Source organism: Streptomyces sp. NPDC049915 (assembly GCF_040656475.1).
Classification (GTDB): Bacteria; Actinomycetota; Actinomycetes; order Streptomycetales; family Streptomycetaceae; genus Streptomyces.
Window position 1 is genome coordinate 403247 of the sequence record NZ_JBFAMH010000001.1, and the last position, 56561, is coordinate 459807.

Annotated in this window: 52 protein-coding genes and 2 pseudogenes (1 of these 54 cut by a window edge); 32 read left to right on the forward strand and 22 right to left on the reverse strand. The window is 73.4% G+C overall.

Features of this window, described 5'->3' with window-relative positions:
- Positions 1 to 101 precede the first annotated feature (101 nt).
- A complete protein-coding gene (locus AB0J12_RS01690) occupies positions 102 to 1844 on the reverse strand; it encodes a pyruvate dehydrogenase (RefSeq protein ID WP_363262112.1) in 1743 nt (580 codons plus the stop codon).
- 98 nt (positions 1845 to 1942) lie between these two features.
- The gene (locus AB0J12_RS01695) at positions 1943 to 3499 is read right to left on the reverse strand and encodes a protein phosphatase 2C domain-containing protein (protein ID WP_363262113.1); all 1557 of its coding nucleotides are present in this window, start codon (positions 3497 to 3499) and stop codon (positions 1943 to 1945) included.
- A gap of 438 nt (positions 3500 to 3937) precedes the next feature.
- On the opposite strand from AB0J12_RS01695, the gene AB0J12_RS01700 reads away from it, so the two are divergent.
- The 3 genes from AB0J12_RS01700 (at position 3938) to AB0J12_RS01710 (ending at position 6053) form a co-directional block, all read left to right on the forward strand.
- On the forward strand, positions 3938 to 4921 hold the full coding sequence (locus AB0J12_RS01700; protein ID WP_363262114.1) for a helix-turn-helix domain-containing protein: 984 nt from the start codon (positions 3938 to 3940) through the stop codon (positions 4919 to 4921).
- 64 nt (positions 4922 to 4985) lie between these two features.
- On the forward strand, positions 4986 to 5468 hold the full coding sequence (locus AB0J12_RS01705; protein WP_363262115.1) for a DUF456 domain-containing protein: 483 nt from the start codon (positions 4986 to 4988) through the stop codon (positions 5466 to 5468).
- Between the two features lie 210 nt (positions 5469 to 5678).
- On the forward strand, positions 5679 to 6053 hold the full coding sequence (locus tag AB0J12_RS01710; RefSeq protein WP_363262116.1) for a PPOX class F420-dependent oxidoreductase: 375 nt from the start codon (positions 5679 to 5681) through the stop codon (positions 6051 to 6053).
- Here the strand turns inward: AB0J12_RS01710 and AB0J12_RS01715 are convergent.
- The 3 genes from AB0J12_RS01715 to rsgA all read right to left on the reverse strand — a co-directional run bounded on the left by AB0J12_RS01715 (position 6050) and on the right by rsgA (position 9114).
- A complete protein-coding gene (locus AB0J12_RS01715) occupies positions 6050 to 6538 on the reverse strand; it encodes a methylated-DNA--[protein]-cysteine S-methyltransferase (protein ID WP_363262117.1) in 489 nt (162 codons plus the stop codon). The genes AB0J12_RS01710 and AB0J12_RS01715 overlap by 4 nt on opposite strands.
- Complete coding sequence (locus AB0J12_RS01720) at positions 6535 to 7926, reverse strand: AlkA N-terminal domain-containing protein (protein WP_363262279.1); 1392 nt, start codon at positions 7924 to 7926, stop codon at positions 6535 to 6537. The genes AB0J12_RS01715 and AB0J12_RS01720 overlap by 4 nt, the downstream gene beginning before the upstream one ends.
- Positions 7927 to 8001: 75 nt before the next feature.
- A complete protein-coding gene (gene rsgA, locus AB0J12_RS01725; RefSeq protein WP_363262118.1) occupies positions 8002 to 9114 on the reverse strand; it encodes a ribosome small subunit-dependent GTPase A in 1113 nt (370 codons plus the stop codon).
- A 308-nt stretch (positions 9115 to 9422) separates the two neighbouring features.
- Between rsgA and AB0J12_RS01730 the strand changes: the two genes are divergently transcribed.
- Entirely contained in the window at positions 9423 to 10958 is a 1536-nt protein-coding gene (locus tag AB0J12_RS01730) for a N,N-dimethylformamidase beta subunit family domain-containing protein (protein WP_363262119.1), read from the forward strand.
- Positions 10959 to 10986: 28 nt separating this feature from the next.
- On the opposite strand, the gene AB0J12_RS01735 is transcribed toward AB0J12_RS01730, so the two are convergent.
- Positions 10987 to 12309: a radical SAM protein gene (locus AB0J12_RS01735; RefSeq protein WP_363262120.1), complete on the reverse strand. Its 1323-nt coding sequence runs from the start codon at positions 12307 to 12309 to the stop codon at positions 10987 to 10989.
- Between the two features lie 57 nt (positions 12310 to 12366).
- Positions 12367 to 12963 carry a pyridoxamine 5'-phosphate oxidase family protein gene (locus AB0J12_RS01740; protein ID WP_363262280.1) on the reverse strand — a complete coding sequence of 199 codons (597 nt, stop codon included), beginning with the start codon at positions 12961 to 12963 and terminating at the stop codon, positions 12367 to 12369.
- Between the two features lie 184 nt (positions 12964 to 13147).
- Here AB0J12_RS01740 and AB0J12_RS01745 point away from each other — a divergent pair, with 184 nt between their 5' ends.
- The 5 genes from AB0J12_RS01745 (at position 13148) to AB0J12_RS01765 (ending at position 20164) form a co-directional block, all read left to right on the forward strand.
- Positions 13148 to 14392, forward strand: coding sequence for an FAD-binding protein (locus AB0J12_RS01745; protein WP_363262121.1), 1245 nt, complete (start codon positions 13148 to 13150; stop codon positions 14390 to 14392).
- Between the two features lie 147 nt (positions 14393 to 14539).
- A complete protein-coding gene (locus AB0J12_RS01750) occupies positions 14540 to 15784 on the forward strand; it encodes an ROK family transcriptional regulator (protein WP_363262123.1) in 1245 nt (414 codons plus the stop codon).
- 66 nt (positions 15785 to 15850) lie between these two features.
- Complete coding sequence (locus AB0J12_RS01755) at positions 15851 to 18706, forward strand: glycoside hydrolase family 2 TIM barrel-domain containing protein (protein ID WP_363262281.1); 2856 nt, start codon at positions 15851 to 15853, stop codon at positions 18704 to 18706.
- A 92-nt stretch (positions 18707 to 18798) separates the two neighbouring features.
- On the forward strand, positions 18799 to 19383 hold the full coding sequence (locus tag AB0J12_RS01760) for a TetR-like C-terminal domain-containing protein (RefSeq protein ID WP_363262124.1): 585 nt from the start codon (positions 18799 to 18801) through the stop codon (positions 19381 to 19383).
- A complete protein-coding gene (locus tag AB0J12_RS01765; protein WP_363262125.1) occupies positions 19376 to 20164 on the forward strand; it encodes an alpha/beta fold hydrolase in 789 nt (262 codons plus the stop codon). The genes AB0J12_RS01760 and AB0J12_RS01765 overlap by 8 nt, the downstream gene beginning before the upstream one ends.
- 11 nt (positions 20165 to 20175) lie before the next feature.
- Here the strand turns inward: AB0J12_RS01765 and AB0J12_RS01770 are convergent, their stop codons facing one another.
- The 3 genes from AB0J12_RS01770 to AB0J12_RS01780 form a co-directional block, all read right to left on the reverse strand.
- Positions 20176 to 20934 carry an isocitrate lyase/phosphoenolpyruvate mutase family protein gene (locus AB0J12_RS01770; RefSeq protein ID WP_363262126.1) on the reverse strand — a complete coding sequence of 253 codons (759 nt, stop codon included), beginning with the start codon at positions 20932 to 20934 and terminating at the stop codon, positions 20176 to 20178.
- Between the two features lie 6 nt (positions 20935 to 20940).
- Positions 20941 to 21390 (reverse strand): hypothetical protein, encoded by a 450-nt coding sequence (locus tag AB0J12_RS01775; RefSeq protein WP_363262127.1) that lies wholly within the window; start codon positions 21388 to 21390, stop codon positions 20941 to 20943.
- Between the two features lie 74 nt (positions 21391 to 21464).
- Positions 21465 to 21839, reverse strand: a complete 375-nt coding sequence (locus AB0J12_RS01780) for a VOC family protein (RefSeq protein ID WP_363262128.1) — start codon at positions 21837 to 21839, stop codon at positions 21465 to 21467.
- Between the two features lie 97 nt (positions 21840 to 21936).
- Here AB0J12_RS01780 and AB0J12_RS01785 point away from each other — a divergent pair, with 97 nt between their 5' ends.
- From AB0J12_RS01785 to mmuM, 3 genes and pseudogenes are all read left to right on the forward strand, one after another.
- A complete protein-coding gene (locus AB0J12_RS01785) occupies positions 21937 to 22827 on the forward strand; it encodes an MBL fold metallo-hydrolase (protein ID WP_363262129.1) in 891 nt (296 codons plus the stop codon).
- 78 nt (positions 22828 to 22905) lie between these two features.
- Positions 22906 to 23597: pseudogene (locus tag AB0J12_RS01790) on the forward strand (polysaccharide lyase family protein); the annotation flags it as partial.
- 49 nt (positions 23598 to 23646) lie between these two features.
- A complete protein-coding gene (gene mmuM / locus AB0J12_RS01795) occupies positions 23647 to 24570 on the forward strand; it encodes a homocysteine S-methyltransferase (RefSeq protein WP_363262131.1) in 924 nt (307 codons plus the stop codon).
- Between the two features lie 47 nt (positions 24571 to 24617).
- On the opposite strand, the gene AB0J12_RS01800 is transcribed toward mmuM, so the two are convergent.
- Complete coding sequence (locus tag AB0J12_RS01800) at positions 24618 to 26243, reverse strand: carboxylesterase family protein (RefSeq protein WP_363262133.1); 1626 nt, start codon at positions 26241 to 26243, stop codon at positions 24618 to 24620.
- A 315-nt stretch (positions 26244 to 26558) separates the two neighbouring features.
- On the opposite strand from AB0J12_RS01800, the gene AB0J12_RS01805 reads away from it, so the two are divergent.
- Complete coding sequence (locus AB0J12_RS01805) at positions 26559 to 27605, forward strand: substrate-binding domain-containing protein (RefSeq protein WP_363262134.1); 1047 nt, start codon at positions 26559 to 26561, stop codon at positions 27603 to 27605.
- A 194-nt stretch (positions 27606 to 27799) separates the two neighbouring features.
- On the opposite strand, the gene AB0J12_RS01810 is transcribed toward AB0J12_RS01805, so the two are convergent.
- The 3 genes from AB0J12_RS01810 to AB0J12_RS01820 form a co-directional block, all read right to left on the reverse strand.
- On the reverse strand, positions 27800 to 28057 hold the full coding sequence (locus AB0J12_RS01810) for a hypothetical protein (protein WP_363262136.1): 258 nt from the start codon (positions 28055 to 28057) through the stop codon (positions 27800 to 27802).
- Entirely contained in the window at positions 28054 to 28971 is a 918-nt protein-coding gene (locus tag AB0J12_RS01815) for an isocitrate lyase/PEP mutase family protein (protein ID WP_363262137.1), read from the reverse strand. The genes AB0J12_RS01810 and AB0J12_RS01815 overlap by 4 nt, the downstream gene beginning before the upstream one ends.
- Positions 28972 to 29161: 190 nt before the next feature.
- Positions 29162 to 31687 carry an ATP-dependent Clp protease ATP-binding subunit gene (locus tag AB0J12_RS01820; protein ID WP_363262282.1) on the reverse strand — a complete coding sequence of 842 codons (2526 nt, stop codon included), beginning with the start codon at positions 31685 to 31687 and terminating at the stop codon, positions 29162 to 29164.
- 422 nt (positions 31688 to 32109) lie between these two features.
- Between AB0J12_RS01820 and AB0J12_RS01825 the strand changes: the two genes are divergently transcribed.
- Complete coding sequence (locus AB0J12_RS01825) at positions 32110 to 32508, forward strand: VOC family protein (protein ID WP_363262138.1); 399 nt, start codon at positions 32110 to 32112, stop codon at positions 32506 to 32508.
- Here AB0J12_RS01825 and AB0J12_RS01830 read toward each other — a convergent pair.
- The 3 genes from AB0J12_RS01830 to AB0J12_RS01840 form a co-directional block, all read right to left on the reverse strand.
- A complete protein-coding gene (locus AB0J12_RS01830; RefSeq protein WP_363262139.1) occupies positions 32494 to 33189 on the reverse strand; it encodes a helix-turn-helix transcriptional regulator in 696 nt (231 codons plus the stop codon). The genes AB0J12_RS01825 and AB0J12_RS01830 overlap by 15 nt on opposite strands.
- Before the next feature lie 106 nt (positions 33190 to 33295).
- The gene (locus AB0J12_RS01835; protein ID WP_363262140.1) at positions 33296 to 34231 is read right to left on the reverse strand and encodes an AraC family transcriptional regulator; all 936 of its coding nucleotides are present in this window, start codon (positions 34229 to 34231) and stop codon (positions 33296 to 33298) included.
- A 325-nt stretch (positions 34232 to 34556) separates the two neighbouring features.
- On the reverse strand, positions 34557 to 35723 hold the full coding sequence (locus tag AB0J12_RS01840; protein WP_363262141.1) for a YihY/virulence factor BrkB family protein: 1167 nt from the start codon (positions 35721 to 35723) through the stop codon (positions 34557 to 34559).
- A gap of 135 nt (positions 35724 to 35858) precedes the next feature.
- Here AB0J12_RS01840 and AB0J12_RS01845 point away from each other — a divergent pair, with 135 nt between their 5' ends.
- From AB0J12_RS01845 to AB0J12_RS01915, 15 genes are all read left to right on the forward strand, one after another.
- Positions 35859 to 37493: an acyl-CoA dehydrogenase family protein gene (locus AB0J12_RS01845; RefSeq protein ID WP_363262142.1), complete on the forward strand. Its 1635-nt coding sequence runs from the start codon at positions 35859 to 35861 to the stop codon at positions 37491 to 37493.
- A 285-nt stretch (positions 37494 to 37778) separates the two neighbouring features.
- Complete coding sequence (locus tag AB0J12_RS01850; RefSeq protein ID WP_363262143.1) at positions 37779 to 39056, forward strand: GAF domain-containing protein; 1278 nt, start codon at positions 37779 to 37781, stop codon at positions 39054 to 39056.
- A gap of 148 nt (positions 39057 to 39204) precedes the next feature.
- Positions 39205 to 40440, forward strand: coding sequence for a hypothetical protein (locus AB0J12_RS01855; RefSeq protein ID WP_363262144.1), 1236 nt, complete (start codon positions 39205 to 39207; stop codon positions 40438 to 40440).
- A gap of 129 nt (positions 40441 to 40569) precedes the next feature.
- On the forward strand, positions 40570 to 41142 hold the full coding sequence (locus AB0J12_RS01860; RefSeq protein ID WP_363262145.1) for a GNAT family N-acetyltransferase: 573 nt from the start codon (positions 40570 to 40572) through the stop codon (positions 41140 to 41142).
- A 127-nt stretch (positions 41143 to 41269) separates the two neighbouring features.
- Positions 41270 to 41353 carry a putative leader peptide gene (locus tag AB0J12_RS01865; RefSeq protein ID WP_363262283.1) on the forward strand — a complete coding sequence of 28 codons (84 nt, stop codon included), beginning with the start codon at positions 41270 to 41272 and terminating at the stop codon, positions 41351 to 41353.
- Positions 41354 to 41476: 123 nt separating this feature from the next.
- The gene (locus AB0J12_RS01870; RefSeq protein ID WP_363262146.1) at positions 41477 to 43177 is read left to right on the forward strand and encodes a nitrite/sulfite reductase; all 1701 of its coding nucleotides are present in this window, start codon (positions 41477 to 41479) and stop codon (positions 43175 to 43177) included.
- Positions 43174 to 43353: a hypothetical protein gene (locus AB0J12_RS01875; RefSeq protein WP_363262147.1), complete on the forward strand. Its 180-nt coding sequence runs from the start codon at positions 43174 to 43176 to the stop codon at positions 43351 to 43353. The genes AB0J12_RS01870 and AB0J12_RS01875 overlap by 4 nt, the downstream gene beginning before the upstream one ends.
- Positions 43350 to 44060, forward strand: coding sequence for a phosphoadenylyl-sulfate reductase (locus tag AB0J12_RS01880; protein WP_363262148.1), 711 nt, complete (start codon positions 43350 to 43352; stop codon positions 44058 to 44060). Before AB0J12_RS01875 ends, AB0J12_RS01880 begins: the two co-directional genes overlap by 4 nt.
- On the forward strand, positions 44057 to 44620 hold the full coding sequence (gene cysC / locus AB0J12_RS01885) for an adenylyl-sulfate kinase (RefSeq protein ID WP_363262149.1): 564 nt from the start codon (positions 44057 to 44059) through the stop codon (positions 44618 to 44620). The genes AB0J12_RS01880 and cysC overlap by 4 nt, the downstream gene beginning before the upstream one ends.
- 91 nt (positions 44621 to 44711) lie before the next feature.
- Positions 44712 to 45650 (forward strand): sulfate adenylyltransferase subunit CysD, encoded by a 939-nt coding sequence (cysD, locus tag AB0J12_RS01890; protein WP_363262150.1) that lies wholly within the window; start codon positions 44712 to 44714, stop codon positions 45648 to 45650.
- 2 nt (positions 45651 to 45652) lie between these two features.
- The gene (locus tag AB0J12_RS01895; protein ID WP_363262151.1) at positions 45653 to 46987 is read left to right on the forward strand and encodes a GTP-binding protein; all 1335 of its coding nucleotides are present in this window, start codon (positions 45653 to 45655) and stop codon (positions 46985 to 46987) included.
- A gap of 218 nt (positions 46988 to 47205) precedes the next feature.
- A complete protein-coding gene (locus AB0J12_RS01900) occupies positions 47206 to 48318 on the forward strand; it encodes an aliphatic sulfonate ABC transporter substrate-binding protein (protein WP_363262152.1) in 1113 nt (370 codons plus the stop codon).
- Positions 48319 to 48355: 37 nt separating this feature from the next.
- On the forward strand, positions 48356 to 49141 hold the full coding sequence (locus tag AB0J12_RS01905) for an ABC transporter ATP-binding protein (protein ID WP_363262153.1): 786 nt from the start codon (positions 48356 to 48358) through the stop codon (positions 49139 to 49141).
- Positions 49128 to 50060, forward strand: coding sequence for an ABC transporter permease (locus AB0J12_RS01910; RefSeq protein WP_363262154.1), 933 nt, complete (start codon positions 49128 to 49130; stop codon positions 50058 to 50060). Before AB0J12_RS01905 ends, AB0J12_RS01910 begins: the two co-directional genes overlap by 14 nt.
- Positions 50061 to 50065: 5 nt before the next feature.
- Positions 50066 to 50812, forward strand: coding sequence for a sirohydrochlorin chelatase (locus AB0J12_RS01915; protein ID WP_363262155.1), 747 nt, complete (start codon positions 50066 to 50068; stop codon positions 50810 to 50812).
- Positions 50813 to 50905: 93 nt separating this feature from the next.
- On the opposite strand, the gene AB0J12_RS01920 is transcribed toward AB0J12_RS01915, so the two are convergent.
- A complete protein-coding gene (locus AB0J12_RS01920) occupies positions 50906 to 51589 on the reverse strand; it encodes an NAD(P)H-binding protein (RefSeq protein ID WP_363262284.1) in 684 nt (227 codons plus the stop codon).
- A pseudogene (locus AB0J12_RS01925) lies at positions 51572 to 52423 on the reverse strand (EamA family transporter); the annotation flags it as partial. The pseudogene AB0J12_RS01925 and the gene AB0J12_RS01920, both read right to left, overlap by 18 nt.
- A 79-nt stretch (positions 52424 to 52502) precedes the next feature.
- On the opposite strand from AB0J12_RS01925, the gene AB0J12_RS01930 reads away from it, so the two are divergent.
- Entirely contained in the window at positions 52503 to 53384 is an 882-nt protein-coding gene (locus AB0J12_RS01930; protein WP_363262285.1) for a LysR family transcriptional regulator, read from the forward strand.
- Here the strand turns inward: AB0J12_RS01930 and AB0J12_RS01935 are convergent.
- Entirely contained in the window at positions 53377 to 54024 is a 648-nt protein-coding gene (locus tag AB0J12_RS01935; protein WP_363262156.1) for a DsbA family protein, read from the reverse strand. The genes AB0J12_RS01930 and AB0J12_RS01935 overlap by 8 nt on opposite strands.
- A gap of 145 nt (positions 54025 to 54169) precedes the next feature.
- Positions 54170 to 54766: a TIGR03086 family metal-binding protein gene (locus AB0J12_RS01940; RefSeq protein ID WP_363262157.1), complete on the reverse strand. Its 597-nt coding sequence runs from the start codon at positions 54764 to 54766 to the stop codon at positions 54170 to 54172.
- 79 nt (positions 54767 to 54845) lie between these two features.
- Between AB0J12_RS01940 and AB0J12_RS01945 the strand changes: the two genes are divergently transcribed.
- Positions 54846 to 55706 (forward strand): aldo/keto reductase, encoded by an 861-nt coding sequence (locus AB0J12_RS01945; protein WP_363262158.1) that lies wholly within the window; start codon positions 54846 to 54848, stop codon positions 55704 to 55706.
- Here AB0J12_RS01945 and AB0J12_RS01950 read toward each other — a convergent pair.
- On the reverse strand, positions 55678 to 56223 hold the full coding sequence (locus AB0J12_RS01950; protein ID WP_363262159.1) for a DUF1697 domain-containing protein: 546 nt from the start codon (positions 56221 to 56223) through the stop codon (positions 55678 to 55680). The two genes, AB0J12_RS01945 and AB0J12_RS01950, sit on opposite strands and share 29 nt — an antisense overlap.
- A 261-nt stretch (positions 56224 to 56484) precedes the next feature.
- Between AB0J12_RS01950 and AB0J12_RS01955 the strand changes: the two genes are divergently transcribed.
- Positions 56485 to 56561, forward strand: the start of a protein-coding gene (locus AB0J12_RS01955; protein ID WP_363262160.1) for an MMPL family transporter. The gene runs 2173 nt beyond the window's last position; only the first 77 of its 2250 coding nucleotides appear in the window; the start codon lies at positions 56485 to 56487; its stop codon lies beyond the right edge, outside the window.

Below are 56561 nucleotides of genomic sequence, written 5' to 3' on the forward strand. Positions count from 1 at the left end.
CGAGTGGCCACAGGGGACGCACGGCACCCGGTTCCGGTCCCCGGAACTTGGCCGGATCACGACGTTACGGAAGACGGCCGGGGCGCCCGACGAGACGCCCGCTAGGGACGCGGGACGTTGCGCAGGTTGGAGCGGGCCATCTGGACCATGCGGCCGACCCCGCCGTCCAGCACCATCTTCGAGGCGGACAAGGCGAAGCCGGTGACCATCTCGGCGCTGATCTTCGGCGGGATGGACAGCGCGTTGGGATCGGTGACGACGTCGACGAGCGCCGGACCCTTGTGCCGGAAAGCGTCCTTGAGCGCACCGGCGAGCTGCTTGGGCTTCTCCACCCGGACGCCGTGGGCGCCGCAGGCACGGGCGACCGCGGCGAAGTCGGGGTTCTTGTTGGCGGTGCCGTAGGAGGGCAGCCCGGCGACCAGCATCTCCAGCTCCACCATGGACAGCGCCGAGTTGTTGAAGAGTACGACCTTCACCGGCAGGTCGTACTGGACCAGGGTGAGGAAGTCGCCCATCAGCATGGAGAACCCGCCGTCGCCCGACATCGACACCACCTGGCGGCCCCGGTCGGTGAACTGCGCGCCGATGGCCATCGGCAGGGCGTTGGCCATCGAGCCGTGCGAGAAGGAACCGATGATGCGGCGGCGGCCGTTGGGCGAGAGGTACCGGGCGGCCCAGACGTTGCACATCCCGGTGTCGACGGTGAACACGGCGTCGTCGTCGGCGAGTTCGTCGAGGACGGCGGCGACGTACTCGGGGTGGAGCGGGACGTGTTTGTCGACCTTGCGCGTGTAGGCCTTCACCACGCCTTCGAGCGCGTCGGCGTGCTTCTTGAGCATCTTGTCGAGGAAGCGCCGGTCGTCCTTGGTCCGCACGCGCGGGATCAGGCAGCGCAGCGTCTCGCGGACGTCCCCCCACACGGCGAGGTCCAGCTTGGAGCGCCGGCCGAGGTGTTCGGGCCGCACGTCGATCTGCGCGATCTTCACGTCGTTCGGCAGGAACGCGTTGTAGGGGAAGTCGGTGCCGAGCAGGATCAGCAGGTCGCACTCGTGGGTGGCCTCGTAGGCGGCGCCGTAGCCGAGCAGCCCGCTCATCCCGACATCGAAAGGATTGTCGTACTGGATGAACTCCTTGCCCCGCAGGGCGTGTCCCACCGGGGACTTGATCTTCCCGGCGAACTCCATGACCTCGGCGTGCGCCCCGGCGGTGCCGCTGCCGCAGAACAGCGTGACGCGTTCGGCGCCGTCGATCAGGTCGACGAGCCGGTCGATCTCGGCGTCGCCGGGCCGGACCGTGGGCCGTGCGGTGACCAGGGCGGACTCCGCGGCCCGCTCGGGCGCCGGTTCGGCGGCGATGTCGCCGGGCAGGGCGACGACGCTGACGCCGCTGCGGCCGACGGCGTTCTGGATGGCGGTCTGCAGCAGCCGCGGCATCTGCTGGGGGTTGGAGATCAGCTCGCTGTAGTGGCTGCACTCGCGGAACAGCTGGTCGGGGTGGGTCTCCTGGAAGTAGCCGAGGCCGATCTCGCTGGAGGGGATGTGGGAGGCGAGGGCGAGCACCGGGGCCATGGAGCGGTGGGCGTCGTAGAGACCGTTGATGAGGTGGAGGTTGCCGGGCCCGCAGGAGCCGGCGCAGGCGGCGAGCCGGCCGGTGATCTGGGCCTCCGCCCCGGCGGCGAAGGCGGCGGTCTCCTCGTGACGGACGTGGATCCAGTCGACGGCGGCGTTACGGCGGACGGCGTCCACGACCGGATTGAGGCTGTCGCCGACGACGCCGTAGAGGCGTTTGACGCCCGCGCGGACGAGGATGTCGACGAACTGTTCGGCGACGTTCTGCTTGGCCATGGCTGCTCGTCTGCCCCTTCGCTGTCCGGCGGATGTCCTCGGCCGGGTCGTGGGTCGGTGATGACGCCCCGGTTTCCATGGAGGCACAGCGGGCGCGGTTACGCCTCCCAAACGGCCGCGGCCGTACGGTCGTCCGCGTACCCCTTGACGCGCACCTGGGCGTCGGCGAGGAAGGCGGCGAGGCCCGGCGGTTCGGGGGCGGACCACCGGCCGCCGAGGTGGGCGGCGAGTTCCGGCTCGCCGACGAAGGGTTCGGCCAGGCCCGCCGTGCACATCAGCAGCACATCACCCGGACGGGCGAGCGAGGCGCGGAAGCGGAACGGTGCGGGGGGCGGTTCGGGCGCCGGCTCGTAGGGGCTCGGGGGCGTCGGGATGCCCAGGTCCATGGTGAGCCGGTCGCCCTGCGGCGTCTCGGCCGGCGGCGACCCGAACCCGACGACGGGCTCACCGCTGGGCACCTCGGTCACCTGCGGCTCGAGGTCCTGCCACGCGCCGCCGCGCAGCCGGAACAGTCCGCCGTCGCCGACGCCGAAGAAGACGCGGGTACGGCAGGCCGGGTCGGCGGGCAGCAGCAGACAGCGCAGCGTGGCGGAGTACTCCTCGGGCGCTAGGCCCTGTTCGGCGGCGGTGGCGCGCAGCCTGCCGAGGCTGCGGTCGGTGAGCCGGTGCAGCCCCGACTTCAGGTCGCCGCGCCGGGCGGCCCGCAGATCCTCGACGAGCCGGGCGTGACTGCGGCCCACCGCCCGGCCGATCCACCGGCACACCTCGGCCGCCGCCCGGTGCGCGGCCGGCGTGGCGCGGGCGCCGGACGCCATGGCCACGAGCACGAGGGCGTGCTCCCCGCTGCCGAACCGGGCGGTGAGGAGCGCGTCCCGGCGCGGCTCCCCGCGAAAGCGCGCGGAGTCCCCGCGCACCGACACGGCCCGCACGGTGCACACCCCGTACCGGGACCCGTCCAGCACCGTGTCCGGCACGAGAGCGTCCAGGTCGTCGGGGTCGGCGGCGGGCAGAGCGGTGGGCTCGGCGTCGTAGGTGGGCGGGCCGGAGCCGACGTGGGAGCGGGGCGCGGGAAGCAGGACGGGCCGGACGGAGGCGGGCCGCTCATCGGCGCCGGCCACGGGGACATCGCCCGTGCCCGCGCCGGGCGCGGGAGCCTGTGCCGGGGAGCCGTCGCCCTGACGGCCGCTGCCCGCGGCGTACGCCCCGGGTCGTCCCGGCGACTGCGCTGCCCGCTCGTCGGAACCGGGCGGTGTCGGCCCCGGCGGGAAGGTCACGGGGCTCGGCGGTGTCTCGGGCGGTGGTTCCCACGGGGCTCGCGGCTGCCGGGGCTCGCCGCCGGGCGGGGCGGCGTCCGGAGCCGGGGCCCGGTCCCGCTGGGCCGGTACGGCGGGCGGGGGCGGTGGGGGCGCGCCCGGCGCCGGCCGCTGCCCGGAAGTGTCCGGAGCGCGGGCGGTGTCCGGGGCCCGAGCGGTGTCCGGAGGTTTCGCATCGGACGGGGTGGCCGGCCGGCGGCCGAGCGTGCCCGTCGCCGAGGCGAAGCGGTCGTCCAGTGAGTCGGGCGCCGCGCTGGGGCCCGTGTCCGTCGTGGCGTCGTCGTACAGCTGCCCCCACCAGTCGTCCTCCCGGCCGGTGGGCCTTCCCCCCTGCTGACTCATGCCCCCAATTGTCCACCGCACGGCCCGGATGAGAACGGGGCATCCGGAAAATGCGGCGCTCTGGGGCGCGACGGACGGCGTGTCGGGCGACCTGTCGAACAAGGGGGCGAACGGCCGGGCACCGCCGGGGACTCGACGGTCGCCGGGCGGCCCCACCCCCCACGGGAGGACCGCCCGGCGACGACAGGGTGACCAGGCCCCGGATCCCCTTCGCGCGGAGGCGCGTCTCGGGCCCCGGTCACGTCGGGAGAACGGCCGCGCGGCGGATCGCCGGATGATCACAGGAAGCGGCCGTGGCCACACCTTGGCAGAGGGAGTGGTCCTGCGGCGATGATGTCGGGCGGCGGGTTTGCGCCGTGGCTGTTTTCCGCCATGGCCGGGCCGACCGGGGCCCGGGCACGCCACTGCTGGTGGAATCCGACGGGAGGGCGCGCGCTGATGCTGGCGGCGATCGGGCTGGACGAGACGGACGAGTCGGCGTACCGCGCCCTGCTGTCGCTGGGCGCGGCCGACATACCGGACCTGTCCCGCCGGCTGTCGCGGGCCGAATCCGACACCGAGCGCGCCCTGCGCCGCCTGGAGCGGCAGGGTCTGGCCGCGCAGTCGTCCGGCCGGCCCGGCCGCTGGGTGGCCGCCCCGCCCGGCGTGGCGCTCGGCGCGCTGCTCACCCGGAGGCGGCACGAGCTGGAGACCGCCGAGCTGACCGCGGCCCTGCTGGCCGAGGAGTACCGGGCGAACGCCGCCGAACCGGCCGTGCACGACCTGGTCGAGGTGGTCACCGGCGCGGCCGCGGTCGCCCAGCGTTTCCTGCAGTTGCAGCTCGGCGCGACGGAGGAGGTGTGCGCGCTGGTCACCGGCAACCCGATGGTCGTCTCCGTCATGGAGAACGACGCCGAGGAGCAGGCGGCCGGCCGGGGCGTGCGCTATCGCGTGGTCGTGGAGCGCTCCGTGCTGGACCTGCCGCACGGCTTCACGGAGCTGACCGCGGCGCTCTCCCGTGGTGAACAGGTCCGTGTGGTGGACGAGGTCCCGACGAAGCTGGTGGTCGCCGACCGCGCCCTCGCGCTGGTACCGCTCACCTCCCGTCGCGCGGAGCCGGCCGCGCTGGTGGTGCACGCGAGCGGGCTGCTGGAGCTGCTGGCGGGTCTGTTCGAGTCGGTGTGGCGCGGCGCCCTGCCGCTGCGGCTCGGGCCGCAAGGGGTGATCGAGGAGAGCCCGGACGGCCCCGACGGCACCGATCTGGAGATCCTGTCGCTGCTGCTCGCCGGGCTCACCGACGCGAGCGTCGCCAAACAGCTCGATCTGGGGCTGCGCACCGTGCAGCGCCGCGTGAAACGGCTGATGGAGCTGGCCGGCGTGACCACCCGCCTCCAGCTGGGCTGGCACGCGTACGAGCGGGGCTGGGTGACCCGGGACGCGTGAGCGGCCCGCCTCCCCGCCCGCGCCCCCATCTGCGACTTCCCGCTCGCTCCGGCACTCTGGGCAGATGGGAGTGTCGGAACTCCTGCTGGTCGGGGTGGTCCTGCTGCTCGGCCTGTGCGGAGTGCTGGTGCCCGGCGTGCCCGGCTCGTGGCTGGTGTGGGCCGCCGTGCTGTGGTGGGCGCTGAAGGACCCCCGGCCGGTCGCGTGGGGCGTCCTGGTCGGCGCCACCGCGGTCCTGCTGCTGTCCCAGGCGGTGCGTGGGCTGCTGCCGCCGCGCCGGCTGCGCGACGCGGGCGCCACCCCCCGCATGGCCGTGTACGCCGGGCTGGGCACGCTGGCCGGTTTCGTGCTGCTTCCCGTGCTGGGCGCGATCCCCGGTTTCCTCGGCGGCATCTACCTCTCCGAGCGGCTGCGGCTGGGCCGGCACGGCGAGGCCCGCGCGGCCCTGCGCACGGCGATGCGCGCCGGCGGCTGGAGCGTGCTCGCGGAACTGTTCGCCTGCCTGCTGATCACGGCGGCCTGGCTGGGCGCGCTCACCTGGGGCTGACCGACCGCCCCCGGCGCGGCGGCCCCCGCACCACCGGCCGCGGACGCCAGGCACGCCGGCCACGCCACGACGCGACCGCGACGGGCCGCCCAGGCACCCCGCCCGGCCCGCCGAGGCCGGCGACCCTCTCGAAACCGGCCGGCCGTAAGCCTGAGGCCTTAGGGCCAGGATCCGATGTGCCGAGACGGGCGTCGGTGCTTGGGTGGGGGCATGACGGAATTCAGCGCGGTCGAGCGTGCGTACCTGAGGTCGCAGCGGGTGGGCCGGATGGCCACGGTCGATGCGACCGGGCAGCCGCAGGCCAACCCGGTCGGTTTCTTCCTCCAGGACGACGGCACCGTCCTGATCGGCGGGTTCGCCATGGGCACCACCAAGAAGTGGCGCAACCTTCAGAAGAACCCCAAGGTCGCCCTGGTCGTCGACGACGTGGTGAGCGTGCGCCCGTGGCGGGTGCGCGGCGTCGACATCCGCGGCGAGGCCGACCTCCTCGTCGGCCCGCACGAGCTGGGCCCGCATTTCAGCGAGGAGGTCATCCGCATCCGCCCGCTGCGCATCCACAGCTGGGGCCTGGAGGAAACCCCCTAGAGAACACCCTCCAGCGTGAGCAGCCGCGTCTTGCGCTCCAGCCCGCCCGCGTACCCGGTGAGCGAGCCGTTCGCGCCGATCACCCGGTGGCAGGGCCGCAGGACCAGCAGCGGGTTGGCGCCGATCGCGCCGCCGACGGCCCGCACGGCGGCCCGGGGCGCGCCGATCCGTGCGGCGATCTCGCCGTACGTCGTGGTCGCCCCGTAGGGCACGGAATCCAGGGCGTCCCACACCCGCTCACGGAAGGCCGTGCCGTGCGCCCGCAGCGGCAGGTCGAACTCCTTGAGGTCGCCGGCGAAGTACGCGGCGAGCTGCTCGGCGGCCGCGCGGAAGGGGCCGTCGTCGTGCCGCCAGCCGTCCTGGACGATCCGGCCGCCCTTCTGCTCCGGCACGGACAGCGAGGTCAGCGCGCCGTCCGGGTCCGCGGTGAGCAGCAGCGGCCCGATCACGCTGTCGAGCCGGGTGAAGTACGTCGGGGTGGTCATCGGTTCTCCAACTCCCCTGCGGCGAGCAGGTGCTGTACGGCGTAGGTGCGCCAGGGGCGCCAGGTGTCGGGTACGGCCCGGCCGGGCGGGGCGACGTCCGGGTCGCCGAGCGCGCGGGCGCGGATCACGGCGACGGTGACGGCGTCCATGCCCGGCAGCGCGCGCAGGGCCTGCTCGGCGTCGTCGCGGTCGACGCCGGGGTCGAGCCGCAGACGGCCGTCGGCCAGGGCGGCGGCGAGCGCGCCGAGGGGGCCGCAGGGCTCGGCCTGCGCGAGGACGGCCGGCTCGGGGAAGAGCCGGGTGAGGCTGCCGCAGGGCGCGTCGAGCCGTTTGCCGTACGCGACGACGAGTCGCTGTGTCCCGGCCGGCCCGGCCAGGGCGCGCACCGCCACCTCCTCCGGGTCGGCGGCGCCCGGTGAGCGCAGTCCGGGGCGGGCGGCGACCAGCGGGGCGAGCCGCGGGTCGGCGCCGAGCCGCTCGTCGACGGCGTACGGGTCGGCGTCCAGGTCGAACAGGCGGCGCAGCCGCTGGACGGCCGTGGTGAGGTCGCGCGGGTCGGTGAGGTGCAGCCGGGCGTCGAGCCAGCCGCCGGGGTGGGCGGCCGAGGCCCGGGTCTCGGTACCGGTGCGCTCCGCGACGGCGGCGATCCCGGTGCCGTACGGCAGCCGCAGGGTGCGCCGGTAGGTGCGGGCGCCGGGCGGGCCGCTGACCTCCTCGACGCCGGGGACGGCTTCGCGGGCCAGCAGGTCGAAGAGGGGGCCCGCCTGGTACGGCCCCCGGTGGGCGAGCCGCAGCGGGATGCCGACGCCGGGTGTGTCGTCCCGCCGGGCGCCGGGTGCGGCGGCCCGCAGTTCGCTCGGGGTGGAGGCGTAGATGACTTTGATCGTGTCGTTGAACTGCCGGACGCTGGCGAAGCCGGACGCGAACGCGATCTCGGTGATGGGCAGCTCGGTGGTCTGCAGCAGCAGGCGCGCGGTGTGCGCCCGCTGCGCCCGGGCCAGCGCGACCGGTCCGGCGCCGAGTTCGGCGGTGAGCTGCCGCTGCACCTGCCGGGCGCTGTAGCCGAGGCGTACGGCGAGCCCGGCGACGCCCTCGCGGTCGACCACGCCGTCGCCGATCAGCCGTATGGCACGGCCGACGACGTCGGCGCGGACGTCGTGGTCGGCCGAGCCGGGCACGGCGTCCGGACGGCACCGCCGGCAGGCCCGGAACCCGGAGCCCTGCGCGGCGGCGGCCGTCGCGAAGAACCGCACGTTGCGACGCTTCGGCGTCACGGCCGGGCAGCTGGGGCGGCAGTAGATCCCGGTGGTCTCGACGGCGAAGAAGAACTCGCCGTCGAACCGGGCGTCCCGGCTGCGCACGGCCTCGTACCTGCTGTCCTCGTCCATCACGAGAACCAGTCTCCGCCACCCGGCGCGCCCCGACTGGCGGAAATCGGACGTGGAGGTGAGTCGTGTTCCGACCTAGCTGAAGCGTCCCCTCTTGGCCTCCATCGCCGCCTTCCCCGCCGCCCCCCGCCGCTTCCACTCCTTGCGGATCTCCGCGCGCAGCCGGGCGTCGGTCTTGGCGACGATGTACTGGTTCTCACGCTGGAGCTTGCGGTAGCTCTCCAGCCGCCGCTCCGGCAGCTCGCCCGACTCCAGGGCGGCCCGTACCGCGCACCCCGGCTCGCTCTCGTGGCCGCAGTCGTGGAACCGGCACTCCTCGGCCAGCTCCTCGATCTCGGCGAAGACCTGTCCGACCCCGCCTCCGGCGTCCCACAGGCCGACGCCCCGCAGGCCGGGGGTGTCGATGAGGACGCCGCCGCCGGGCAGGGCGAGCAGGTTGCGTGTGGTGGTGGTGTGCCGGCCCTTGCCGTCCATGTCGCGGACGGCCTGGACCTCCATCACGTCCGCGCCGAGCAGCGCGTTGGCGAGGGTGGACTTGCCGGCGCCGGACTGCCCGAGCAGGACGGAGGTGCCGCCGCCGACGACCGCGGCGAGCACGTCGAGTCCGTCGCCCTGCTCGGCGCTGACGGTCAGCACGGGCACACCGGGCGCCGCGGTCTCGACGTCCTGGACGAGATACCCGAGCGTCGCCGGGTCGGGCACGAGGTCGGCCTTGGTGAGCACGACCACGGGCTGCGCTCCGGACTCCCAGCCGAGGGCGAGGAAGCGTTCGATGCGGCCGAGGTCGAGTTCCGCGCCGAGGGAGACGGCGACGACGGCGTGGTCGACGTTGGCGGCGAGGATCTGCCCCTCGGACCGCTTGGAGGAGGTGGAGCGCACGAAGGCGGTGCGGCGCGGCAGATACGCCCGCACGTAGCGGGGCGTGCCGGCGGGTTCGACGACGGCCCAGTCGCCGGTGCACAGGACCCGCAGCGGGTCGTGCGGGGTGACGAAGGCGGTGTCGGCGCGGATCGTGCTGTCGGCGGTGACGACGTCGCACTGGCCGCGGTCGACGCGGACCACGCGGCCGGGCAGCAGCCCTTCGGCTGCGTACGGGGCGAACGCGTCGGCCCAGTCCTCGTCCCAGCCGTAGGGAGCGAGAGCGGAGAAGGCGGAGAAGGTGGAGAAGGAAGCAGAGCTGGCGCTCAAGGGGTGACCCTTCGCAAGGGGCGGCCCCGGCGGCCGCGCGCGTTCGGCGCGGCGGGTTCGGTCAGCCGGTGGCCACGGAGGTGGACGTGATGGATTCCTGGATGCGGGCAGCGCCCATCGCAACGACAGCCATCGGTCGACACCTCCTCGTCCTCGCACATGCGGTGGCGGTGACCGGGAAGGTCACCGCTCGGATCGCTCTCACCCTAGGGAAGGCGGCCTCGGGGCGCCACTGTTTTTCTCCGGTTGCGTCTGACGCCGTGCCTGGTGACGCTGGGCCGGGCGGACTTGCGGGAGGTGAGGGGAGCGTGGCAGACGGAACGGGCGGGCCCGCGCGCCGCCGCTTCCTCGGCCTGTGCGCCGGTGCGGGCCTCGGTGCCGCCGCGTGCACGGCCGGGCCGGACCGGCCCGGCTCCGGCGCCGCGCACGCCGGGCGGCACCGGCCCGAGGCCGAGCGGGACGCTCCGGGTACGGCCGACTGGCGGCTGGGCGCGGCGGGGCCGCCGGACGCCGTGGCCGGCTACACCGACCGGGTGAGCGTGACACCCGGCGAGGAGTTCGCGCTGCACGTGTCGACGACCGCCCCGTCCTTCCGGGTCGCCGCGTTCCGGGTCGGCTGGTACGGCGGACGGCAGGCCCGGCTGATCTGGGCCTCGGACCGCATACCCGGCCGCGCCCGGCCCGCGCCGCGACTGCTGCCGAAGACCCGTACCGTGCACGTCGACTGGCCGGCCACCCTCACCGTGCACACCGGTGGCTGGCCCGAGGGTGCGTACCTGCTGCGGCTGGAGTCGGAGAGCGGATACCGGCGCTACGTCCCGCTGATCGTCCGCTCCGCCGAGGGCGCGGGGCGCACGGTCCTGCTGCACGCCCCGGCCACGTGGCAGGCGTACAACCGCTGGGGCGGGAGCAGCCTGTACGCCGGGGCGCTCGGCGACTACGCGTCCCGCTCCCTCGCGGTGACCTTCGACCGCCCGTACGACGGCAGCGGCGCCGAGAAGTTCCTGGTGTACGAGCGGGCGCTGGTGGTGCTGGCCGAACGGCTCGGCATTCCCCTGGCGTACACCACCGGCGTCGACGTGCACCGGGACCCCTCGGTGCTGCGCGGCGCGCACGCCGTGGTGTGCCTGGGGCACGACGAGTACTGGACGCCCGAGCAGCGCGCCCACGTCACCGCGGCCCGGGACACGGGCACCAATGTCGCCTTCCTCGGCGCCAACACGTGCTTCCGCCGGATCCGGCTGGAGCCCGGTGCGACGGCGGACGCGCGCACGGTGGTCTGCTACAAGAGTGCCTTCCGCGCCGACCCCTGTTACGACACCCGCCCCGCCCTGGTCACCACCGACTTCCGGCTGCCGCCCGCACCCGACCCCGAGTCGTCCCTGACCGGGGTGCTCTACGAGGGCTACCCGGTCGACGCGCCCTATGTCGTCCAGGCGGCCGACCACTGGCTGTACGACGGTACGGGGGTGCGCCCCGGTGAGCGCTTCCCCCATCTCGTGGGCGTGGAGTACGACCGGGTGCCCGAGGGGTCCCCGGCTCCGGGCCCGCTGGAGATCACCGCGCACTCGCCGGTGGTGTGCCACGGCCGTGCGAGCCACAGCGACTCGGCGTACTACACGGTGGCCAGCGGGGCCGGGGTGTTCGCCACCGGCACGATGCGCTGGGTGGAGGGCCTGGTGGCGGGCACCGGCGAACTCGGTCACGACCACGGCATGGACGGCCGTACCCACGCCTTCGTCACGCGCACCACGGAGAACCTGCTGCGCGCCTTCGCACGGGGCCCGGCGGCCCGCCACTTGCCGCCGCCGCGCCCCGACACGGCCACGGTGCACGGCGCCTGAGGGCAGGCGCCGCCGCCGGCCGTGACCGTCAGCTCACCGGGGCCGCGTCCTGCGCCGGAAGGCTGTCCATGAAGGAGCTGACGGAGAACACGGCGCGGCCGGGACCGGGCGGGCCGTAGCCGGGGGGCGAGGAGAGGCCGAAGTCCTCCATGGTCTGCCGGTAGGCCTGCAGCAGCCGGATGTGGTACTCCAGCGGCGCACCCTGCGGGTTGGCCTTGCCCAGCGGCGTGGTGGGCTCGGGGCACCAGGTGGTGAAGCGGGGCGTGATGCCGTGCGACATGAAGAAGCGCAGGCCCTCGGTGGTGGAGGCGATGGCCTCGTCGACGGTCTTGAAACCGAAGGGCTCGGCCATCTCGACGCCGGCCACGAAGTTGGGGATGACGTTGCGCGCGCCGAACACCTCGGCGGAGTCGAGGATCCGCTTGTGCCACTCGTCGCGGCCGACGTACCGCTCCTTGCCGGGGCAGTACATCTTGAACAGGTACTCGTCCCACACCTCGTAGTTGGGGTGGTAGATCTGCACGCCGTAGTCCTTGAAGCGCTGCACGTCGGCCTTCGGCAGTGCCTGGGCGACGACCTTGCCGATCCAGCGGCCGGGGAAGCGCTCCTCGATGGCCTTGGCGTAGTGGCCGTAGAAGTCGGCCTCGTCCCGCCCGGAAACCGTCTTCGTGATGGCGCCGCCGGTCAGCGTGTAGGCGGTGGACGCCTTCTGTGTGTCGTAGCGGTCGATGATCTCCAGGGCCTCGAGGACCTCCTCGACGTCCTTCACGCCGGTGTAGGGCCGTCCGGCGGCCTTGTGCTGGCGCCAGTTGTGGTTGATGTCGCAGTACTGGCACTCCTCCTTGGCGCCGAAGTACTGGCAGACCCGGAAGACGGTGAGGTAGATCAGGTAGCCCCACTGGATGGTGGGCGCCACCTCCATCACGGACTTTCCGTTGGACAGCTTGTGCCGGTAGTACTCCGGCATCGGCGGCACGCCGACGTCGGCGATCCGCTTGCCGTCGAGGTAGAGGCCGAGCACGCCGTCCTCGCCGGCGGCGACCCGGTAGGGCGAGGCGGGGTTCACCCGGACGGAGACGACCGTGCGGCGCAGGTCGTAGGGGCCGCCGGTGAGGATGATCTCCTCCGGCGGGCGGCGCAGCGCGGCCTCGCCCAGCTCGGGCAGGGTGCCGTGGTCGAAGGAGAAGATGAAGTACGACTTCGGCTTCACCTCACCGCTCTCGTTGTCGCTCAGCGCCGACGGGTCGAAGGCGACTCCGCCGCGCAGCAGGTCCTCCTTGAAGACGGCTTCCCGCGGCACCTGCGGAAACCGCTCCATCAGATCCTCGACCAGCGCGGTACGGCTGCCCATTCGACTCTCCTCCCGGTTCAGGCGTACGACTCCTCACGGTATGCCCTGCCTCCGGCATCAGCCGTGCCGGGTCCCCTCGCGCCGCGCGATGTGTCCCGGCACGGGGGTGTCCGGGGGCAGCAGGGGGTCGGGGACGGGGGCGCCCCAGACCTGGGTGAGCGGCAGGGTGCCGGCCCACAGGCCCAGCTCGGCGTCGGGTCCTTCGCCGTCGTCGGGCGCGCCGGTGCGGATCTTGACGGAGGCCTCTTCCAGGGAGACGGCGAGCAGGGTGGTGGCGGCCAGCTCCTTGCGGCTGGGGCGGCGCGCGTACGACCACTGGCCCGGCGCCGCGTGCTCGGTGAGCCGGCGCAGGCCCTCCAGCTTCTCCTCGGGGTCGGTCACGGTGCGGCCCTCGCCGTGGATCACGGCGCTGCGGTAGTTGACGCCGTGCTCGAAGACGGACCGCGCGAGGACCAGACCGTCCACGTGGGTGACGGTGACGCACACGGGCGCGGAGCCGGCGAGACTGCGACTGGCGACGGAGCCGTGGATGTACACCCACCGCTCGTCGCGGCCGTAGACCGTCGGCACGACCAGCGGCCGCCCCTCGATCACCACGCCCAGATGGCAGACGAACCCGGCGTCTAGGATCGCGTCGAGATCCGCCCGTAGCAGGCTGCCCTGCTACCGCAGGCGGCGGTGCCGGGTGAGGTCGGTCTGCGGGAGGGCGGCGGGAAGCGACTGTGGCGTCATGCGGGAAAAGTTACCGAAAGCATATGTCACAGGCGATGGGTGCGATGGAAACAGCAGTCTCCGCGCATGAAAACAACGGAATCGGTAGATCAGGAGGGGCGCCTCGATGGCCGAGAGCGTGACGAACTGGGCGGGCAACATCACGTACACCGCCAAGGAGTTGCACCGGCCGCGCTCGCTCGACGCGTTGCGCGCGGTCGTGGCGGGCGGCGACCGGGTTCGGGTGCTGGGCAGCGGGCATTCCTTCAACACCCTCGCGGATCCGGGCGCCGAGGGCGTCCTGCTGGCGCTGGACGCGCTGCCGGCCGAGGTCGACGTCGACACGGCGGCGCGCACCGTGCGGGTGGGGGGCGGGGTGCGCTACGCCGAGCTGGCCCGCCGGGTGCACGCACGCGGGCTGGCCCTGGCGAACATGGCCTCCCTGCCGCACATCTCGGTGGCCGGCTCGGTGGCGACCGGCACGCACGGCTCGGGGGTGGGCAACGGGCCGCTCGCCGACGCCGTACGGGAGGTCGAGATCGTCACGGCGGACGGCTCCACCGTCGTCATCACCCGGGGCGAGCAGCGGTTCGGCGGCGCGGTCACCTCGCTCGGCGCGCTCGGTGTCGTCACCGCGCTCACCCTGGACCTGGAGCCCGCCTTCGAGGTCGAGCAGCACCTGTACACGGAACTGCCGCTTAAGGGGCTGGACTTCGAGACCGTGGCGGCGTCGGCCTACAGCGTCAGCCTGTTCACCGACTGGCGGGCGGCGGGCTTCACCCAGGTCTGGCGCAAGCGGCGCACCGATCAGCCGCTGCCGGACTTCCCGTGGGCGGTGCCGGCCAAGGTGGCGCTGCACCCGGTGCCGGGGATGCCGGCGGAGAACTGCACCGGGCAGTTCGGCGTGGCCGGTCCCTGGCACGAGCGACTGCCGCACTTCCGGGCCGAGTTCACCCCGAGCAGCGGGGCGGAGCTGCAGAGCGAGTACCTGCTGCCGCGCGAGCACGCCATCGACGTACTGCACGCGATCGACGGCATCCGGGACACGGTCGCCGGTGTCCTGCAGACCTGCGAGGTGCGTACGGTCGCGGCGGACGCGCAGTGGCTCAGCCCGTCCTGCGGGCGGGACAGTGTGGCCGTGCACTTCACGTGGGTGGCGGACACCGCGGCCGTCCTTCCGGTGGTCGGCCGGCTGGAGGCCACTCTGGAGCCCTTCGCGCCCCGGCCGCACTGGGGGAAGGTGTTCACCACCCCGGCCTCGGCGCTGCGCGGCCGCTATCCCCGGCTCGCCGACTTCCGCGCGCTGGCGCGGGAACTGGACCCGGCGGGGAAGTTCCGCAACGCGTTCGTGGAGGAGGTCCTCGCGGAGTGAGCGTGCGGCGCGGGCGCCCTCCCCACCCCGCCGGCACTTTTCACAACCCCTTTCCTAACCCCTTGCGGAGGAGCGGCCGTCGCCCTAGCCTCGAGCCGACCCGACCTGGCCCCGACCTGGCCTCGACGGCGGAAGGAGGCGATCGGAGTGAAGCGCACGTCCCGTGACATCCGCACCGCGAACCGCTACGAGGTGCTGCGCCGGATCATCGCCTCCTCGCCCATCTCCCGGCAGGAGCTGGCGGCCGCCACCGGTCTGTCGCTCGCGACGGTCGCCACGCTCGTCGGCGAGCTGCTCGACCTGCGGATGGTCACGGAGGTGGGCCGCGAGGACTCCGCGGGCGGCCGCCCCCGCGGACTGGTCGCCGTCGACACCACCGGCGGCTTCCTGATCGGCGTCGACATCGCCGAGACGTACGTCCATGCCGAGCTGTTCGACCTGGCGCTGACCGTACTGGCCCGCGCCGACGAGGAGGTGCGCCCCGGGGAGCGCCGGCCAGACGAGGTGGTGGCCCGCGTCGCCGCCGCCGTCGGCTCGGTGATCGCGCGGGCCGGCGCCGACGAGACCCGGGTGCTCGGCGTCGGGGTGAGCGTGCCGGGGCAGGTGGACCCGGACCTGGGTGTCGCCGCGTACGCGCCCAACTGGGAATGGCACGACGTGCCGCTGCGCGACCTGCTCGCCGAGCACCTCGCCCACCCGCTCCATCTGGACAACCCGCTGCGCGCCTGCGCGGTGGCCGAGCTGTGGTGCGGTGCCGCCCGGGGCCGCGACGACGCGGTGGTGGTCAACCTCGGCACCGGAGTGGGCGCCGGGCTGGTGCTGGGCGGCACGGTGCACCGCGGGGTCAGCAACAGCGCCGGCGAGTGGGGGCACACCACGCTCGTCCTGGACGGGCGGCCGTGCCACTGCGGCAACCGGGGCTGTGTGGAGACATACGTCGGCGCGCCCGGCATCATGCGCCAGCTGCGCGAACTCGCCCCGCACAGCCCGCTGCTGCACCCCGGCGATCAGACCGCGACCATCGCCGCACTGGCCCGCGCGGTCGCCGAGGACGACCCGGTCGCCACGCAGGTCCTCCGCGACACCGCCCGCTACCTGGGCGCCGCCGTCGCGGACCTGGTGAACGTGCTCAACCCCGAGGTGGTCGTCCTCAGCAGCTGGGTCGCCGCCCTGCTGGGCGAGCCGCTGCTGCACGCCGTACGCGAGGCCGTCGCCCGGCACGCGCTCCGACGGCCGCTGGCGGCGACCGAGATCGTCCTCTCCCCCGTCCCCACCGACCCGGTGTGCCTGGGCGCGGCCACCTTCGCGCTGGAAGGCGCGCTCCGGGCCGCCGGGGCGAGAGGCGCCCGGCGCACCGCCGCCGCGAGAACCCGCACCGCACCCCCGCCCTGACGGCGCCGGGTCGCGCGCCGCCGCTCACCGCCCGGAGACCGAGAACTCTCACCGTCTGGAGATCCGATCACCTTGCGCACGACCACCATCGAGTACCTCGAGAACGTCTCCCCCGGCGACGGGTCCCTGCCACCGCGTGCCTGGTACGCCACCTCGGACGCGGCACGGCTGTCGCTGAACGGCAGGTGGCGGTTCCGGCTGTCGGAAACGGCCCACGCCGAGGACGACGCGTTCGCCGAGCCCGGCTACGACGCCGGCGACTGGGCGGACGTCACGGTCCCCGGGCACTGGGTCCTCCAGGGCCACGGCTCGCCCGTCTACACCAACCACCTCTACCCGTTCCCGGTCGACCCGCCCCGGGTGCCCACCGAGAACCCGACCGGCGACCATCTGCACGCCTTCGACCTGCCGGGCGACTGGCCGGCCGACGGCGGCGCCGTGCTGCGCTTCGACGGGGTGGAGTCGTGCGCCCGGGTGTGGCTCAACGGCACGGAGCTCGGCACCTTCCAGGGCTCGCGGCTGCCGCACGAGTTCGCGGTCGGGCATCTGCTGCGGCCGAGCGGCAACGTGCTCGCCGTCCGCGTGCACCAGTGGTCGGCCGGCTCCTACCTGGAGGACCAGGACCAGTGGTGGCTGCCGGGCATCTTCCGTGACGTCACCCTGCTGCACCGCCCGCCCGGCTGCGCCGCGGACTTCTTCGTCCACGCCTCCTACGACCACGTCAGCGGCGAGGGCACCCTGCGCGTCGACTCCGACGTCGACGGCCGGGTGACGGTGCCCGAACTGGGCGTGGACACCGCCACCGGCGCGTCGGTGACGGTCCCGGTGGAGCCGTGGTCGGCGGAGACGCCACGGCTGTACGACGGGGTGCTGGCGACGCAGGGCGAGCGGGTCGCGCTGCGCATCGGCTTCCGCACGGTGGAACTGCGCGACGGCCTGATCCGGGTCAACGGCAAGCCGGTCCTCTTCAAGGGCGTCAACCGGCACGAGTGGCACCCGGACAAGGGCCGCGCGCTGGACGCGGAGACCATGCGTGAGGACGTGCTGCTGATGAAGCGGCACAACATCAACGCGGTGCGCACCTCCCACTATCCGCCCCACCCGGCCTTCCTCGACCTGTGCGACGAGCTGGGCCTGTGGGTGATCGACGAGTGCGACCTGGAGACCCACGGTTTCACCGAGCAGGAGTGGCGGGGCAACCCCGTCGACGACGACCGCTGGACGCCGGCCCTGCTGGACCGCGCCGCCCGCACGGTCGAACGGGACAAGAACCATCCGTCGGTCGTGCTGTGGTCGCTGGGCAACGAGGCGGGCACCGGGCGCGGCCTGACCGCGATGGCGCGGTGGATCCGCGGCCGCGACGCCTCCCGCCTGCTGCACTACGAAGGCGACCGCGGCTGCCGTGACACGGACGTCTACTCACGGATGTACGCCGCCCACGAAGAGGTCGAGCGGATCGGCCGCGGCCTGGACGGCGGGCCGGAGAAGCGGCGCACGCTGCCCTTCATCCAGTGCGAGTACGCCCACGCCATGGGCAACGGGCCGGGCGGACTGGCCGACTACCAGCGGCTGTTCGAGCGGTACGAGCGGCTGCAGGGCGGCTTCGTGTGGGAGTGGATCGACCACGGCATCACCCACCCGGAGCTGGGCTACGCCTACGGCGGTGACTTCGGCGAGGAGCTGCACGACGGCAACTTCGTCTGCGACGGCCTGCTGTTCCCCGACCGGCGGCCCTCGCCGGGCCTGGCGGAGTTCAAGAAGGTGATCGAGCCGGTCGGCATCGAGGGCGACGGCGTCACCGTGCGGGTGACGAACAAGCAGGACTTCGCCGATCTGTCCGCGCTGGCCTTCGCCTGGTCGTACGAGGTGGACGGCGAGAGCGTCGCACAGGGCCCGCTCACCGTACCGGCCCTGGCGCCCGGCGAGTCGGCCGACGTGAAGCTGCCGGAGCCGCCGACCGTGCAGCGCCCCGGCGCCGAGACGCAGTGGACGGTACGCGCGCGGCTGGCGGCGGACACGGCATGGGCGCCACGGGGGCACGAGGTGGCCTGGGGGCAGTGGACGGTGTCACGGCGGCCGGCGCCGTATGTCGCCGCGTCCGCCCGCCCGGTGTCGGGCGGCGGCCGGATCACGCTCGGCCCCGGTGTCTTCGACGCCCGCACGGGCGCGCTGCTCGCCGTCGGCGAAGTGGCCGTGGAGGGGCTGCGCCTGGACGTGTGGCGGGCGCCGACCGACAACGACAACGGCGCCTCCTGGCAGGACCACGTCCGCCACGGCCCGCTGTGGCGCAAGCTAGGCCTGCACCGCATGCGCCACCGCCTCGACGCGGTGGAGGCGGTGGACGACGCGCTGACCGTGCGCACCCGGGTGGCGCCGGCCGGCCGGGACCTGGGGCTGCGCACGGTGTACCGGTGGACGTCCGACGGGGACCGGCTGAAGCTGACGGTGTCGGTGGGCCCGGAGGGCGACTGGACGGTGCCGCTGCCGCGGCTCGGGATCCGCTTCGCTCTCGCGGCGGCCGACGAGGTGCGCTGGTTCGGCGGCGGCCCGGGTGAGGCGTACCCGGACACCCGGCAGGCGTCCGCGATCGGGAGTTGGCACGCGACGGTGGACGCGCTGCAGACGCCGTACGTCCGCCCGCAGGAGAACGGCGCCCGCGCCGACGTGCGGTGGGCGGAGCTGGGCGGGCTGCGCATCGAGGGCGATCCGGAGTTCTGGCTGACCGCGCGGCGCTGGACGACGGAGCAGCTGGACGCGGCCAGGCACCGCACGGGCCTCGTGCCGGGTGACACGGTCCGGGTGAACCTCGACCACGGCCAGCACGGCATCGGCTCCCAGTCCTGCGGTCCGGGCCCGCTCCCGCAGTACGTCCTGCACGCCGAGCCAGCCGAGTTCGCGTTCGTCTTCTCCCCGAACGTCTGACACTCCCGCCCCGGAACCTGTCCGTGCTTCCACTCGCGGACCTTCCTGGACTAGGCTCTTGCCTAGAGCTCCTAGGAAACGGAAGGTGCCTCATGGCGCGTGCCGGCCTGACCGCCGACCGTCTCGTCGCGGCCGCCGCCGAACTCGCCGACGAGGCCGGGTTCGCCAACGTCACCCTGTCCGCGCTGGCGCGGCGGTTCGGGGTGAAGGACGCCAGCCTGTACTCGCACATCCGCAACCTGCAGGACCTGCGCACCCGCCTCGCGCTGCTGGCCGGCGGCGAGATGATCGACGAGATCGCCGCCGCGGTGGCGGGCCGGGCCGGCAAGGACGCGCTGGCCGCCTTCGCCGGCGCCTACCGCGCGTACGCCCTGGCGCACCCGGGACGCTACGCCGCCACCCAGATCCGTCTGGACCAGGCCCTGGTCACCGACTCCCCCGCCCTGCGGCGCACCGCGGAGATCACCTACGGCATGCTGCGCGCCTACGGCCTTGACGAACCCGACCTCACGGACGCCGTGCGCCTGCTGCGCAGCACGTTCCACGGCTACTGCGCCCTGGAGGCAGGCGGCGGCTTCGGCGCCCCCAGGGACGTCCAGCGGTCCTGGGAGCGGGCGATCGAGGCGCTGCACGTGGCCCTGGAGAACTGGCCCCGCGAGGAGGCAGCGCATGACTGAGCCGTTCCACGACGTCCACGGCAGCGGGCCGGTGCTGCTGGTTCTGCCGGGCGGCGCCGGGCACCCCATGGGGCTGGACGGGCTGATCCGGCGGCTGGCCGGCTGTTTCACCGTCGTCGTCCTCGACCCGCTCGGCCTGGCCCACGGACGCCTCGGCCGTCCCGTCGCCGACCAGCGGCCGGAGGACTGGAGCGAGGCGGCGCACCGCGTGCTCGACGCCGTGCTGCCCGCGGGCGAGTCGGCGTGCGTGCTCGGGTTCAGCTCCGGCGCCATCGCGGCCCTCGACCTGCTGGCCCGGCATCCGCAGCGGCTGCGGCACGTCGTCGCGCACGAGCCGCCGTGCGTGGCCGCGCTCCCCGACGGACGCCTGCGGCACCAGGGTTTCCGCGCGGTGTACGACACCTACCGCCGCGCGGGGCTCGCCGCCGCCGGCACCCGGCTGGCCGCGGAGCTGGACGGGCTCCCGGCGCCGGAGCGGGCCCCGGGGCAACCGCCCGCGCCCGGCGAGGAGTCGCAGACGCCGATGGGCGTCTTCCTCACCCGCGTCCTCGTCCCGTTCTCCGGATACGTCCCCCCGGCGGAACTCCCCGCCGGGCGCCTCACTTTCGCGGCGGGCACCGCTTCCCGCGGGCAACTGCCGGCCCGGACGGCCGCCTTCCTCGCCGAGCGCCGCGGCAGCCGTTTCCTGGAACTGCCCGGCGGCCACCTGGGAGCGGCCGAGTTCCCGGGGCCCTTCGCGGACGGCATCGTGGCAGCGCTCGCCACCGCCTCGGTGTGCTGACCGGGCAGGCGCTACGGCGTGGCCAGGGCACGGATCGCCTCGTACGGCGGCGCCGTGCCCTCGGGCGGCCGCCCGTCCCGTACCCGGACCGCCGCCGAGATGGCCCCGCCCAGCGCGTGCCGGTACAGCAGCGAGCCGAGGCTGATCCGGCGCACGCCGAGGTCGGTGAGGTGGGCGACGCCGGGGCCGCCCGGCGCGTACAGGACATTCAGGGGCACCGCCAGCTGCCGCACCAGGGCGGAGATCGCCCGGGGTTCGCTCAGTCCGGGCACGAACACCCCGTCGGCTCCCGCCTGTTGGTACAGATCGAGGCGGCGCGCGGTCTCGGTGGAGTCGTCGCCGGCGCCGAGCCAGCAGGTGTCGGTGCGGGCGTTGACGAAGAGGCCGGGCACCGCCGTCTTGACCGCGGCGATCTTCTCGGCGTGCAGGCCGGCGGATCCCGCCCCGTCCTCCAGATTGATCCCGACGGCTCCCAGCGCCCACAACCGGCGGGCCAGCTCGGCGACTTCACCGGGGTCGTCGCTGAAGCCGCCTTCGGCGTCCACGCTCAGCAGGAACGGGCCCGAGCCGAGGACGAGCGCCAGGCGCAGGGTCTCCTCGCGGGTCGCCGCCGCCGCGTCGGGCATCCCGGCGGCCGCGGCGACACCCAGACTCGTCGTGCCGATCGCCGGGAATCCCTGCCCGGCCAGGAGGTGGGCGGAGGCGTGGTCCCAGGCGCAGGGCAGCAGCAGCGGGTCACCCGTGCGGTGCAGTGCGGCGAACTCGGTCACGTCAGGTCACCCCACCGCGTCCGCGTAGTACGCCGACCCGGCCGTGTGCAGGGCGAGTTCGCGAAAACTCCAGCCGTCGCCGGGCGATTCGTCGAGCTGCTCGTCGGTGAGCGCGTCCAGTCGCACGGCCCAGACGCGGGCGAGCCGGGTGAGCCGGCTGCGGGCCTCGTCCAGGTCCTCGCGGGTGAAGGGGGCGAGGTCGGCCGGCGTGGTCACAGTGGAGGCGTGCCAGTGGTCGGGCAGCGGCGGCTCACCGGCCAACCGGGCCTCCAGCTCGGCGAGATGGTCGACGAGGTGGTCGGCGACCCGGCGGATCGCCTTGTGCGGGGTGTACACCCGGTCGTCGACGTGCGTGGGCGTACCGTCCCAGGCGGTCCAGCCGGCGGCGAGCGCGAGCACATGGTCGACCATGCCGGTCACGGCCTGGGCGGGGGTGCGGTCGGTGCGTCGGTTCATACCGGCACGCTAGGCGCGGGACGCTTCGGCGCCGGCCGAAGTGTCCGCGCATCCCCGTGTCCCGGCCCGGCGGCTCAGCGGCCCGCGGCGCGCTCCGCGGCGCTGCGCTCCACGCAGAACTCGTTGCCCTCGGGGTCGGCGAGGACGGCCCACCCGGTGCCGTCCGGGTTGCGGCGGTCGGCGACGAGGGTGGCGCCGAGGGCGAGCAGCCGCTCGACCTCCTCCTCACGGGTGCGGTCCTGCGGCTGGAGATCGAAGTGCAGCCGGCTCCTGCCCGTCTCCGCGTCGGGCACGTTGACAAAGAGCAGCCCGGCGCCCTCGATCTGTGCCTCGGGGTCCCCCGGGTGGTCCTCGTCGTGCAGGGGAAGCCCGAGCACCTCGGACCAGAAGACGGCGAGTGAATAGGCGTCGGCGGAGGCGATCGTGGTGTGGCGGATGGCAGAGGTCACACCGGGATTGTCGCCGGAGGGCGGGCGCACGGACAACGCAATAGCCGATGCTGCAGATGCGGACGAAGGTTCCGCGGGCGGGAGACGGTCGAGGAACATGGGCGACAGCGGATACACGACAGCCGCGTACGGTGAGGTCACCGTGCTCGTCGGCGCCGACCGGGGTGCCTACCCGTACGCGAACTCGCTGCTCGTGCGGGGCGCGGCGGAGACCCTGGTCGTCGACCCCTCCCTCTCGCTCGTCGAGGGCGCGCCGCCGGCGGACCTGGTCCTCGTCAGCCATGCGCACGAGGACCACATCGCCGGGCTCGGGAGCTACGACGTGCCCGTGCACGTCCATGGAGGCGACCTCGACGCGCTGCGCTCCCGCGGGGCGATGATCGCCGCGCTCGGCCTCCCGCCGGACGCGGCCGCCGAGCTGGACGCCACGTTCCGGGACAGCTTCCACGTCAGGGGCCGCGCGGACGCGCGCGCCTTCGAGGACGGCACCGTGTTCGACCTGGGCGGGCGCACCGTGACCGTGGTGCATCTGCCCGGCCACACCGCGGGCCACTGCGGCTTCCTGATCGAGCCGGACGGCTTCCTGTTCGTCGCGGACATCGACCTGACGTCGTTCGGCCCCTACTACGGTGACGCCGGCAGCAGCCTCGCCGACTTCGAGGCGTCGATGCGCCGCTGCCGGGACATCGACGCGCGCTGGTACGGCACGTCCCATCAGAAGGGTGTCATCGAGGGCGCCGACGAGTTCCGGCGCCGGCTGGACGCCTACGCCGCCGTGGTGGAGAAGCGGGAGGCGGCACTGCTGGCCTTCCTCGGCGAGCCGCGCACCGTGGAGGAGATCGCCGCACACCGCCTGGTCTACCGGCCCCATGTGGAAGGTCCGCACGTGAGGCCGGTGGAGCGCAGGACGGCGGTGCAGCACCTGGAACGGCTGCGGGAGGCGGAGCTGGTCGAGAGGGTGGAGGAGGACCGGTTCCGCGCGCGGTAGGCCGCTGCGGGATCACACCCCCGAGCCGCTCCCGCCCTCCGTGTCCGCCCGCACCAGCCCCGCCGGGACGAGGTGCCGGCCTCGGACGGCTGGTTCTCCCTCGGCGGGGTGCTGCCGGGGAGGTACGCGCAGACCGTGTACAAGAGCGAACTGGCCGTCCACAGCACGCGGGTGACGGTGACCGCGAGTGCGACGACCACGCTGAACACGCTCACGATCCCGCCCGGCAACGACCCGTCCGGCGCGAGCGCGATCTGGCGGATCGGCGAGTGGACCGGCACGCCCGACGGTTTCAAGAACGCCGAGTTGATGACGTACGCGCACCCCTCGGACGTGCGGGCCGCGCCCTGGACCGGCAACGTGGTGATCGGCGGCGGCGGGAGACCGCGGCCTTTCCCTGCTACCTGGGGAAGGACGTCAACAGCGGTCTGCTGGTGTACTTCAAGCTGACCGCCGCGCAGGCCGCCGCCGCGCACACGCTGCGCATCGGCGTGACGACGGCTTACGCGGGCGGCCGGCCTCAGGTCACGGTCAACGACGTCTGGACGTCGGCCGTCCCCGCACCGCCCGCCCAGCCCAGCACCCGGTCGCTGACCGTGGGTTCCTACCGGGGCAACAACCACACGTTCGCCTACAGCGTCCCGGCGAGCGCCTGGCGTGCGGACCCCGGGCAGTACAACGTGCTGCGGATCGACGTCGTCGGCGGTTCGGGGAGGACGGGTTTCCTCAGCGCGGGCACGGCGGTCGACGCGATCGACCTGCTGGCCTGAGGGTCGCCCGAGGTGTCCCGCAAGCAGGCCGGCGGGTTAGCGTCGGGCCATGCCGAGCGACACCCCTCCCCCACTCGCCGACGCCCTCGCCGCCGGGACGGTGGTCCTGGACGGCGGGATGTCCAACCAGCTGGAGGCCGCCGGGCACGACCTGAGCGACGAGCTGTGGTCGGCGCGGCTGCTCGCCGAGCGGCCGGAGGCGATCACCGAGGCGCATCTCGCCTATGTCCAGGCGGGCGCCGACGTGGCCATCACCACGAGCTACCAGGCCACGTTCGAAGGCTTCGCGAGGCGTGGCCTCGGCCGGGCGGAGGCGGCGCGGCTGCTCCGGCTGAGCGTGGAGCTGGCCCGCGAGGCGAGGGAGCGGGCCCGCGGCCAGGGAGTGACCCGGCCGCTGTGGGTGGCCGCCTCGGTGGGCCCGTACGGGGCGATGCTCGCCGACGGTTCCGAGTACCGGGGGCGCTACGGGCTCACCGTGGAGGAGCTGGAGCGTTTCCACCGCCCTCGGATCGAGGCGCTGGCGGCGGCCCGGCCGGACGTGTTCGCCCTGGAGACGGTCCCCGACGCCGACGAGGCCGCGGCCCTGCTGCGGGCGGTGCGGGGTCTCGGGGTGCCGGCGTGGCTGTCGTACACGATCGACGGGGACCGGACCCGGGCCGGGCAGCCGCTGGCGGACGCCTTCGCGCTCGCCGCCGACGTGGAGGAGGTGGTCGCGGTCGGTGTCAACTGCTGTGCCCCGCAGGACGTGGCCGCCGCCGTCGGCCTCGCGGCACGGGTCACCGGCAAGCCGGTCGTGGTCTACCCCAACAGCGGCGAGCGGTGGGACGCCGAGGCGCGCGCCTGGGACGGCCGCTCCACCTTCGCGCCCCAACAGGTGCGCGGCTGGCGGGAGTCGGGCGCCCGGCTGATCGGCGGCTGCTGCCGGGTGGGCCCGCAGGCCATCGGCGCGATCGCCCGCGCGCTGGCGCCGTGACGGGCGGCGGCCGGCGCGCGCACACCCCCCCCCCCGTGAACCCCGGTTCAGCGGCGCCGCGGGGCTGACGAGCGGCGCAGGCGGCGGACGGCGGAGCGCAGTTCCACCGTCCGGGTGGCCGGGCCGGCCGTCGGCGGTGTCCGGACGGCGGTCGCGGCCGCCTGGGCGACGGCGTCCAGACGCCACAGGGCGAGTTCCCGGTCGCGCGGGCCGACGGCGGTGTACGGGTCGCGCACGGCGTCCGGACGCCCCTCCTCGCGCGCTCGCGCCAGGTCGCCGAAGATCCGCACCGGGTGCGAGAGGTCCCACGGCTCCCAGCCCGGGTCACCCTCGGTGACGAAGCGCACCCAGGCGCGGTGCATCTGGTCGGCCAGCTCTTGCGGTGCGCCCTCACCGGCCAGTTTGGCCGACTCCGGGACATCGCCGGTGTCGAAGACGAAGCCCAGTTCGAGGGCGTGGCAGGCACCGAGGCCGGGCAGCAGCGACGGCCAGGCGAACTCGTAGACGTACGACGAGCCGGGGCGGGCGTCGGCCAGGCGGTGCAGCGGGATGCGCAGCAGGTGGTCGGTGACCAGCTGGCCGACGATCTCCGCGGGACCGGCGTCCAGGTGCAGGGCGCGGTAGCCGCGGACGACCTCGTGACCGCAGTGGCAGCGGGCCATGGCTCCGGCGAGGGCGACCGGGCCGAGCCGGTCGACGCGTTCGACGAGACCACCGGGGACCAGCCACAGCCGGTACTCGTCGCGGGTCCAGCCCATGAGCAGTCCGGCGCCGGACGCGGCGTCACCGTCGATCAGGGCCTCCAGCGGGTCGCGGGGCACCAGGTCGCCGTCGACGACGATGCCGAACGACGGACCGCCCAGCACCGGGCTGCTCAACCGGCCGACCTCGGCCTGTGTGCGCAGCAGCACCTCGGGGTCGACGGCGGCGAAGGCCTCCGCGGTGGCGGGCACCTTCAGCCGGGCCGCCATCCGGCGCACCATGCGCCGTACCTTGTCACGGTCGGCGGACTCCGGCGGTCCGCTCTGCAGCACGGCCCGCCGGAACAGGCCCTGGGCCTGCGGGGCGGCGATCAGCGCGCCCATGCTGATGGCCCCGGCGGACTGTCCTGCCAGGGTGACGCGTGCGGGGTCGCCGCCGAAGGCCGCGATCGCCTCGTGCACCCAGCGCAGCGCGGCGAGCTGGTCGCGCAGGCCCGGGTTGGCGGGGGCGTCCGGGAACAGGCCGTAGCCCTCCACGCCCAGCCGGTAGTTCACCGACACGAGCACCACGCCGTCGCGGGCGAAGGGGCGTCCGTGGTAGACGGGCACGGCCGAGGAGCCCCGGGTCAGGGCGCCGCCGTGGAACCACACCAGCACCGGCAGCCGGGCCGCGGGGTCCGGGTCGGGGGTCCAGACGTTGAGGTTCAGGCAGTCCTCGCCGGGCACGACGGGATCGGAGAGGTACTTCTCGAAGGCCTCCGAGTACGGCGGTTTCGGCGGTGTCGGCCCGAAGGCTCCGGCGTCGCGCACCCCGTCCCACGGCTCGGGCGGCGCGGGCGGCCGGAACCGGCGCGGCCCGAACGGGGGTGCCGCGTACGGGACGCCCCGGAAGACGGCGACGCCGTGCTCGTACCGGCCGCGAATGCGCCCGTGGGGAGTCGCGACCACCGGGTCCGTCCGGTCTGCCGTCATACGCCCACCAGCCCTTCGCCGCGTTCGTGCTCCGGTCTCACCAGAGCACCACAGCAGCGCTCGGTATTCCCGTGCAGGAGGGCGGCATTGGGCTGTTCGGCGTACGCCGCTTTTCGAACCCGGCTTTCGATACTCGTGCCCGCGCGGGTGCGTGTTCTCCCGGTTCTCCCGGCGTCTTCACCTGGCACGGCGGCCGCCCTAGGATAGCAAGCGCTTTCTGCGAGCGGGTGTCCGGCCGAAGGTTTTCGACACGGCACCGGGTCGCGCAGGCCGGACTTGCGATGGCCCTCGGGCGGGCCGGAGAGGTGGTTCCCGATGGTCCGTACGGGGAGTACGAGCGTGGCGGCCGGGCCGACCCTGGCCGTCGTCGCCCGGGAGGCGGGCGTGTCGGTGCCGACCGCGTCCAAGGTGGTCAACGGCCGGCAGGACGTGGCCCCGGAGACCCGGCGCCGGGTCACCGAGGCGCTGGACCGGCTCGGCTATGTGCGCAGGCCCCGCTTCGACGCCGTACGGCCGCCGCGGCTGGTCGACCTCGTGGTGCAGTCGCTGGACGGCTCCCGGTCCGGCGCCGTCCTGCACGGCGTGGAGCGGGCGGCCCACGACGCCGGCCTGGACGTCGTGGTCTGCGCGGACCCGGCCGGTGCAGGCGGCGGCCGTCCGCGGCGCGGCTGGCTCGACAGACTCGGTGCGCGGGGTTCGGCCGGAGTGCTGTTCCACCTGGCCGAGCCGACCGAGCCGCAGCAGGCGTGGCTGGAGCAGCACCACGTCCCGTTCGTGCTGATCGACCCGGCGGTGGAGCCGCGGCCGGGGGCGGTGTCGGTGGGCGCGGCGAACTGGCAGGGCGGGGTGACGGCGACCGAGCATCTGCTGGCGCTCGGCCATGAGCGGATCGCCGTGATCGCCGGGCAGCGGCGTACGTCGGTGAGCGGCGCGCGGGTGGCCGGTTACCGCTCGGCCCTGTCGGCGGCAGGAGTGCGGCACCGCCCGGAGTACGTGCGCCACGCCGGTTTCGACGAGACGGCGGCCCGGCGCCGGATGCGGGAACTGCTGGCGCTGCCCGAGCCGCCCACGGCTGTCTTCGTGTGCTCCGACCGGATGGCGCTCGGGGTGTACGAGGCGCTGGCCGAGCGGGGGTTGCGCGTGCCGGACGACGTCAGCGTCATCGGCTTCGACGATGCGCCCGAGGCCCGCTGGAGCACTCCGGCGCTGACCACGGTGCGGCAGCCGCTGGCGGAGATGGCGGCGACGGCGCTCGGACTGCTGGTACGGATGATGGACGGCGACCGCCCGGACAGCACCCGCACGGAACTGTCGACGCGGCTGGTACGGCGAGCGAGCACGGCGGCACCGAAGGACGGGTGAGCGGCGGAAAGGCGGGGCCGGGCATGGGTGCGCGGTCGTCGATGGGCCGCGGAGCGCCCCGGCGCCGGGTGCACGATCGTCGATGGGCCGTGAAGGGCCCGGCGTCGTCGGGTGCCCCGCCGTGAGGGCGGCGCGCGTCGCGGTGGGTGCCGGCGCCGGTGGGTTCCGGCGCCGGCATGCGGGAGCCGCCGCTTTCAGTGCTTGCCGGTCGCTCCCACGAGGGTCTGCATCAGGTCCACGGCGCTGCCGTCGTGGTCGCTGCCGGCGGTGCCGCTGCCCGTTTGGAGGTTCGCGGTGCGGTCCACTTCCAGGACGGAGTCGGCCTGGGAGTTGTCGATCACGGTGATCAGGCTGCCGTGCGCCGCCGCGGGGACCGCCGAGGCGCCGAGCACGGCCGCCGCGAGGGCCGCGGCCGTACGCAGCCGCACGGCGGCAGGGCCGGCGCCGGTCACGCCGGGACGCCCTCGGACTCGGCCTGAGCGACCGCGGCCTCCGCCTCGGCGACGGCCTGCTCGGCCGTGGACGCCGTGCGCAGCCGGGCGATGTTGCGTTCCAGCAGCCGGGTGGCGGCCTTGACGCCGACGCCGTTCGCGGCGTCGACCTCGGGCAGCCGGCCGTCCGCCTCCTTCAGCCCGGCGAGCGCGGAGTCCATTGCCTCGTGCGCGGCGAACAGGCACGGGGTGCTGTAGATGGCGACGTCGACACCCAGGCCGGACAGCTCGCTCAGTGACAGCCGGGGCGACTTGCCGCCGGCGATCTGGTTGAACAGCAGCGGCTTGCCGCCGACCACTTCGCGGATGCGCCGGATCCACTCCACGCTGCGCACCCCGTCGACGAGGACCACGTCGGCGTCGGTGGCGGCGAGCCGCTCGGCGCGGTGCAGGATGTCGGCCTCGTCGGTGGCGTCGGTGCGGGCCACCACGACCAGGTCGCGGCGCGTCTTGAGCACCTGTTCCAGCTTGTCGAGGTACTCGTCCAGCGGCAGCACCTGCTTGCCGTCGGCGTGGCCGCAGCGGCGCGGCCGCTTCTGGTCCTCCAGGATGACTCCGGAGGCGCCGATCCGCTCAAGACTTTCGACGACGTGGCAGGCGACCTCGGGGTCGACGTAGCCGTCGTCGATGTCGACGAGCAGGTGGTGGTGCGGGAAGGCGCCGCGCAGCCGCTGCACGAACGCCAGCATGTCGGGCCAGGCGATGAAGCCGATGTCGGGCAGACCGTAGTAGGACGCGGCGAAGCCGAACCCGGAGACGAACATCCCGTCGTAGTGCCGGGCGGCGATCGAGGCGGAGTACATGTCGTACACGCCGATCAGCGGGGTGGTCCCGGGTGCGGCGATCTGCTCGCGCAGCTTGTTCCCGTAAGTCAACGTCCAGCTCCTTGGATGGGGTTGAACACATTGCGCCCGAAGGGCGGCCGCGCGGAACACGGACACCCTTTGCCAAGACAAAAGGATCTCTATACCCAACGCCGACCGTCTTGTTGGGAGCGCTTTACTCACCCCGATGGCGGAACCGGTTCACCGGAGAAACGTCACTGAAGGGCCGTCCGACGGTCCGTCACGGGGCCGCCGTGGCGCCTTCGGCTCCCGGCGCCACCTGCGCGTAGTGCTCCACCCGGCAGATCAGGGCGTCGCCCACGACGTCGGCGACGATCGTGTCACCGGGGCCGGCCTCGTCGGCCAGCAGCAGGGAGGCGATGCGGTTGTCGAGTTCGGCCTGGATGGTGCGGCGCAGCGGGCGGGCGCCGAACTCCGGCTGGTGGCCGTGCGCGACGAGCAGCTTCTTCGCCGCCTCGGTGACCTCCAGGTCCATGCCCTGGGCGCGCACCCGGCGCCGGCTGGCGTCCAGCAGCAGGTCCACGATCCGGTCCAGGTCGGGTTCCGTGAGGGCGTGGAAGACGACGATGTCGTCGATCCGGTTGAGGAACTCCGGCAGGAACCGGCCGCGCAGGTCCCGCATCAGCTCCTCCTTGATGGCGCCGACGTCACCGTGGCGGGCGAGGATGCGCTGGGCGCCGATGTTGGAGGTCATCACGACGACCGTGTTGCGGAAGTCGACCGTGCGGCCCTGGGCGTCGGTGAGCCGCCCGTCGTCGAGGACCTGCAGCAGTGTGTTGAACACGTCCGGGTGAGCCTTCTCCACCTCGTCGAACAGCAGCACGCTGTACGGCTGGCGGCGCACTTTCCCGGTGAGCTGGCCGGCCTCCTCGTGGCCGACGTATCCGGGCGGGGCGCCGACGAGCCGGGAGACGGTGTGCTTCTCCTGGAACTCGCTCATGTCGAACCGCACCAGCCGGTTCTCGTCGCCGAAGAGCAACTCGGCGAGCGCCTTGGCCAGTTCCGTCTTGCCGACGCCGGTCGGGCCGAGGAAGAGGAAGGAGCCGACGGGCCGGTTCGGGTCGCCCATGCCGGCCCGGTTGCGGCGCACCGCCTGGGCGATCGCGGTGACCGCCTCGTCCTGGCCGACGACCCGGGAGTGCAGGGCGTCCTCCAGTTTCAGCAGGCGCTCCTTCTCGGTCTGCGTCAGCTGGGCCACCGGGATGCCGGTGCGCCGGGAGAGGACCTCGGCGATGTCGGCGGCGGTGACCTCCATGACGCCCTCGCGGCGTTCCACCACACCGGCGATCTCGCCCTCCACCTCGGCGATACGGTCCTTGAGTCCGGCGGCCTTCTCGAAGTCCTCGGCGGCGACGGCCTGGTCCTTCTCCCGGTTCAGCTTGGCCAGCCGGTCCTCGCGCTCGGCGACCTCGGTGGACCTGCCCAGCGAGCGCAGCCGCACCCGCGCCCCGGCCTGGTCGAGCAGGTCGATGGCCTTGTCGGGCAGGAAGCGGTCGGTGACGTAGCGGTCGGACAGCGCGGCCGCGGCGGCGAGCGCGTCGTCGGTGTAGCGGACCTGGTGGTGGGCCTCGTAGGAGTCGCGCAGGCCCTCCAGGATCTGCACTGTCTCCTCGACGCTGGGCTCGGGCACCGTCACCGGCTGGAAGCGGCGCTCCAGCGCGGCGTCCTTCTCCACGTAGCGCCGGTACTCGTCGAGGGTGGTCGCGCCGACGACGTGCAGTTCACCGCGGGCGAGGGCGGGCTTGAGAATGTTCCCGGCGTCCATCGAGCCCTCGCCGGTGGCGCCGGCGCCGACGACGGTGTGCAGCTCGTCGATGAACAGGATCGTCGACTCGGCGGTGGCCTTGACCTCGTCGATGACGTTCTTCAGCCGCTCCTCGAACTGCCCCCGGTACTGGGCGCCCGCGATCAGCCCGGTCAGGTCCAGGGCGACGACCCGCTTGTCCTTCAGCGTCTGCGGCACGTCACCGGCGACGATCCGCTGCGCGAGGCCCTCCACGATCGCGGTCTTGCCGACGCCGGGCTCGCCGATGAGGACCGGGTTGTTCTTCGAGCGGCGGGAGAGGACCTCCACGGTCTGCTCGATCTCCTCGGCGCGGCCCACGACCGGGTCGAGCTTGCCGGCCCTGGCCTCCTCGGTGAGGTCGCGGCCGTACTCGTCGAGGGTGGGGGTCGTACTCGCCGGACGGCTCTCGGCCCGGTCCGGGCGTGCGGTGGTCTCGGCCGCGCGGCGCAGCCCGTCGAGTTCCATGCCGGATCCGGTGAGCAGCCTGGCGGCCGCCGCGTCCGGCGTGTCCAGCAGCGCGCCGAGGATGTGCTCCGGTCCGATGTACGACACGCCGGTCGCCTGCGAGCGGGCATGGGCGCGCAGCAGCACCCGTTTGGCGGCCGGGGTGAGGCCGGGCTGCGCCGAGGGGGTGCCGCTCTCGCCGGGCAGCACGGCGGCGATCTTCTTGGCCAGGTCGTCCGGTTCGAGACCGGCCTGGGACAGCAGACCACGGGCCGGCTCGACCTGGGTGCAGGCCCACAGCAGGTGCTCGGTGTCCAGGTCGGCGCTGCCGTCCTCGGCGGCCTTGCGGGTCGCGCGGTTGATCAGGTCCTGCGCGGACTCGGTCAGCAGCCGCCCGATCGGCACCCGCTGCACCTGCGGCGGGGAGGCCCCCGGGGACATCCCGAAGAACCGGTTGAGGATCTCCGAGAAGGGGTCCTGGCCGCCGAAGGAGGCACCGAAGGGGGACATCGTCATGATCGCCGTCCGGAACGTGGAGGGGCAGGGAGTCAGGCGGGCAGGAGCCATGGAGGGCGAGCTCCGTCGGCGCACCGCGCGCACACGGGCCGGTCCACGGCGACCGCTCTCCAGTGGAACAACAGGGAGACGACCCCGCAACGCGAGGCCGCGCGAGCGTCAGGCGGTCGAGCAGCCCGCCCGTGAAATGCGCGGGCCGGCGGCTGCTCCCAGCGCGGGCGGGCCACTGCGTGTCGGCGTCGGCGCCCGGCCCGGAGCGGCTGCCGCCCCCTGCCCGACGCGCTGGACACCGACCTCGACTGCGCCGGGGGACCGCTCGGCGAGGTCGTTCACGGGAGCCGGCGCGGACGGCCGGTGACGTTCGAGCAGGGGCGTCCGATTCCTTCAAGACGGGCGGTCACGCCCGTCCCTACGGTGGCCGTATGACTCCACGATTCGATGCCATCGGGCTGGTGGTCTCCGACATGGCCGCCTCCGTCACCTTCTACCGGCGGCTCGGGTTCGCGTTCCCCGAGGGGGCCGAGCGCGAGCCGCACACCGAGGCCGAGTTGCCCGGCGGGCTGCGGCTGCTGCTGGACACCGAGGACACCGTGCGCTCCTTCCACCCCGGGTGGCGGCCGCCGACGGGCGGCTCCCGGGCGGGCCTCGCCCTGCGCTGCGCGGGGCCGCAGGAGGTCGACACGGTGTACGAGGAGATGGTGGGCGCCGGGTACCACGGCGAGCTGAAACCGTGGGACGCGTTCTGGGGACAGCGCTACGCGGTGCTGCACGATCCCGACGGCACCGGCGTCGACCTGTTCGCGCCGCTAGCCCAGGGCTGAGCGGCGCAGCAGCTCACCGAGCGGCATGCCGGCCAACTCCCGTACATCACGGGCGAGATGGGCCTGGTCGGCGTATCCGGCGCGCGTCGCTGTCTGCGCGGACGGGATGCCGGAGCGGGCCAGGGCGAGGGCGCGCTGGAGCCGCAGGACGCGGGCGAGGGTCTTCGGGCCGTAACCGAAGGCGGCCAGCGAGCGGCGGTGCAACTGGCGGGCGCTGAGGCCGAGTTCGTCGGCCGTGGCGCCGACGGGGCGGCCCGCGCCCAGCGCGTCGACCAGGTGCCGGAGCAGCGGGTCGGGCGGCTCGGCGTCGGCGGCGCGGCGCAACGCCGTCTCCTCCAGCGCCCGCGCGGGGTCGCCGGCGGCGGCGATGCGGGCGGCCAGCCGCCGTACCCCGTCGGCGGGCCACAGGTCGGCCAGGTCGACGCGGCGGTCGCGCAGTGCGTGCGCGGGGACGCCGAGCAGGGCCGGGGCGGTGCCGGGGAAGAAGCGCACGCCGACGTACGGGGCGGGCGGCCCCGCCGGCATGGACGCGCGGGTGTCGGGCCCGGCGACGATCAGCCGTCCCTCGCTCCACATCAGGTCCATGCACCCGTCGGGCAGCACGGGCAGCGCACCGCCACCCGAGGGACGGTTCGTCCACACGACGGCCCCGGGCATCCGCGACGCCCACTCCGCATACACACCGCCAGGCTACGCGCGCGCCTGCGGCGACCGGCCACTCGGCGCCGGCGCGGGGCCGGGGCGGCCGGCGGCGCGGGGGGCGACGTGGCGGTGGCGCCGTCCCTCCCTACGCCTCCCCCGTGCGGTACTGCTGCGGGCTCACCCCGTACGCCCGTTTGAATGCTGTCGAGAGGGCGAAGGCGCTGCCGTAGCCGACCTGGTGGGCTATCGCGGCGAGGGTGCCGTCCGTGTCGCGGAGGCGGTCGGCGGCCAGGGCCAGGCGCCAGGCCGTGAGGTGGGCCATCGGGGACTCGCCGACCAGCGCGGTGAACCGGCGGGCCAGCGCCGCCCGGGAGACGCCGGTCTTGGCGGCGAGCGCGGCCACCGTCCAGGGGTGCGCCGGGTCGTCCTGGAGCAGTCGCAGCGCGCGGCCGACGACGTGGTCGGCGAGCGCCCGGTACCAGGCGGGGGCCTCGGCCTGCGGGCGGGAGAACCACGCCCGCAGCGCGGCGATGACCAGCAGGTCCAGCAGGCGGTCGAGGACGACCTCCTGGCCGGGTTCGTCGCGCACGATCTCGTCCGTCAGGATCGGCGTGAGGGGGCACGGCCACTCGTCCGCGCTCAGCGTCAGCAGCGGCGGCAGGGCGTCCAGCAGACGGCCGGAGATCTCACCCTGCAGCGGATACGTGCCGATGAGCAGCACCGTCGCGCCGTCGAGCCGGGTGCCCCAGCTGCGCACCCCGAGGTCCATGGAGCCGTTCAGCGCGCGACCGTCGGGGTAGGTGCAGCGCCCGCCGGGCAGGATGACGGCCTGCGGTTCGGTCGCCGGGTCGTCGGCGCAGGTGTAGGCGCCCGGGCCGCGTGCGATGGCGAGGTCACCGGCCCGCAGCCGGACCCGCTCCCCCGTGTCCGGCACGATCCAGGTCTCGCCGCGCACCGCCAGCATCACCGTCAGCGGCGCCCGGTCCTCCACCCGCACGCTCCACGGCGGGTCGAAACACGCCCGGATCATGAACGCGCCACGGGCGCGGGGCCCCTCCAGGAGGGATGCGAGGGCGTCCATGAGGGGCAGCGTAGACGCCCGTCCGCGGAACCATCCGTTCCGCACCCGGCGACGGCCCCTGACCAGGGTTCACGCCTGGCCCGCTCGCGCCTCCCGCCTCCCGCCTCGCGGCAGGCGTCACGGGCGGCACGCGGCACCCGGCAACCGGCAACCGGCAACCGGCAACCGGACCGCAGCGCAGCGCAGCCCGCGGCTCAAGCTCTCGGCACACTGCCCGCCGCCCACCGCACCGCGGTCGTCTGCCGACCGGCCACAACGTCCCCACCCGACCCCACCCCGCCGGCCCTCCGGACAACCCCCGGCACCACACCGCCCCCCGGCGGCCTCACTTCTCCGCCGGGCCGCCCTCCTCGCCATGAGGTTTGTGCGTGCTCTTCGCATGCGTGCGCAGGCGCCCCGTCACATCCTCCGGCGGAAGGAAGCGGGACCAGCGTTCGGGGAACTCCGACGGCATGTCGGGGTCGTCGGGGTCGTCCGGCTCGAGCTCGCGGGTCGCCGTGGCCCGGGCGACGTAGTCGGCGACCTGGGCCTCGCGCACCCGCTCCTGCGCGGCGCGCGCCGCGGCCGTGGCGGCGGCCGGCCACACCCGGTCGATCGCGGCGTTGACCGCGGCCCCGACGAGCACGGCGAACGCGGACACACCGATCCACAGCAGCACGGCGACCGCGGCCGCCAGCGAGCCGTAGATCGTCGCGCCCTCGATGGTGTGCTGGAGGTAGATCCGCAGCAGGAAGCTCCCGAGCACCCACATCGCCAGGGCGACGAGCGCGCCGGGCACGTCCTCGATCCACGGCGAGCGCACCGGCACGGACACGTGGTACAGCGTGGTCAGGAAGGCGATCGACAGCACGATCACCACCGGCCAGTACAGGACCTGCACGACCGTCGTCGACCACGGCAGGATCCCCACCACCGCGTCCGGCCCGGCGACCATCAGCGGCAGCGCGATCGAGCCGATCAGCAGCGCCACGACGAACAGCAGGAACGACACGAGCCGGGTCTTGACGATGCCGCGTACGCCGTCGAGGCCGTACATGACGGTGATGGTGTCGATGAAGACGTTCACCGCGCGCGAACCCGACCACAGGGCGAAGACGAAGCCGACGGAGATGACGTCGGGCCGGCCGCCCTTGAGGACGTCGTCGAGGATCGGTTGCGCGATCTCCCGCACGCCCCGGTCGGACAGGACCGTGCGGGACGCCTCCAGCAGGTTGTTCCTGAGGCTGGTGATGGTGTCGGTGCCGGTCCAGGCGTCGACGTAACCGAGCAGGCCGATGAGGCTCAGCAGCAGCGGCGGCACCGACAGCAGCGAGAAGAACGCCGCCTCGGCGGCCAGGCCCAGGATGCGGTACTCGATGCAGGAGTTGACGGTGTCCTTCAGCAGCAGCCAGGCGGTCCGCCGCTTGGAGACGTTCCGGTAGAGCGCACGCGCCCGGTGCAGACGACCGGAGGGGCTCGGCGGGGGCTCGGGTGACTGACTTGCTGACTGCACGCCCTAAAGGTATCCGCCGCGGGACGGTGCGCTCACATCGCAGGTCGCCCCGGCGCAGGCCGGCCCCGGGCGGGCGGGCACGGGCCCCGTGTCGGGCGGGTCATGAGCGCGCGACCGGCGGGTAGGTTGCCGTACATGGCAGGCAGCACGCACACCGTGACCAACCAGCCGGAGCCGCTGGCCGGGTACGACGTCTTCTCCGCCGACCGCGCACTGGTGGCCGCGGTGCGGCGGCACCTGGATCCCGGCCTGCACGACGAGGCACTGGCCGAGCTGTCCGGGCTGGGCCGCTCGGCGGGGTCGGCGCAGGTGCAGGAGTGGGGGGCGCAGGCCAACGACGACCCGCCCCGGCTGCGCACCCATGACCGCTACGGCAACCGGATCGACGAGGTCGACTTCCACCCGGCCTGGCACCGGCTGCTCGGCAAGGGCGTCGGGGCGGGCCTGACCTCGGCGTGGAACCGGCCGGGCGGGCATGTGCGGCGGGCGGCCGCGTTCGCCGTGTGGACGCAGGTCGAGGCGGGCAACACCTGCCCGCTGTCGATGACCCACGCGGCCGTGCCCGCGCTGCGCACCGATCCGGAGCTGGCCGCCGAGTGGGAGCCGCGGCTGACGTCCACCGTCTACGACCGGGGACTCAAGCCGGCGGCGGACAAGGCGGGCGTGCTGTTCGGGATGGGCATGACCGAGAAGCAGGGCGGCAGCGACGTCCGGGCGAACACGACGGCCGCGCGGCCGCTGGCGCAGGAGGGGACGTACGAGCTGACCGGGCACAAGTGGTTCTGCTCGGCGCCGATGTCGGACGGTTTCCTGGTGCTGGCCCAGGCGCCCGGGGGCCTGACCTGTTTCCTGGTGCCGCGGGTGCTTGAGGACGGCTCGCGCAACGTCTTCCTGATCCAGCGGCTGAAGGACAAGCTCGGCAACCGGTCGAACGCCTCCGCGGAGGTGGAGTTCGCCGGGACGTGGGCGCGCCGGGTCGGCGAGGAGGGGCGCGGGGTGCCGACCATCATCGGGATGGTCGCGGCGACCCGGCTGGACTGTGCGCTCGGCTCGGCGGGGCTGATGCGGCAGGCCGTCGCCCAGGCGGTCCACCACTGCGCCCAGCGGGAGGCGTTCGGCGGGAAGCTGATCGACAAGCCGCTGATGCGCAACGTTCTGGCCGATCTGGCGGTGGAGTCGGAGGCGGCGACGACCTTGGCGCTGCGGCTCGCCGCGGCCTGTGACGAGGACAGCGAGCAGGCGCGGGCGCTGCTGCGGATCGCGGTGCCGGCGGCGAAGTACTGGGTGACCAAGCGGTGCGCGCCGTTGATCGTGGAGGCCGCCGAGTGCCTGGGCGGCAACGGGTATGTGGAGGAGTCGGGGCTGCCCCGGCTGGTGCGCGAGTCGCCGCTGAACTCGATCTGGGAGGGCGCGGGCAATGTGCAGGCCCTGGACGTGCTGCGGGCGCTGCGGCGTGAGCCGGCCGCGCTGGACGCGTATCTGCGGGAGGTCGGGCAGGCGCGCGGCGCGGACCACCGGCTGGACGCGGCGATCAAGGACCTGCTGACGGAACTGGCCGATCTGGAGGGCGTCGAGGCGCGGGCCCGGCGGCTCACGGAGCGCCTCGCGCTGGTTCTGCAGGGATCGCTGCTGGTGCGGTTCGCGCCGCCGGAGGTGGCGGACGCCTTCTGCGCCGGGCGGCTGGGCCACGACGGCGGCGCGGCCTTCGGGACGCTGCCGCACACCCTGGACCTGGCGTCGGTCGTGGAGAGGGCCCGGCCCGCTTCCTGAGCGGTTCGTACGGGGGGTGGTGCTGCGCCGACACGGCACCACCCCCGCGCAATGGCCCATGCAAGGCCAGGTACGCCGCTCGGGGACGGCGTAGCTCAAGTTTCAACGAATCGAGCGGCGGTCCACCAGGGTTGCAGGGGGTTGCAACACTTGTCCGGAGTGGGTCCCTCCGTCCCCGGGGGTCGGCAGTATGAATCCGATCCGGCACAACCAGCGGAACAGACCGGAAACGATCCCCGTTCAGGGTTGACATCCGGCATGCACGACCCTTTCCGGGAGGACCCAGTGGCGAACTCGCCGATCAACGTGACGCATCTCGCCGCCGTCGACGCGGCGCGCGCGGCGCGGGTGCTCAGCGAGGTGCGCGCGGCCGCGCTCGCGGGGCAGCGGACGCGGGTCGCGCCCCGGCCGGTGATCGAGGAGTCCTGGGGGCGCATGCTGCGCAGCGGGGTCGATCCGGAGCACGACTTCCGCTCCGATCTTCTGAGCGACGAGGAGCTGCGCCGGCGCCGCGACCACTCGCCTCTGAAACAGGTGCTGCCGGTGCTGCGCCAGGGCCTGCTGTCGGTGGCCGACGTCGCCCGGCACATCATGGTGGTCGCCGACGCCGACGGCCGGTTGCTGTGGCGGGAGGGCTGTGCGCCGGTGCTACGCAAGGCCGACGACCTCGGCTTCCAGCTCGGCGCGGACTGGCGCGAGGACGTCGTCGGCACCAACGGCGTCGGCACCCCGGCGGTGGTGCGCAGGCCGGTACAGGTCTTCGCCGGCGAGCACTTCGTGCGCAGCCAGACCTCCTGGACGTGTACGGGCGCGCCGATCACCGACCCGCGCGACGGGAAACTGCTCGGCGTGGTCGACGTCAGCGGTCCGCTGGACACGATGCATCCGGCCACGCTGGCCTGGGTGGACTCGGTGGCCAAGCTGGCCGAGGCGCGGCTGCGCGAAGTGCACCTGGACACGCTGGAGCGGCTGCGGGCGGTGGCGGCGCCGGTGCTGGCGCGGGTGGGCGGCCGGGCGCTGGTGGTGGACCGGGACGGCTGGACGGCCGCCGTGACGGGGATGCCGTACACCGGGCGGGTGGCCCTGCCGCGGGGGGTGCGGGCGGGGCGGCGGTGGCTGCCCGCGCTCGGCGTGTGCTCGCTGGAGCCGCTGGCGGGCGGCTGGCTGGTGCGGGCCGTCGACGAGCCGCTGCCGCCGGGCGCGACCCGGATCGTGCTGGACCTCGCGCAGCCGCGCCGCTGGTCGGTGACCGTCACCTCGACGGCCGGCAGCTGGCGCCACGAACTGAGCCCCCGGCACGCGGAGTTGCTGTACCTGCTGGCGGTGCAGCGGACCGGGCGCAGTGCGGCGCAGCTGGCGCGGGACACGTTCGGCGACCCGGCGCGCACGGTGACGGTGCGGGCGGAGATGTCCCGGGTACGGCGGTATCTCGGGGGGTTCCTCGCCCACCGGCCTTATCGTTTCAGCGAGGACGCCGAGGTCGACCTGCTGCTCCCCGACGATCCCCGGGACCTGCTGCCCCACTCGACGGCGCCGGGCGTGGTGCGCGGCCGCACCACCTGAGCCGTGCCGTAGGGGGCATTTCGGGCAACTGGCCGGTCTGCGCCCGGCGGCGACCCCGCTGCCGTAGCATCCCCTACGGGTCACCCCACCTGCTCCTTGCTCAACGCGAGCAGCACAAGGCGCAGTTGGCCCGCCTCGGGAGGACGGTATGAAACATCGAGGACGGCACCGCCGGCGCAGGCGGGGTGCGGCACTGCGCGCGGTCCTGGCCGGGACCGCCCTCGCACTGACCGCCGCGGCCACCATGATCAGCGCCTCGCAGGCCACGGTCGCCGACGACCCGGGCCCACTGAAACGGCTCGCCTCAGCCGGCGGTCCCGACGCGCCGCCGCTGGCCGCCGAGCCGGTACCGCGGGACACCCTGGACCGGCTCGCCACGGCAATGGGGCAGCCGGTCGGCATGGACGCGGTGCTGCGCGGCGCCGACCACACCCTGCGCCCCGCCGACGACTGCCCGGCCGACGAGAAGCGGGCGCTGCCCGTCGCGCCTGCCGCCACGCGCGCGTACTGCTTCCCCGGCGCCGACACCGCCACCTGGCGGCCGGGCGCCGTGGCCGTGTCCGGCGACGGCACCGGCCGGGTGCTGGCCTCCGCCTGGTCCCGCGACGCTCTCGCCAAGGTGGCGTTCGTCGACGCGAGCGACCCGCGCCACCCCGCGTACAGCTGGGCCCTGCTCGCCCTCCCGGTGGACGGCGGCCGCGACTACCGCGCCCTGACCTCGGACGTCTCCGGCATGGTCTGGGACCACGACACGCTGCTGGTGACCGCCGGCCCGCGGGACCGGGCGGCGCTGTACGCCTTCGACATGCGCCGCGCGCTGCGGGCGGACGTCGACAGCGCGGCCGTCGGCCGGCTGCCCGGCGGCTGGTCGGCGGCCGGGGCCCGGTTCGTGCTGCCGGCCGTGGCCTCCTATGTGCCGGTGGGCGATACGCCACGTGCCGCCGGGCTGGGCCTGGACCGCACCGGGGCGCGGGCCGCGCTGGCCGTGGCCGAGCGGGTACCGGCCGGCGAGCACCGTCCGACCCGGCTGTGGCGTTACCGGCTCGGCGCCGACGGCCTGCCGCTCACCGACACCCTCGGCCGGGCCGTACCGGACGCGGTGTACACGACGAAGGCGACCGAGGTGCGGGGCGTCCTGCCGTACGGCTCCCGCTGGTACCTGGCCCGCGCGGGCGGCGGCACGGACGACGGGCGGGGCACGCTGTGGCGCCAGGACGCGGACGGGGCCCGCACCACGGCGTGCGGCTCCGACGACACCCACCGGTGCTGGAGCGACCCGCCCCGGTCCCTGTCCTACGCCCCCGCCACCGGCGAGCTGTGGTCCGTCTCCGGCACCACGCTCTTCGCCGTACCCCTGACCACGCTGGACGCCGCCCTGCGCTGAGCCGCGCCGCCCGTGAGAGCGGGCCGGCGGCGGCTCGGCACGCCCCGAGGCGCCGCTCCCGTCTCGTGCCCCGCGTCCGGCGCGGTCCGGCGTCGACACGGCGGCGGACGGGATGATTCCCTGTCCACCATGGCCAACATCCCCGTGACCACCTGGTCCCTCGAGCAGACGTCCCCGTCCGATCTCCTGCCGGCCGCCGCGCCGGAGGGTGACGTGCGGATCGTGCGCGCCGAGGTGCCCTCACCCGAGTTCAGCCGTTTCCTGTACGCCTCGGTCGGCGGCGACATCCGCTGGACCGACCGGCTCGGCTGGAGCCACGCGCGGTGGCTGGAGCACCTGGACCGGCCCGGGGTGGAGACGTGGGTGGCGTACGACCGGGGGACGCCCGCGGGGTACGTGGAGCTGGAGGCGCAGGACGACGGGGTCGTGGAGATCGTGTACTTCGGTCTGATCCCCGCCTTCCGCGGGCGCCGCATCGGCGGCCACCTGCTGTCGTACGGCACCGCGCGCGCGTGGGACCTGGCCGAGCGCCGGCCCGGGCTCGCGCAGACCAAGCGGGTGTGGCTGCACACGTGCAGCAAGGACGGCGAGTTCGCCATGGACAACTACCGGCGCCGGGGCTTCACGCTGTTCGACACCAAGGTGGAGGAGGAACCGGACGCGCCGACTCCGGGTCCCTGGCCGGGTGCCTACCCTGCCTGACCTGCGCGGACAAGCCCCCGCACGCATCTTGTGACCGACGACACCCTTGTCTCATTCTACGGGACAAGGGTGTCCACATGACGGACGAAGCTGGACTGTGTCCAGATCGCCGTGCCACGCTTCCGTCATGTCCGGAACTGGAATCGCCTTGGTGAGTCGGCGTCACGTCGACCTCGGCCGCATGTCCAGCGCCATCTGTCCGACGCGCTGAGACCAGACAGCACCACCGGTTCCCCCATCCCGTCGCCGCCTGCGCAACGACGCGCACGTATGCCCCCATGCGCTTGTACGCGCAGGTCAGCCCTTCCCGCCGGTCCCGAAGGACGTATCAACCATGGCCGCCACCCCGCAGAACCCTGCCGCCTCCGCGCCCCGTCGCAAGGTGAGCCGTCACCGCGGCGAGGGTCAGTGGGCCGCGGGTCACTTCACCCCGCTCAACGGCAACGAACAGGTCAAGAAGGACGATGACGGTCTCAATGTGCGGACACGCATTGAGACGATCTACTCCAAGGCGGGCTTCGACTCGATCGACCCCAGCGACCTGCGTGGACGGATGCGCTGGTGGGGCCTGTACACCCAGCGCAAGCCCGGGATCGACGGCGGCAAGACCGCGATCCTGGAGCCGGAGGAGCTGGACGACCGCTACTTCATGCTGCGTGTCCGCATCGACGGCGGTGCGCTGACCACGCAGCAGCTGCGGGTGATCGGCGAGCTGTCGCAGGAGTTCGCGCGCGGCACGGCCGACATCACCGACCGGCAGAACGTGCAGTACCACTGGATCCGGATCGAGGACGTGCCCGAGATCTGGAACCGTCTCGAGGCCGTGGGCCTGTCCACGGTGACCGCCTGCGGTGACACCCCGCGTGTGATGATCGGCTCCCCCGTCGCGGGCATCGCCGAGGACGAGATCATCGACGGCACGCCGGCGCTGGAGGAGATGAAGCGCCGCGTCCTGAACAACCCGGCGTACTCGAACCTGCCGCGCAAGTTCAAGACCGCGATCTCCGGCTCGCCGGTGCTGGACGTGGTGCACGAGATCAACGACGTCGCGTTCGTCGGTGTCCGCCACCCCGAGCACGGCCCCGGCTTCGACGTGTGGGTCGGCGGCGGCCTGTCCACCAACCCCAAGCTGGGCGTGCGGCTCGGCGCCTGGGTGCCGATCGACGAGGTGCCGGACATCTACGAGGGCGTCGTGTCGATCTTCCGCGACTACGGCTACCGCCGGCTGCGCAACCGCGCCCGTCTGAAGTTCCTGGTCGCCGACTGGGGCCCGGAGAAGTTCCGGCAGGTCCTGGAGGACGAGTACCTGGGCGGACGCAAGCTGATCGACGGTCCCGCGCCGGAGCAGCCGGTGCAGCAGTGGCGCGACCACATCGGCGTCCACCGCCAGCAGGACGGCCGCTTCTACGTCGGTTTCGCCCCGCGCGTCGGCCGCGTCGACGGCTCCACCCTGACGAAGATCGCCGACCTCGCGGAGGCGCACGGCTCGGGCCGGGTGCGCACCACCGTCGAGCAGAAGATGATCGTCCTCGACGTCGAGCAGGAGCAGGTCGACTCGCTGGTCGACGAGCTGGAGGCGCTGGACCTCACGGCCCGCCCGTCCACGTTCCGGCGGGGCACCATGGCCTGCACCGGCATCGAGTTCTGCAAGCTCGCCATCGTCGAGACCAAGCAGCGCGGCTCCACCCTGATCGACGAACTGGAGCGCCGCCTGCCGGAGTTCGACGAGCCGCTCACCATCAACCTCAACGGCTGCCCGAACGCCTGCGCCCGTATCCAGGTCGCGGACATCGGTCTCAAGGGCCAGCTGGTCCTGAACGACCAGGGCGAGCAGGTCGAGGGTTACCAGGTGCACCTCGGCGGCGCGCTCGGCCTTCAGGCCGGCTTCGGCCGCAAGGTGCGCGGTCTGAAGGTGACCGCGGACGAGCTGCCGGACTACATCGAGCGGGTGCTCAAGCGGTTCCAGGCCGAGCGCCAGGACGGCGAGCGGTTCGCGGCCTGGGCGGCCCGTGCCTCCGAGGAGGCCCTGTCGTGAGCGAGCGTGCGGCGCCCTTCTACTGCCCGTACTGCGGCGAGGAGGACCTGCGTCCTGGCGAGGAAGGTCACGGGGCCTGGGAATGCGCGGCGTGCAACCGCGCATTCCAGCTGAAGTTCCTCGGGCTGCTCGCCCGGGGACTGAAGCAGGCCGACAACCAAGGGGACTCGATATGACGACGGCTCACAAGGAGCGTACGGCCGACGAGTTGAAGGCGCTCGCCGAGCAGGCCGGCCGCGATCTGGAGGACGCTTCCGCGCTGGAGATCCTCCAGTGGGCGGTCGACACCTTCGGCAAGGGCTTCTGCGTGACCTCCTCCATGGAGGACGCGGTCGTCGCGCACCTCGCGTCCCGCGTGCTCAAGGGCGTGGACGTGGTGTTCCTGGACACCGGTTACCACTTCGAGGAGACCATCGGCACCCGTGACGCGGTGGAGGCCGTGATGGACGTCAACGTCATCACGCTGACCCCGCGCCAGACGGTCGCCGAGCAGGACGCCGAGTACGGTCCGAAGCTGCACGACCGCGACCCCGACCTGTGCTGCAAGCTGCGCAAGGTCCAGCCGCTGGAAGAGGGCCTGAAGGGCTACCGGGCCTGGGCGACCGGCCTGCGCCGCGACGAGTCCCCGACCCGGGCGAACACCCCGGTGGTCGGCTGGGACGACAAGCGGCAGAAGGTCAAGATCTCCCCGATCGCGCGCTGGACCCAGGACGACGTGGACGCCTACGTCACCGAGCACGGCGTACTGACCAACCCGCTGCTGATGGACGGCTACGCCTCCGTCGGCTGCGCCCCCTGCACCCGCAGGGTGCTCGAGGGCGAGGACGCGCGCGCCGGCCGCTGGGCGGGCCGCGCCAAGACCGAGTGCGGGCTGCACGGATGACGACGAACCATCAGGAGACTGACGTGACGAGCGGAGCCACCGTCTGGCTCACGGGTCTGCCGAGCGCCGGCAAGACCACCATCGCGTACGAGCTGGCGGGCCGGCTGCGGGCCGAGGGCCACCGTGTGGAGGTGCTCGACGGCGACGAGATCCGCGAGTTCATCTCGGCGGGCCTCGGCTTCAGCCGCGAGGACCGGCACACCAACGTGCAGCGCATCGGCTTCGTCGCCGAACTGCTCGCCCGCAACGGCGTGAAGGTGCTCGTCCCGGTCATCGCGCCGTACGCGGACAGCCGTGACGCGGTGCGCAAGCGGCACGAGGCGAACGGCACGACGTACCTGGAGATCCACGTGGCCACGCCGGTCGAGGTGTGCTCCGTGCGGGACGTCAAGGGCCTGTACGCCAAGCAGGCCGCGGGCGAGCTGAGCGGCCTGACGGGGGTCGACGACCCGTACGAGGAGCCCGAGACGCCCGATCTGCGGATCGAGTCGCAGAACCAGACCGTGCAGGAATCCGCGGCGTCCGTTCACGCGCTGCTCGCCGAAAGGGGACTCCTGTGAGCGACGCACGCGCGGCCGCCGGGCCGCAGACGACCACGAAGGCCGCACCTCTGCGCCGCGCGGGCGGAGAAGCGAACGAAAGGGGTGCAGCATGACGACCGTCGCCACCACCGCCCAGGAGGGCACGGACACCCCGTACGCCCTCTCGCACCTGGACGCCCTCGAGTCCGAGGCCGTGCACATCTTCCGCGAGGTCGCGGGCGAGTTCGAGAACCCGGTGATCCTGTTCTCCGGCGGCAAGGACTCGATCGTCATGCTGCACCTGGCGCTGAAGGCGTTCACGCCGGCGCCGGTGCCGTTCACCCTGCTGCACGTGGACACCGGGCACAACTTCCCCGAGGTCCTCGACTACCGCGACCGCACGGTCGAGAAGCACGGTCTGCGGCTGCACGTCGCCTCCGTGCAGGACTACATCGACCGCGGGGTGCTCAAGGAGCGCCCGGACGGCACCCGCAACCCGCTGCAGACGCTGCCGCTGACGGAGAAGATCCAGGCGGAGAAGTTCGACGCGGTCTTCGGCGGCGGCCGCCGCGACGAGGAGAAGGCCCGCGCCAAGGAGCGGGTGTTCTCGCTGCGCGACGAGTTCTCCCAGTGGGACCCGCGCCGCCAGCGCCCCGAGCTGTGGAACCTGTACAACGGCCGGCACGCGCCGGGCGAGCACGTCCGCGTCTTCCCGCTGTCCAACTGGACCGAGCTGGACGTGTGGCAGTACATCGCCCGCGAGGGCATCGAGCTGCCGCAGATCTACTACGCCCACGAGCGCGAGGTGTTCCAGCGCGCAGGCATGTGGCTGACCGCCGGCGAGTGGGGCGGCCCCAAGGACGGCGAGAGCGTGGAGAAGCGCCTGGTGCGCTACCGCACGGTCGGCGACATGTCCTGCACGGGCGCCGTCGACTCCGACGCCGACACGATCGAGAAGGTGATCGCGGAGATCGCCGCGTCCCGGCTCACCGAGCGGGGCGCCACCCGGGCCGACGACAAGATGTCCGAGGCGGCGATGGAAGACCGCAAGCGCGAGGGGTACTTCTAAAGATGAGCACGATCACGACCGAGGAACTCTCGGCCACCACCCTGCTGCGGTTCGCCACCGCCGGTTCCGTCGACGACGGCAAGTCCACGCTGGTGGGCCGGCTGCTGCACGACTCCAAGTCGGTCCTCACCGACCAGCTGGAGGCCGTGGAGCGCGTCTCGGCGAGCCGTGGCCAGGAGGGCCCGGACCTCGCGCTGCTCACCGACGGCCTGCGCGCCGAGCGTGAGCAGGGCATCACCATCGACGTGGCCTACCGCTACTTCGCCACCCCGCGGCGCCGGTTCATCCTGGCCGACACCCCGGGCCATGTGCAGTACACGCGGAACATGGTCACCGGCGCCTCCACCGCCGAGCTGACGGTGATCCTGGTCGACGCCCGCAACGGCGTCGTCGAGCAGACCCGCCGGCACGCGGCGATCGCCGCCCTGCTGCGGGTGCCGCACGTCGTGCTCGCCGTGAACAAGATGGACCTCGTCGGCCACGAGGAGAAGGTGTTCGCGGCCATCGCCGAGGAGTTCACCGCGTACGCCACCGAGCTGGGCGTGCCCGAGGTGACCGCGATCCCGATCTCGGCGCTCGAGGGCGACAACGTCGTGGAGCCGTCGGCGAACATGGACTGGTACGGCGGCCCGACCGTGCTGGAGCACCTGGAGACCGTCCCGGTCGCCCACGACCTGCGGCACTGCCACGCGCGGCTGCCCGTGCAGTACGTGATCCGGCCGCAGAGCGCCGAGCACCCCGACTACCGCGGCTACGCGGGCCAGATCGCCGCCGGCACCTTCCGCGTCGGCGAGTCCGTGACGGTGCTGCCGTCCGGGCGGGCCACGAAGATCGTCGGCATCGACCTGCTGGGCGAGTCCGTCGACGTGGCCTGGACGCCGCAGTCGGTGACCCTGCTCCTCGCGGACGACATCGACATCTCCCGCGGCGACCTGATCGTGCCCAGCAAGGACGCGCCGCCGACCACGCAGGACATCGAGGCGACCGTCTGCCACGTCGCCGACGCCCCGCTCACCGTCGGCCACCGGGTGCTGCTCAAGCACGGCACCCGCACCGTCAAGGCGATCGTGAAGGACATCCCGTCCCGGCTGACGCTGGACGACCTGTCCCTGCACCCGCACCCGGGGCAGCTCGCCGCCAACGACATCGGCCGTGTGAAGATCCGCACCGCCGAGCCGCTGCCGGTCGACTCCTACGCCGACTCGCGCCGCACCGGCTCCTTCATCCTGATCGACCCCAGCGACGGCACCACGCTGACCGCGGGCATGGTCGGCGAGTCGTTCGCCGCGCCCGAGCCGGTCAAGGACGAGTCCGACGACGACGGTTGGGACTTCTAGGACATGAACTCCTACGACTACTACGGGACGTTCGCGAAGGAGGGCGGCCGCGTCGGCAGCGGCGCCCTCGGCAGCGGACAGGGCGGAGTCGCGCGATGTGTGCGCTGACCGCTCCGACCCCCCACCCGACGTCCCGGAAGAGACGAAAACCTTCTGCCGACTTCCCGGCCACGACCTAGAAGACCGTGACCGCCGGGCCTCCGAGAGGACACCCTCCCGTGCCTGCCACACGCTCGACGCTCCTTCGCCGCGGCATCACCGCCGTGGCCGCTCTTCCCCTCGTCGCCCTCGCCGCCTGCGGCTACGGGTCCGAGGCCAAGGACGACTCGGCCGCCCAGAAGGTCGCCGCGGGCGCCACGAAGATCGACGGCCTGGACAAGGTCAAGATCGGTTACTTCGGCAACCTGACGCACGCGACCGCGCTGGTGGCCCGTCAGCAGGGCCTCTTCCAGAAGTCACTGGGCGCCACCAAGGCGGACTACCAGATCTTCAACGCCGGCCCCTCCGAGATCGAGGCGCTGAACTCGGGCTCGATCGACATCGGCTGGATCGGCCCCTCTCCGGCGATCAACGGCTACACCAAGTCCAAGGGCAAGAACCTGCGCATCATCGCCGGTTCGGCCTCCGGCGGTGTGAAGCTCGTCGTCGACCCGAAGAAGATCACGTCCGTGAAGGACGTCAAGGGCAAGAAGATCGCCACGCCGCAGCTCGGCAACACCCAGGACGTCGCGTTCCTGAACTGGATCGCCGAGCAGGGCTGGAAGGTCGACGCACAGAGCGGCAAGGGTGACGTCTCGGTCGTCCGCACCGACAACAAGGTCACCCCGGACGCCTACAAGTCGGGTTCCGTCGACGGCGCGTGGGTGCCGGAGCCGACCGCGTCCAAGCTGGTCGCCGAGGGCGCCAAGGTGCTGCTGGACGAGTCCGACCTGTGGCCGGACAAGAAGTTCGTGATCACGAACGTCATCGTGTCGCAGAAGTTCCTCAAGGAGCACCCGAAGGCCGTCGAAGCGGTGCTGAAGGCCTCCATCGAGTCCAACAAGTGGATCAACGCCAACCCTGAGCAGGCGAAGACCGCGGCCAACCAGCAGTTGGAGGCCGACTCGGGCAAGGCGCTGCCGGCCAAGGTCCTCGACCCGGCCTGGAAGTCGATCCAGTTCATCGACGACCCGCTGGCCTCGACGCTCGGCACCGAGGCCGACCACGCGGTCAAGGCAGGTCTGCTCAAGGAGCCCGAGCTGGACGGCATCTACGACCTCACCCTCCTGAACAAGGTGCTGAAGGCCGAGGGCAAGCCCGCAGTCGCCGACGCCGGACTCGGCGTCAAGTAAGCCCGACCACCCGTTCAGTCCCCAGGAGGTGACGACCATGGCCACCGCGATCATGAAGGCCGAAGGCGTCCAGGCAGTCGAGTACGCCGCGCGTATCGAGCACGTGTCGAAGTCCTTCGCCGGGCCCGCCGGGCAGCAGCTCGTGCTGGACGACATCAGCCTCGATGTCGCTCCGGGCGAGTTCGTCACCCTCCTGGGGGCCTCGGGCTGCGGCAAGTCGACACTGCTGAACCTGGTGGCGGGCCTGGAGCGGCCCACCGCCGGCAGCATCGACACCGACGGGCGTCCGGCCCTGATGTTCCAGGAGCACGCCCTGTTCCCGTGGCTGACCGCGGGCAAGAACATCGAACTCGCCCTGAAGCTGAGGGGCGTACCCAAGAGCGAGCGGCGCGACCGCGCCGAGGAACTGCTCGAACTGGTCCGGCTCAAGGGCTCGTACGGCAAGCGGGTGCACGAGCTGTCCGGCGGTATGCGCCAGCGCGTGGCGATGGCCCGCGCGCTCGCGCAGGACAGCCGGCTGCTGCTGATGGACGAGCCGTTCGCGGCGCTGGACGCCATCACCCGGGACGTGCTGCACGACGAGCTGACCAGGATCTGGCAGGAGACGGGGGTGTCGGTGCTGTTCGTCACGCACAACGTGCGCGAGGCGGTCCGGCTCGCCGAGCGCGTGGTGCTGCTGTCCTCCCGGCCGGGCCGGGTGGCGCGCGAGTGGCGGGTGGGCATCCCGCAGCCGCGGCGCATCGAGGACGCTCCCGTGGCCGAACTGTCCCTGGAGATCACCGAAGTACTGCGTGGGGAGATCCGCCGTCATGGCCAGCACTGACACGACCGGCACGACGGCGGACAGCCCCGGCCGGGCCACTGCGGACACCGCCGACCGGGCCGGTGGTCTCGGCGGCCTGGAGGCGGGCCTGGACGCCCTGGAGTCCTCGGCGACCGGCCGTCCGCCCTTCCGCGAGACCTTCGTCCGGAAGATCCTGCCGCCGATCGTCGCGGTCGCGGTGGTCCTGGTGCTCTGGCAGGCCCTGGTCTCCCTGAAGATCGTCGACGACCCGACGAAGCTGCCCACGCCCGCGGACGTCGGCGCCGAGTTCAAGGACGCCTGGCTCAAGGGCGAGCTGCTCGGCTACATCTGGACGTCCATCTCACGCGGTCTGCTCGGCTTCCTCTTCGCGCTCGCGATCGGCACCCCGCTGGGGCTCATCGTGGCGCGGGTGAAGTTCGTGCGCGCCGCGATCGGCCCGATCCTGTCCGGTCTGCAGTCCCTGCCGAGCGTGGCGTGGGTGCCGCCGGCGGTGATCTGGCTGGGCCTGAACAACTCGATGATGTACGCGGTGATCCTGCTCGGCGCGGTCCCGTCCATCGCCAACGGCCTGGTCTCCGGCATCGACCAGGTGCCGCCGCTGTTCCTGCGCGCGGGCCGCACGATGGGCGCGACCGGTCTGCGGGGCGCCTGGCACATCGTGATGCCGGCCGCGCTGCCGGGCTATCTCGCCGGTCTGAAGCAGGGCTGGGCGTTCTCCTGGCGGTCGCTGATGGCCGCGGAGATCATCGCCTCCTCCCCCGACCTCGGCATCGGCCTGGGCGCGCTGCTGGAGAACGGCCGCAACGCCAGCTCGATGTCCATGGTGTTCGAGTCCATCGTCTTGATCCTGTTCGTCGGCATCGCGATCGACCTGCTGATCTTCAGTCCGCTGGAGCGGGCCGTGCTGCGCAGCCGCGGCCTGCTGGTGAAGAGCTGAGTTTCATGTCCCACGCCCCCGTCCTCCTCGTCATCGCCCACGGCAGCCGCGACCCGCGGCACGCGGCGACCGTGCACGCCCTGGTGGAGCGCGTACGGTCGCTGCGGCCCGGCCTGCGCGTGGAGACCGGGTTCCTGGACTTCAACATCCCCTCGGTGCAGGGGGTGCTGGAGTCCCTGGCGGCGGAAGGCGTCCGTGATGTCGTGGCCCTGCCGCTGCTGCTGACGCGGGCCTTCCACGCCAAGGCGGACATCCCGGCGGTCCTGCGGGACGCCCCGCGGAGCCTGCGGATCCGGCAGGCGGACGTCCTCGGTCCGTCGCCACTGCTGCTGTCGGCGCTGGAACGGCGGCTGTACGAGGCGGGGCTGACCCCCGCCGACAAGTCCTCGACCGGGGTCGTGCTGGCCTCGGCGGGGTCCACCGACCCGGAGGCGATCGCAGTGATCGCAGCAATCGCGCGGGAGTGGCGGCACACCGGTTGGTGCGCCGTGCGGCCTGCGTTCGCCTCCGCATCCCTTCCCCGGACCGAGGACGCGGTGCGCGAGCTGCGTGCGCAGGGCTGTGCCAAGGTCGCGGTTGCGCCGTATGTGCTGGCTCCCGGGTCTCTGCCGGACCGGATCGCTCGGGGCGCGGACGCCGCGGACGCGGAGGTTCTCGGGGATGTGCTGGGAGCCTCTCCTGAGGTGGCGCGGGTGCTGCTGGAGCGGTACGAGGCGGCTGTCATGCCGTTGCCTGCGGCGCTGGGGGCGTGAGCGCTCCGCTGCGTCTGCCGGGTTCTGATGTCTTGCGGCTGCGGCGGCATTGTGGCTGGTCGCGCCGTTCCCCGCGCCCCTTTGGGGCGCGTTTCAGTGGGCCCGCACCGTGATGTGACGGTCTGCTCCCGGGTTCTCCAGTTCGTCGAGTATCGCTACGGCCATGTCCTCCGCGCTGATGCGTGAGCTGCCGTCGGGGGCGGTGAGGAGGGTGTCGGTGCCTCGGCGGTATCGGCCGGTGCGGGGGCCGGGTGCCAGCTCGGCCGGGGGGCTCAGGTAGACCCAGTCGGCGGTGGCGTGGGACCTGCAGGCTTCCAGTTGGGCGATCCCGGCGGCCGCCACGGCCCGGTACTCGGCGGGGACGTACGCGGGGTTGTCGGCGACGAGCAGTTCCTGGTCGCCGGGGCTGCGCAGCGCACCGGCCCCGCCGACCACCAGGACGCGTGTCCCGCGCTCCGCGGCGGCGTCCAGCACGGTGCGGGTGGTGCCGGTGAGGAACGCGGCGTCGGCGGGGAAGGTCCGTACGGCCAGGACGACGGCGTCGGAGCCGGCCAGCGCCTCGCGCAGGGCGGACGGGTCGTTCGCGTCGACCGCGACCGGTGTCACGCCCGGGTCGTCGCTCACGGGCTTGCGGGACAGGGCACGCACCCGGTGTCCGCGCGAGCGGGCCTCGGCGATCACACGGCTGCCGACCATCCCGGTGGCGCCGAGCACGGCGATCGTCTTCTGTGTGGACATGGAAGGGCTTCTCCTGATGTCGAGTTGGGCCGCGAGCATGGCGGCCAGGGCAAGAACGAACCCGGTGGTCTGCGGCCAGGTCAGCGACTCGCCCAGCGCGATGCCGACCACGGTCGCGACCAGCGGCGACAGCAGCACCAGCGGGGCGGACGCGCCGACCGGGAGCCGGCCGATCCCGCGGAACCAGAGCGTGTAGGCGATGAGTCCGCCCATGCTGCCCAGCCACAGATAGCCGCCGGCCGCACCGGCGTCGATCCGCTCCGGCACTCCCTCGACGGCGAACGTGAGCGGGAGCAGCAGCAGTCCGCCGGCCGTGAGCTGCCAGCCGGCGAGGGTGAGCGGGCCGACACCGGCAGGGCGGCCCCAGCGCTTGGTGAGGACGACACCGCCGGCCATCCCGGCCGTCCCGCCGAGGCCGGCGAGCACCCCGGCGGCGTCCAGCCGGGCCTGCGGGCCGAGGACGACGAGGGCTACGCCGAGCACGCCCAGCACACCCCAGGTCCAGCGCCAGGCCGTCGGCCGGTCGTGCAGCACGGCGATGGCGAGCCCGGCGACCAGGAGCGGCTGTGCGGCGCCGAGCGTGGCGGCGACACCGCCGGGCAGTCGCTCGGCCGCCACGAACAGCAGCGGGAACAGCGCGCCGATGTTGAGCACGCCGAGGACGGCGGCCTTCCACCACCACTGACCGCGCGGCAGCGTCCGGGTGAGCGCCAGCCCGGCCAGCCCGGCGGGCAGGGCACGCATCAGACCGGCGAACAGCGGGTGCCCGGGCGGCAGGAGTTGGGTGGTGACGGCGTAGGTCGTGCCCCAGGACGCGGGAGCGAGCGCGGTCAGGGCGACGGTCGCCGCCCGCCGCGTGGGCGAGGAGTGCATGCCTGGAAGTCTGTCGACCCGGCCATCATGCGTCCAACACATGGTTGTCATGGCAGCCATGCACCATGACCATGGTTCGGTGGATCTCCAGCAGATGCGTTACGCCGTCGCCGTCGCCGACACCCGTAACTTCACCCGGGCCGCCGAGCGCTGCTTCGTGGTGCAGTCGTCGCTCAGTCACCGCATCGCCGCCCTGGAACGGGAGTTGGGCGTGAAGCTCTTCGCCCGGTCCAGCCGTCGCGTCGAACTCACCAGCGCCGGTGCCGCGTTCGTCGCCGCCGCGCGCGAGTGCCTGGCCGCAGCGGATCGCGCGGTCGCCGACGCGGCCGCCGCGACCGGGGTGGTACGGGGCCGGCTCGCCGTGGGTGTCATCGTCACCACGGCCGCCGTGGACGTACCCGAGCTGCTCCGGCGCTACCGGGACCGGCACCCGGACGTCCGGGTCGGCCTGCGCTCCGGCCGCAGCGACGAACTGGCCGCGGCGATCCGCGCCGGCGAGCTGGACATCGCCTTCCTCGGCATGCCGGAGGACGAGCGGCCCACCGGGGTGGAGACGGTCGTCCTCGACCGTGACGAGCATGTGCTGGTGGTGCCGGCCGGGCACCGGCTCGCGGGCGCCGAGCGGGTCACCCTGACGGAGATCGCCGGGGAGACGTTCGTGGACTTCGTCGAGGGCACGCCCGCCCGGGCGCAGTCGGACCGGGCGTTCACCGCCGCCGGACTCGTCCGTGACGTGGCGTACGAGGCCGGCGTGGTGGAGCTGATCACCGGGCTCATCGCGCGCGGCCTCGGCCTGGCGCTGCTGCCGTCGGCGTACATCGGGCCGCTGGCCGCGGGCGATCCGCGTCTGGTGCTGGTGCCGGTGGTCGACGGGCCGCGCCGGGTGGAGTACCTGGCGTGGAGCCGGTTCAACCCCAGCCCGGCGACCCGGGCGATGCTCGAGGTGCTCGGGGTCAGCTGAAGGACAGTCCGCCCGTGCGGGTCCGCTTGAGTTCGAAGACGTCGGGGTCGGCGGCCAGGGTGCGGAAGCTGTCGAAGAGTTCGGCCGCACGCCGGCCGCGCGGGATCGCCCGCAGTACGGGGCCGAACCACACCGTGCCGTCGACGTGGATCGTCGGTGTCCCCACATAGACGCCCGACTCGGGTTCGGCGCCGGCCTCGTGGCTGCGGCGCACCGCGTCGTCGTAGGACGCGTCGTGCGCGGCGGCGGCGAGGTCGGCGGGCAGGCCGAGTTCGGCGAGGGCCTCGGCGATCACCGCGTCGAAGTCCTCCTGCCGCCGCTCGTGGATGCGGCTGCCGAATGCCGTGTACAGGTCGCGCAGGACCTTCTCGCCGTGGCGTTCGGCGGCGGCGACCGCCACCCGCACCGGGCCGATCGACTTGTCGACCAACGTGCGATACCAGTCGGGCAGTTCATTGCCGGTGTTGTGCAGATACAGGCTCATCACGTGGAAGCGGAGGTCGAGCGGGCGCTGCCGTTCGACCTCCAGCAGCCAGCGGGAGGTGATCCAGGCGAAGGGGCAGGCGGGGTCGAAGTAGCAGTCGACGCGGGTGGGCGAGATGCCGGTGGACGCGGTGCCGGTGGGCGAGGTGCTCGTCATGGCGGCGACGCTACCGGCCGGGCGGCCCGGGGGAACGGGCCATTTCGGGGCTGGTTCCCTGGGCCACCCGGCGCGGGCTCGGCGCTGTGCGGCCACGCCCGCCGTGGGCTCACCACTGTGCGGGCACGCCCGCCCTGCCGCGGGCTCAGCGCTGTGCCGTGACGCCCTGCCGCGGGTCGCGTCCACTGGCCGCGAGGGCCCGGTCGAAGACGGGGGCGTCGTCCGGGACGGGCACCGGGTCGGCGAAGCCGTCGTACCGGCGGTACAGCTCGGCGTGCCGGACCACCACGTCGTGCACGAAGCCGGCCGCCTCCGGGGAGATCCGGAACTCCTGGCCGGTGGCCACGGCCACGTCCCAGCCGTGCACCGCCATCTCCTTGATGACCATCCCGGCCAGCTCGGCGGCCGGCAGCGCGGCCGAGCCGAGGTCGATCTCCCCCTCCCAGACGGCCGGGTCCTTCCACGCGGCGACCGCGCGCTGCAACTGGGCCGCGTACGCCTCCGCCCAGTCCGGCTCCGCGGTGAAGTCCCGCGCGGTCAGCTCGTCGGGCAACGGGGTGCGCCGGGCGCGGTGCTCCAGACCGTGCGAGGTGTACAGGACCCAGTGGTTGACCAGGGCACGCACGTCCCAGGCGGAGCAGTGGGTCGGGTCGTTCAGCCGCTCGGCGGGGACACCGCGCGCCACGCGGGCCGCCTCGTCGGCGCATTCGCTCATGTACCGGTGTGCTGCGTCGTACGTCATGGCGTCCACGCTAGGACGGCCGGTGCGGCCCTTCTTGAACAAACGCGACAGCGCACGAGCAGGCCGATACGCTCCCGAAATGATCGATCATATTTTTCCCCTCGGTGGTGATCTGCCGGTCGGGCGGCTGGGCTACGGCACCGCCCAGCTCACCGGCCCCGGCTACTGGGGGCCCCGCGGTGATCCCGCGGACGCGGTGGCGGTGCTGCGCCGGGCGGTGGAGCGCGGCGTGACACTGATCGACACGGCCGACAACTACGGCCCCCGTCTGGCCGAGGAGCTGATCGCCGAGGCGCTGCACCCCTACCCGGAACACCTGGTGATCGCCACCAAGGGCGGTGTCGTACGCACGAGCGATCGCGCCTGGCACATCGACGGACGCCCGGAGCATCTGCGCGCGGCCTGCGAGGCGAGCCTGAAGCGGCTGCGGGTGGACACCGTCGATCTGTACCAGCTGCACCGCCTCGATCCCGGGGTGCCGCCGGCCGAACAGCTCGGCGCGCTCGGCGAGTTGCGCGCGGAGGGCAAGATCCGGCACATCGGTCTGGACACGGTCACCGCCGAGCAGCTCGCCGAGGCCCTCACCTCGGCGCCGGTCGCGGCCGTGCAGAACCGCTACCACCTCCGGGACCGCGCCTCGGAGCCGCTGCTGACGCTGTGCGAGGAGCGCGGCATCGCGTTCCTGCCCTGGTTCCCGCTCGGCAACGGCACGCTCACCCGGGATCCCGTGTGCGCCTCGGTGGCCGCAGCGCACGGCGTCACCCCGGGCCAGGTCGCGCTGGCCTGGCTGCTGCACCGCTCCCCCGTTCTGTGCCCGACGCCCGGCACGGGCAGCCCGGCGCACCTGGAGGAGAACCTGGCCGCGGCGGCGGTACGGCTGACGGACAGCGACATGACCCGGCTGGACGCGCTCAGCCCCCGGTCAGCTCCACGAGCTTGACCACGGTGTTCCAGTTGCGGCTCGTGGCGATCACCCCCTTGTTCACGCGCGGCCGGGACAGGGCCTCGGCGAGCTTGGAGCGGCCGAGGCCGTCCGGGGCGTACAGGTACAGGGCGCGGTCGCCGAGGCGGAACTCCTCCGGGGCGTAGGCGGCCGGGTCGATCTCCGCGAACCGTTCGGGGCCGACCTGCTCGGAGAAGTACGTGACGTGCAGCTGCTTGCCCTCCAGCTCGGCCGCCGGGAACGGGCAGGCGTCGGCGACCGCGCGCAGGTAGGCGTGATCGCGCACGATCACGTCGACCCGGAAGCCGAACTGCCCCTCGATCGCGGCCGTGAGGTCGGCGGCCAGGGAGTCCTCGTCACCGTGCGCCGAGGAGAACACGGCCTGCCCGCTCTGCAGATAGGTGCGTACGTCGTCCAGGCCGAGGCCGGTCATCAGGGTGCGCAGGTCGGCCATCGGCAGCTTCCTGCTGCCGCCCACGTTGATACCGCGCAGCAGCGCCGCATACATCGTCATCCGCCCACCATAGAGCGGCCGTCGCGCCCTGTGGGGGCGGGCACGACGGCCGTCCCACCCCGAGGTACGGCCCCCAGCTCCGGCGACAGATGTAAGGGGCACCGTCCGTCCCTGTGGGGAGGGTGCGGGGGTCCGAGGGGAGGAGCAGGGCCGGCGGCAGTTCACCGGGCAGCACGACGAGATGGCCTTGTCCGGCCCCTACCGTCGACGTGAAAGGTGGTGGCAGGGGGCCGCCACCGCGCACAAGGGGGCAGGCCCGTCATGGACAGTGGGGAATCGCGGGTGCGGGGGATCGCCGCCCGTGCCGGCGGGTGGAGCGCCCGGCACCGCTGGGCGGC

Coding starts and splice junctions, on each gene's coding strand:
- AB0J12_RS01690 (WP_363262112.1), bottom strand. CDS start 1,844: ATGGCCAAGCAGAACGTCGCCGAACAGTTCGTCGACATCCTCGTCCGC.
- AB0J12_RS01695 (WP_363262113.1), bottom strand. CDS start 3,499: ATGAGTCAGCAGGGGGGAAGGCCCACCGGCCGGGAGGACGACTGGTGG.
- AB0J12_RS01700 (WP_363262114.1), top strand. CDS start 3,938: ATGCTGGCGGCGATCGGGCTGGACGAGACGGACGAGTCGGCGTACCGC.
- AB0J12_RS01705 (WP_363262115.1), top strand. CDS start 4,986: ATGGGAGTGTCGGAACTCCTGCTGGTCGGGGTGGTCCTGCTGCTCGGC.
- AB0J12_RS01710 (WP_363262116.1), top strand. CDS start 5,679: ATGACGGAATTCAGCGCGGTCGAGCGTGCGTACCTGAGGTCGCAGCGG.
- AB0J12_RS01715 (WP_363262117.1), bottom strand. CDS start 6,538: ATGACCACCCCGACGTACTTCACCCGGCTCGACAGCGTGATCGGGCCG.
- AB0J12_RS01720 (WP_363262279.1), bottom strand. CDS start 7,926: ATGGACGAGGACAGCAGGTACGAGGCCGTGCGCAGCCGGGACGCCCGG.
- AB0J12_RS01735 (WP_363262120.1), bottom strand. CDS start 12,309: ATGGGCAGCCGTACCGCGCTGGTCGAGGATCTGATGGAGCGGTTTCCG.
- AB0J12_RS01745 (WP_363262121.1), top strand. CDS start 13,148: ATGGCCGAGAGCGTGACGAACTGGGCGGGCAACATCACGTACACCGCC.
- AB0J12_RS01760 (WP_363262124.1), top strand. CDS start 18,799: ATGGCGCGTGCCGGCCTGACCGCCGACCGTCTCGTCGCGGCCGCCGCC.
- AB0J12_RS01765 (WP_363262125.1), top strand. CDS start 19,376: ATGACTGAGCCGTTCCACGACGTCCACGGCAGCGGGCCGGTGCTGCTG.
- AB0J12_RS01775 (WP_363262127.1), bottom strand. CDS start 21,390: ATGAACCGACGCACCGACCGCACCCCCGCCCAGGCCGTGACCGGCATG.
- AB0J12_RS01785 (WP_363262129.1), top strand. CDS start 21,937: ATGGGCGACAGCGGATACACGACAGCCGCGTACGGTGAGGTCACCGTG.
- mmuM (WP_363262131.1), top strand. CDS start 23,647: ATGCCGAGCGACACCCCTCCCCCACTCGCCGACGCCCTCGCCGCCGGG.
- AB0J12_RS01800 (WP_363262133.1), bottom strand. CDS start 26,243: ATGACGGCAGACCGGACGGACCCGGTGGTCGCGACTCCCCACGGGCGC.
- AB0J12_RS01805 (WP_363262134.1), top strand. CDS start 26,559: ATGGTCCGTACGGGGAGTACGAGCGTGGCGGCCGGGCCGACCCTGGCC.
- AB0J12_RS01820 (WP_363262282.1), bottom strand. CDS start 31,687: ATGACGATGTCCCCCTTCGGTGCCTCCTTCGGCGGCCAGGACCCCTTC.
- AB0J12_RS01825 (WP_363262138.1), top strand. CDS start 32,110: ATGACTCCACGATTCGATGCCATCGGGCTGGTGGTCTCCGACATGGCC.
- AB0J12_RS01835 (WP_363262140.1), bottom strand. CDS start 34,231: ATGGACGCCCTCGCATCCCTCCTGGAGGGGCCCCGCGCCCGTGGCGCG.
- AB0J12_RS01845 (WP_363262142.1), top strand. CDS start 35,859: ATGGCAGGCAGCACGCACACCGTGACCAACCAGCCGGAGCCGCTGGCC.
- AB0J12_RS01855 (WP_363262144.1), top strand. CDS start 39,205: ATGAAACATCGAGGACGGCACCGCCGGCGCAGGCGGGGTGCGGCACTG.
- AB0J12_RS01860 (WP_363262145.1), top strand. CDS start 40,570: ATGGCCAACATCCCCGTGACCACCTGGTCCCTCGAGCAGACGTCCCCG.
- AB0J12_RS01865 (WP_363262283.1), top strand. CDS start 41,270: ATGTCCGGAACTGGAATCGCCTTGGTGAGTCGGCGTCACGTCGACCTC.
- AB0J12_RS01870 (WP_363262146.1), top strand. CDS start 41,477: ATGGCCGCCACCCCGCAGAACCCTGCCGCCTCCGCGCCCCGTCGCAAG.
- AB0J12_RS01880 (WP_363262148.1), top strand. CDS start 43,350: ATGACGACGGCTCACAAGGAGCGTACGGCCGACGAGTTGAAGGCGCTC.
- cysC (WP_363262149.1), top strand. CDS start 44,057: ATGACGACGAACCATCAGGAGACTGACGTGACGAGCGGAGCCACCGTC.
- cysD (WP_363262150.1), top strand. CDS start 44,712: ATGACGACCGTCGCCACCACCGCCCAGGAGGGCACGGACACCCCGTAC.
- AB0J12_RS01895 (WP_363262151.1), top strand. CDS start 45,653: ATGAGCACGATCACGACCGAGGAACTCTCGGCCACCACCCTGCTGCGG.
- AB0J12_RS01905 (WP_363262153.1), top strand. CDS start 48,356: ATGGCCACCGCGATCATGAAGGCCGAAGGCGTCCAGGCAGTCGAGTAC.
- AB0J12_RS01910 (WP_363262154.1), top strand. CDS start 49,128: ATGGCCAGCACTGACACGACCGGCACGACGGCGGACAGCCCCGGCCGG.
- AB0J12_RS01915 (WP_363262155.1), top strand. CDS start 50,066: ATGTCCCACGCCCCCGTCCTCCTCGTCATCGCCCACGGCAGCCGCGAC.
- AB0J12_RS01920 (WP_363262284.1), bottom strand. CDS start 51,589: ATGCTCGCGGCCCAACTCGACATCAGGAGAAGCCCTTCCATGTCCACA.
- AB0J12_RS01935 (WP_363262156.1), bottom strand. CDS start 54,024: ATGACGAGCACCTCGCCCACCGGCACCGCGTCCACCGGCATCTCGCCC.
- AB0J12_RS01940 (WP_363262157.1), bottom strand. CDS start 54,766: ATGACGTACGACGCAGCACACCGGTACATGAGCGAATGCGCCGACGAG.
- AB0J12_RS01945 (WP_363262158.1), top strand. CDS start 54,846: ATGATCGATCATATTTTTCCCCTCGGTGGTGATCTGCCGGTCGGGCGG.
- AB0J12_RS01950 (WP_363262159.1), bottom strand. CDS start 56,223: ATGACGATGTATGCGGCGCTGCTGCGCGGTATCAACGTGGGCGGCAGC.